Source organism: Streptomyces sp. NBC_00316, assembly GCF_036158715.1.
Classification (GTDB): Bacteria; Actinomycetota; Actinomycetes; order Streptomycetales; family Streptomycetaceae; genus Streptomyces.
On record NZ_CP108023.1, the window covers coordinates 4645329 to 4702483 of the forward strand.

General features: G+C 70.2%; 50 protein-coding genes, 4 tRNA genes, 1 other RNA gene and 1 pseudogene (2 of these 56 cut by a window edge). 22 read left to right on the forward strand and 34 right to left on the reverse strand.

Annotation, left to right across the window (positions count from 1 at the left end; translation table 11 throughout):
• The 3 genes from OG878_RS20665 to OG878_RS20675 all read left to right on the forward strand — a co-directional run.
• Positions 1-241, forward strand: partial view of a lipid-transfer protein gene (locus OG878_RS20665; RefSeq protein WP_328888161.1) — the 3' end only. It extends 926 nt beyond the left edge of the window; only the last 241 of its 1167 coding nucleotides appear in the window; its start codon lies beyond the left edge, outside the window; it ends in the stop codon at positions 239-241.
• A gap of 190 nt (positions 242-431) precedes the next feature.
• The gene (locus OG878_RS20670) at positions 432-1118 is read left to right on the forward strand and encodes a SigE family RNA polymerase sigma factor (protein ID WP_328888162.1); all 687 of its coding nucleotides are present in this window, start codon (positions 432-434) and stop codon (positions 1116-1118) included.
• A gap of 258 nt (positions 1119-1376) precedes the next feature.
• Complete coding sequence (locus OG878_RS20675) at positions 1377-3026, forward strand: long-chain fatty acid--CoA ligase (RefSeq protein ID WP_328888163.1); 1650 nt, start codon at positions 1377-1379, stop codon at positions 3024-3026.
• Between the two features lie 83 nt (positions 3027-3109).
• On the opposite strand, the gene OG878_RS20680 is transcribed toward OG878_RS20675, so the two are convergent.
• Entirely contained in the window at positions 3110-7135 is a 4026-nt protein-coding gene (locus OG878_RS20680) for a hybrid sensor histidine kinase/response regulator (protein ID WP_328888164.1), read from the reverse strand.
• A 260-nt stretch (positions 7136-7395) separates the two neighbouring features.
• Entirely contained in the window at positions 7396-7881 is a 486-nt protein-coding gene (locus tag OG878_RS20685) for an SSI family serine proteinase inhibitor (RefSeq protein ID WP_328888165.1), read from the reverse strand.
• A gap of 198 nt (positions 7882-8079) precedes the next feature.
• On the opposite strand from OG878_RS20685, the gene OG878_RS20690 reads away from it, so the two are divergent.
• From OG878_RS20690 to OG878_RS20725, 8 genes are all read left to right on the forward strand, one after another.
• Positions 8080-8170, forward strand: a tRNA-Ser gene (locus OG878_RS20690).
• Between the two features lie 216 nt (positions 8171-8386).
• Positions 8387-8462 (forward strand) — tRNA-Arg (locus tag OG878_RS20695).
• 132 nt (positions 8463-8594) lie between these two features.
• Positions 8595-9503 carry a DUF2797 domain-containing protein gene (locus OG878_RS20700; RefSeq protein ID WP_328888166.1) on the forward strand — a complete coding sequence of 303 codons (909 nt, stop codon included), beginning with the start codon at positions 8595-8597 and terminating at the stop codon, positions 9501-9503.
• A 50-nt stretch (positions 9504-9553) separates the two neighbouring features.
• Positions 9554-10432 (forward strand): amidohydrolase family protein, encoded by an 879-nt coding sequence (locus OG878_RS20705; RefSeq protein ID WP_328888167.1) that lies wholly within the window; start codon positions 9554-9556, stop codon positions 10430-10432.
• A 78-nt stretch (positions 10433-10510) separates the two neighbouring features.
• Entirely contained in the window at positions 10511-11248 is a 738-nt protein-coding gene (locus OG878_RS20710) for a response regulator transcription factor (protein WP_277327134.1), read from the forward strand.
• Positions 11249-11264: 16 nt separating this feature from the next.
• Positions 11265-12902 (forward strand): HAMP domain-containing sensor histidine kinase, encoded by a 1638-nt coding sequence (locus tag OG878_RS20715; RefSeq protein ID WP_328891314.1) that lies wholly within the window; start codon positions 11265-11267, stop codon positions 12900-12902.
• 26 nt (positions 12903-12928) lie between these two features.
• On the forward strand, positions 12929-14230 hold the full coding sequence (locus tag OG878_RS20720) for a bifunctional glycosyltransferase family 2/GtrA family protein (protein WP_328888168.1): 1302 nt from the start codon (positions 12929-12931) through the stop codon (positions 14228-14230).
• A complete protein-coding gene (locus tag OG878_RS20725; RefSeq protein WP_328888169.1) occupies positions 14227-16380 on the forward strand; it encodes an ArnT family glycosyltransferase in 2154 nt (717 codons plus the stop codon). The genes OG878_RS20720 and OG878_RS20725 overlap by 4 nt, the downstream gene beginning before the upstream one ends.
• A 13-nt stretch (positions 16381-16393) precedes the next feature.
• Here the strand turns inward: OG878_RS20725 and OG878_RS20730 are convergent, their stop codons facing one another.
• On the reverse strand, positions 16394-17233 hold the full coding sequence (locus tag OG878_RS20730) for an endonuclease/exonuclease/phosphatase family protein (RefSeq protein ID WP_328888170.1): 840 nt from the start codon (positions 17231-17233) through the stop codon (positions 16394-16396).
• A gap of 146 nt (positions 17234-17379) precedes the next feature.
• On the opposite strand from OG878_RS20730, the gene OG878_RS20735 reads away from it, so the two are divergent.
• A complete protein-coding gene (locus tag OG878_RS20735) occupies positions 17380-18903 on the forward strand; it encodes an MFS transporter (RefSeq protein ID WP_328888171.1) in 1524 nt (507 codons plus the stop codon).
• A 24-nt stretch (positions 18904-18927) separates the two neighbouring features.
• Positions 18928-19689, forward strand: a complete 762-nt coding sequence (locus OG878_RS20740; RefSeq protein ID WP_328888172.1) for a TetR/AcrR family transcriptional regulator — start codon at positions 18928-18930, stop codon at positions 19687-19689.
• 103 nt (positions 19690-19792) lie between these two features.
• Here OG878_RS20740 and OG878_RS20745 read toward each other — a convergent pair whose 3' ends face one another.
• The 5 genes from OG878_RS20745 to OG878_RS20765 all read right to left on the reverse strand — a co-directional run bounded on the left by OG878_RS20745 (position 19793) and on the right by OG878_RS20765 (position 25237).
• Complete coding sequence (locus OG878_RS20745) at positions 19793-20743, reverse strand: NAD(P)-dependent oxidoreductase (RefSeq protein ID WP_328888173.1); 951 nt, start codon at positions 20741-20743, stop codon at positions 19793-19795.
• 13 nt (positions 20744-20756) lie between these two features.
• Positions 20757-21227 carry a PPOX class F420-dependent oxidoreductase gene (locus OG878_RS20750; protein WP_328888174.1) on the reverse strand — a complete coding sequence of 157 codons (471 nt, stop codon included), beginning with the start codon at positions 21225-21227 and terminating at the stop codon, positions 20757-20759.
• Between the two features lie 9 nt (positions 21228-21236).
• Positions 21237-22052, reverse strand: a complete 816-nt coding sequence (locus OG878_RS20755; protein ID WP_328888175.1) for a YceI family protein — start codon at positions 22050-22052, stop codon at positions 21237-21239.
• Between the two features lie 156 nt (positions 22053-22208).
• Positions 22209-24692 carry an MFS transporter gene (locus OG878_RS20760; RefSeq protein ID WP_328888176.1) on the reverse strand — a complete coding sequence of 828 codons (2484 nt, stop codon included), beginning with the start codon at positions 24690-24692 and terminating at the stop codon, positions 22209-22211.
• Between the two features lie 23 nt (positions 24693-24715).
• On the reverse strand, positions 24716-25237 hold the full coding sequence (locus OG878_RS20765; RefSeq protein ID WP_328888177.1) for a MarR family winged helix-turn-helix transcriptional regulator: 522 nt from the start codon (positions 25235-25237) through the stop codon (positions 24716-24718).
• Positions 25238-25511: 274 nt separating this feature from the next.
• On the opposite strand from OG878_RS20765, the gene OG878_RS20770 reads away from it, so the two are divergent.
• Positions 25512-25718 (forward strand): hypothetical protein, encoded by a 207-nt coding sequence (locus OG878_RS20770; protein WP_328888178.1) that lies wholly within the window; start codon positions 25512-25514, stop codon positions 25716-25718.
• A gap of 23 nt (positions 25719-25741) precedes the next feature.
• Here OG878_RS20770 and OG878_RS20775 read toward each other — a convergent pair whose 3' ends face one another.
• From OG878_RS20775 to OG878_RS20815, 9 genes are all read right to left on the reverse strand, one after another.
• On the reverse strand, positions 25742-26602 hold the full coding sequence (locus tag OG878_RS20775) for a hypothetical protein (RefSeq protein ID WP_328888179.1): 861 nt from the start codon (positions 26600-26602) through the stop codon (positions 25742-25744).
• Positions 26603-26690: 88 nt separating this feature from the next.
• Positions 26691-27557: an RNA polymerase sigma factor SigF gene (locus OG878_RS20780; RefSeq protein WP_328888180.1), complete on the reverse strand. Its 867-nt coding sequence runs from the start codon at positions 27555-27557 to the stop codon at positions 26691-26693.
• A 235-nt stretch (positions 27558-27792) separates the two neighbouring features.
• Positions 27793-28692 carry an RNA polymerase sigma factor SigF gene (locus OG878_RS20785; protein ID WP_328888181.1) on the reverse strand — a complete coding sequence of 300 codons (900 nt, stop codon included), beginning with the start codon at positions 28690-28692 and terminating at the stop codon, positions 27793-27795.
• A gap of 207 nt (positions 28693-28899) precedes the next feature.
• On the reverse strand, positions 28900-29193 hold the full coding sequence (locus OG878_RS20790) for a Dabb family protein (RefSeq protein ID WP_328888182.1): 294 nt from the start codon (positions 29191-29193) through the stop codon (positions 28900-28902).
• 11 nt (positions 29194-29204) lie between these two features.
• Positions 29205-29369, reverse strand: a complete 165-nt coding sequence (locus OG878_RS20795) for a hypothetical protein (RefSeq protein ID WP_176902190.1) — start codon at positions 29367-29369, stop codon at positions 29205-29207.
• 638 nt (positions 29370-30007) lie between these two features.
• Positions 30008-30092 (reverse strand) — tRNA-Ser (locus OG878_RS20800).
• Between the two features lie 102 nt (positions 30093-30194).
• Positions 30195-30623, reverse strand: a complete 429-nt coding sequence (gene tadA, locus OG878_RS20805) for a tRNA adenosine(34) deaminase TadA (RefSeq protein WP_328888183.1) — start codon at positions 30621-30623, stop codon at positions 30195-30197.
• Between the two features lie 105 nt (positions 30624-30728).
• Positions 30729-31295: a tRNA adenosine deaminase-associated protein gene (locus tag OG878_RS20810; protein WP_328891315.1), complete on the reverse strand. Its 567-nt coding sequence runs from the start codon at positions 31293-31295 to the stop codon at positions 30729-30731.
• A 201-nt stretch (positions 31296-31496) separates the two neighbouring features.
• Complete coding sequence (locus OG878_RS20815) at positions 31497-31724, reverse strand: hypothetical protein (RefSeq protein WP_277327117.1); 228 nt, start codon at positions 31722-31724, stop codon at positions 31497-31499.
• A gap of 103 nt (positions 31725-31827) precedes the next feature.
• Between OG878_RS20815 and upp the strand changes: the two genes are divergently transcribed.
• The gene (gene upp / locus OG878_RS20820; protein WP_277327116.1) at positions 31828-32463 is read left to right on the forward strand and encodes a uracil phosphoribosyltransferase; all 636 of its coding nucleotides are present in this window, start codon (positions 31828-31830) and stop codon (positions 32461-32463) included.
• Positions 32464-32541: 78 nt separating this feature from the next.
• Here upp and OG878_RS20825 read toward each other — a convergent pair whose 3' ends face one another.
• Both OG878_RS20825 and OG878_RS20830 read right to left on the reverse strand, forming a co-directional pair.
• On the reverse strand, positions 32542-33138 hold the full coding sequence (locus OG878_RS20825) for a LytR C-terminal domain-containing protein (protein ID WP_328891316.1): 597 nt from the start codon (positions 33136-33138) through the stop codon (positions 32542-32544).
• Between the two features lie 140 nt (positions 33139-33278).
• Entirely contained in the window at positions 33279-33575 is a 297-nt protein-coding gene (locus OG878_RS20830; protein ID WP_003955420.1) for a type II toxin-antitoxin system VapB family antitoxin, read from the reverse strand.
• Positions 33576-33678: 103 nt separating this feature from the next.
• Here OG878_RS20830 and OG878_RS20835 point away from each other — a divergent pair, with 103 nt between their 5' ends.
• A complete protein-coding gene (locus OG878_RS20835) occupies positions 33679-35262 on the forward strand; it encodes a helicase HerA-like domain-containing protein (RefSeq protein ID WP_328888184.1) in 1584 nt (527 codons plus the stop codon).
• A 69-nt stretch (positions 35263-35331) separates the two neighbouring features.
• Here OG878_RS20835 and OG878_RS20840 read toward each other — a convergent pair whose 3' ends face one another.
• The 3 genes from OG878_RS20840 to OG878_RS20850 all read right to left on the reverse strand — a co-directional run bounded on the left by OG878_RS20840 (position 35332) and on the right by OG878_RS20850 (position 37430).
• Positions 35332-35946, reverse strand: a complete 615-nt coding sequence (locus OG878_RS20840; protein ID WP_328888185.1) for an HhH-GPD-type base excision DNA repair protein — start codon at positions 35944-35946, stop codon at positions 35332-35334.
• 101 nt (positions 35947-36047) lie between these two features.
• Positions 36048-36446, reverse strand: a complete 399-nt coding sequence (locus OG878_RS20845) for a YciI family protein (RefSeq protein ID WP_328891317.1) — start codon at positions 36444-36446, stop codon at positions 36048-36050.
• A 627-nt stretch (positions 36447-37073) separates the two neighbouring features.
• Positions 37074-37430 (reverse strand): SH3 domain-containing protein, encoded by a 357-nt coding sequence (locus OG878_RS20850; RefSeq protein WP_277327112.1) that lies wholly within the window; start codon positions 37428-37430, stop codon positions 37074-37076.
• Positions 37431-37905: 475 nt separating this feature from the next.
• On the opposite strand from OG878_RS20850, the gene OG878_RS20855 reads away from it, so the two are divergent.
• A complete protein-coding gene (locus OG878_RS20855) occupies positions 37906-38607 on the forward strand; it encodes a response regulator transcription factor (protein ID WP_328888186.1) in 702 nt (233 codons plus the stop codon).
• Entirely contained in the window at positions 38604-40232 is a 1629-nt protein-coding gene (locus OG878_RS20860) for a sensor histidine kinase (RefSeq protein ID WP_328888187.1), read from the forward strand. Before OG878_RS20855 ends, OG878_RS20860 begins: the two co-directional genes overlap by 4 nt.
• Before the next feature lie 30 nt (positions 40233-40262).
• On the opposite strand, the gene OG878_RS20865 is transcribed toward OG878_RS20860, so the two are convergent.
• From OG878_RS20865 to OG878_RS20900, 8 genes are all read right to left on the reverse strand, one after another.
• Positions 40263-41474, reverse strand: a complete 1212-nt coding sequence (locus OG878_RS20865) for an ABC transporter permease (RefSeq protein ID WP_328888188.1) — start codon at positions 41472-41474, stop codon at positions 40263-40265.
• Entirely contained in the window at positions 41471-42181 is a 711-nt protein-coding gene (locus OG878_RS20870) for an ABC transporter ATP-binding protein (protein ID WP_328888189.1), read from the reverse strand. The genes OG878_RS20865 and OG878_RS20870 overlap by 4 nt, the downstream gene beginning before the upstream one ends.
• A gap of 11 nt (positions 42182-42192) precedes the next feature.
• A complete protein-coding gene (locus OG878_RS20875) occupies positions 42193-43581 on the reverse strand; it encodes a peptidoglycan-binding protein (RefSeq protein WP_328888190.1) in 1389 nt (462 codons plus the stop codon).
• A gap of 23 nt (positions 43582-43604) precedes the next feature.
• A complete protein-coding gene (locus tag OG878_RS20880) occupies positions 43605-44186 on the reverse strand; it encodes a hypothetical protein (RefSeq protein ID WP_328888191.1) in 582 nt (193 codons plus the stop codon).
• A gap of 180 nt (positions 44187-44366) precedes the next feature.
• Positions 44367-45794: an ATP-binding protein gene (locus tag OG878_RS20885; RefSeq protein WP_328888192.1), complete on the reverse strand. Its 1428-nt coding sequence runs from the start codon at positions 45792-45794 to the stop codon at positions 44367-44369.
• A 385-nt stretch (positions 45795-46179) separates the two neighbouring features.
• Positions 46180-48942 carry a helix-turn-helix transcriptional regulator gene (locus tag OG878_RS20890; RefSeq protein ID WP_328888193.1) on the reverse strand — a complete coding sequence of 921 codons (2763 nt, stop codon included), beginning with the start codon at positions 48940-48942 and terminating at the stop codon, positions 46180-46182.
• 472 nt (positions 48943-49414) lie between these two features.
• On the reverse strand, positions 49415-49777 hold the full coding sequence (locus OG878_RS20895) for a hypothetical protein (RefSeq protein ID WP_328888194.1): 363 nt from the start codon (positions 49775-49777) through the stop codon (positions 49415-49417).
• 28 nt (positions 49778-49805) lie between these two features.
• Entirely contained in the window at positions 49806-50321 is a 516-nt protein-coding gene (locus OG878_RS20900) for a hypothetical protein (protein ID WP_328888195.1), read from the reverse strand.
• A gap of 589 nt (positions 50322-50910) precedes the next feature.
• Between OG878_RS20900 and OG878_RS20905 the strand changes: the two genes are divergently transcribed.
• Positions 50911-51081, forward strand: coding sequence for a hypothetical protein (locus OG878_RS20905; protein WP_266491527.1), 171 nt, complete (start codon positions 50911-50913; stop codon positions 51079-51081).
• Positions 51082-51336: 255 nt separating this feature from the next.
• On the opposite strand, the gene OG878_RS20910 is transcribed toward OG878_RS20905, so the two are convergent.
• From OG878_RS20910 to OG878_RS20920, 3 genes are all read right to left on the reverse strand, one after another.
• A complete protein-coding gene (locus OG878_RS20910) occupies positions 51337-52863 on the reverse strand; it encodes an FAD-binding oxidoreductase (RefSeq protein WP_328888196.1) in 1527 nt (508 codons plus the stop codon).
• Positions 52864-54418: 1555 nt separating this feature from the next.
• Positions 54419-54961 carry a GNAT family N-acetyltransferase gene (locus OG878_RS20915; protein WP_328888197.1) on the reverse strand — a complete coding sequence of 181 codons (543 nt, stop codon included), beginning with the start codon at positions 54959-54961 and terminating at the stop codon, positions 54419-54421.
• A gap of 39 nt (positions 54962-55000) precedes the next feature.
• Positions 55001-55414, reverse strand: a complete 414-nt coding sequence (locus tag OG878_RS20920) for a UTRA domain-containing protein (protein ID WP_328888198.1) — start codon at positions 55412-55414, stop codon at positions 55001-55003.
• Between the two features lie 60 nt (positions 55415-55474).
• On the opposite strand from OG878_RS20920, the pseudogene OG878_RS20925 reads away from it, so the two are divergent.
• Positions 55475-55894 (forward strand): annotated as a pseudogene (locus OG878_RS20925) (tyrosine-type recombinase/integrase); the annotation flags it as partial.
• A 64-nt stretch (positions 55895-55958) separates the two neighbouring features.
• Here OG878_RS20925 and OG878_RS20930 read toward each other — a convergent pair.
• Positions 55959-56046, reverse strand: a tRNA-Ser gene (locus OG878_RS20930).
• Between the two features lie 110 nt (positions 56047-56156).
• Here OG878_RS20930 and ffs point away from each other — a divergent pair.
• Positions 56157-56251, forward strand: an RNA gene (ffs, locus tag OG878_RS20935) — signal recognition particle sRNA small type.
• A gap of 113 nt (positions 56252-56364) precedes the next feature.
• A protein-coding gene (locus OG878_RS20940; RefSeq protein WP_328888199.1) for a DNA polymerase III subunit gamma and tau crosses the window boundary here: on the forward strand, positions 56365-57155 show its start. It continues 1399 nt past the right edge of the window; only the first 791 of its 2190 coding nucleotides appear in the window; the start codon lies at positions 56365-56367; its stop codon lies off the right edge, out of view.

Sequence of the window (57155 nt, forward strand, 5' to 3'; positions counted from 1 at the left end):
GGAGTTCGGCTTCTGCGGACCGGGCGAGGCCGCCGACTTCGTGGCGGACGGTGCACTTCCTCTGAACACCCATGGAGGCCAGCTGGGCGAGGCGTATCTGCACGGGATGAACGGCATCGCGGAGGCGGTCCGGCAGATCCGGGGCACGTCGGTGAACCAGATACCCGGGGCGGCCAGGACGCTGGTCACCGCCGGTACGGGGGTCCCGACCTCGGGACTGATACTGGGCACGGACGGCTGATCGGGGGACCGCAGGGCACCGGTCGGGCGCCGGGGCGGTGAGTCCGTCCCGGGGGTGACCCCGAGTCCCCATGACGGGGGCCCTACTCCTTCAGGAGGTGGGGCCGGCCCCACCCCTACAACCTGAGGCGGACGTGGCTTCGGGACCTGGGGCCGATCCCCCGCGTAGTGACCGCTCCTAGCGTGGACCCATGACCACGCCAGTCTGCACGGGCGCCTCCGGGGGAGCCGCTGCCGCCACCGGACACGCGCCACGCATCTTGCCGGCGTCACACACGCAGCACGTATCGGCCCTGTCGCAGGCACAGCATTCATCGGCAGCCCCGCACGCGTCGCACGCCGCGACCGCGCACACTCCGCACGGGGCGCGTGCACCGTACGTTCCGTACCCGTCGTTCTCGTCGTTCGTGCGGGCGCGGGGGCCCGTACTGCTGCGCACCGCACGCTCGCTCACCGCGAACCCGAGCGATGCCGAGGATCTGCTGCAGACCGCGCTCGCCAAGACGTATGTCGCGTGGGAGCGGATCGAGGACCACCGGGCGCTCGACGGTTACGTCCGCCGGGCCCTGCTGAACACCCGGACCTCGCAGTGGCGCAAGCGCAAGGTCGACGAGTTCACCTGCGACGAGCTGCCCGAGCAGGAGGCCGCTCCGGCGCCCGATCCCGCCGAGCAGCAGGTGTTGCGCGATGCGATGTGGCGGGCCGTGCTGAAACTCCCGGACCGGCAGCGGGCGATGGTCGTCCTGCGCTACTACGAAGATCTCAGCGAGGCGCAGACGGCCGAGGTGCTCGGGGTGTCCATCGGTACGGTCAAGAGCGCCGTGTCACGGGCGCTCGGCAAGCTCCGTGAGGATCCCGAGCTGATTCCGGTCCGCTGAGTCCGAACCGTGCGGGCGCGCGGCCAGGTTGTGCGCGGGTGCGCGGGTGCGGGATGACCCTGGGCGGGAACTCGTTGCACCGCAACGCTGCTCCTCACGCCGCGGACTCACCCGCATGTGACGGCATTTCGGCGGTGTTCCGTCCAGGAGAATCCGACGGAGACCGATTCGTACTCCCGGGAGTAGTGACATACCACTCGGTATGTGCGCAGAATCAGCGGAACCCTACTGCCGCGTAGCGCCCACCGGGAGGACGCCGTGCTGAGCACCATGCAGGACGTACCGCTGACTGTCACCCGCATCCTGACGCACGGGATGACGATCCACGGGAAGTCTCAGGTCACGACCTGGACCGGCGACCCCGAGCCGCAGCGGCGAAGCTTCGCCGAGGTGGGCCGTCGTGCCACGCAGCTCGCCCACGCCCTGCGTGACCAGCTCGGTGTCGTCGGCGACCAGAGGGTGGCCACCCTCATGTGGAACAACGCGGAGCACGTGGAGGCGTATCTCGCGATTCCCTCCATGGGGGCCGTGCTCCACACGCTCAACCTGCGGCTTCCCGCCGAGCAGTTGATCTGGGTCGTCAAGCACGCCGACGACAAGGTCGTCCTCGTCAACGGTTCGCTGCTGCCGCTCCTCGCGCCGCTCCTCCCCCACCTGACGTCGATCGAGCATGTGGTCGTCGTGGGCCCCGGCGACCGCTCCGTGCTCGACGGCGCCGTCCCGCAGGTGCACGACTACGAGGAGCTGATCGCAGGACGTCCGACCAGCTACGACTGGCCCGAGCTGGACGAACGCCAGGCAGCCGCCATGTGTTACACCTCCGGCACCACCGGCGACCCCAAGGGGGTCGTCTACTCCCACCGCTCCATCTACCTGCACTCCATGCAGGTCAACATGACCGAGTCGATGGGGCTGACGGACAAGGACACCACACTGGTGGTCGTGCCCCAGTTCCACGTCAACGCCTGGGGTCTGCCGCACGCGACGTTCATGTCCGGCGTCAACATGCTCATGCCGGACCGCTTCCTGCAGCCCGCTCCGCTCGCCGACATGATCGAACGCGAGAAGCCGAGCCACGCCGCCGCTGTCCCCACCATCTGGCAGGGACTGCTCGCCGAGGTCGTCGCCAACCCGCGCGATCTGACCTCGATGGCCCGCGTCACCATCGGCGGCTCCGCCTGCCCGCCCGCCCTCATGGAGGCGTACGACAAGCTCGGCGTCCGCCTCTGCCACGCCTGGGGCATGACGGAGACATCGCCGCTCGGCACCATGGCCAACCCGCCCGCGGGCCTGACCGAGGAGCAGGAGTGGCCGTACCGGATCACCCAGGGCCGCTTCCCGGCCGGCGTCGAGGCGCGGCTGGTCGGCCCCGGCGGCGGGCTTCTGCCCTGGGACGGCGCGTCGGCCGGTGAGCTGGAGGTCCGCGGTCCCTGGATCGCCGGTGCGTACTACGGCGGCGCGGACGGCGAGGCGCTGCGCCCCGAGGACAAGTTCAGTGAGGACGGCTGGCTGAAGACCGGTGACGTCGGCGTCATCAGCGAGGAAGGCTTCCTCACCCTCACCGACCGTGCCAAGGACGTCATCAAGTCCGGCGGGGAGTGGATTTCGAGCGTGGAGCTGGAGAACGCCCTGATGGCGCATCCGGATGTGGCCGAGGCCGCCGTCGTCGCCGTCCCGGACGACAAGTGGGGCGAGCGCCCGCTCGCGACCGTCGTCCTCAAGAGCGACGCCACCGCCGACTACGTGGCGCTGAGGGCGTTCCTCGCCGAGTCGGGCATCGCCAAGTGGCAGCTGCCGGAGCGTTGGACGGTCATTGCGGCGGTGCCGAAGACCAGCGTCGGCAAGTTCGACAAGAAGGTGATCCGCCGGCAGTACGCGCAGGGCGAGCTGGAGATCACCCACCTCTGATCATCCACCTCTGATCAGGCACGGACGACGAGGGCGGTACGGAACTTCCCGTACCGCCCTCGTCATGCGTCCTGGTGCCTTGTTCAGTTCGTGCCGATCTTCGCCAGCAGGTCGACGATGCGGGACTGCACCTCGTCGCTCGTCGAGCGTTCCGCCAGGAACAGCACGGTCTCGCCGGAGCTGAGCTTCGGCAGGTCCGCCCGGTTCATGTCGGCCGACGTGTAGACGACCAGCGGGGTTCGGTTGAGCTGCCCGTTCGCACGCAGCCAGTCGACGATCCCGGCCCGGCGGCGGCGTACCTGCATCAGGTCCATCACCACGAGGTTCGGCCGCATCCGGGTGGCCAGCGAGACCGCCTCGTCGTCGGTCGCGGCCTGCGCGACCTGCATGCCGCGGCGTTCCAGCGTCGCCGTCAGCGCCACCGCGATCTCCTCGTTCTCCTCGATCAGCAGCACCCGCGGCGGGTGCTGCTCGCTGTCACGGGGAGCGAGCGCCTTGAGCAGTACGGCGGGGTCGGCACCGTACGCCGCTTCCCGCGACGCCTGCCCCAGACCGGCCGTCACCAGCACCGGAACCTCTGCGGCCACCGCCGCCTGGCGCAGCGACTGCAGCGCCGTACGGGTGATGGGGCCGGTCAGAGGGTCCACGAAGAGCGCGGCGGGGAACGCCGCGATCTGGGCGTCCACCTCCTCGCGGGAGTACACGATCACAGGGCGGTAGCCGCGGTCGCTCAGCGCCTGCTGGGTGGAGGCGTCGGGCGCGGGCCAGACGAGCAGCCGGCGCGGGTTGTCCAGCGGCTCCGGGGGCAGCTCGTCGTCGGCCGGCTGCGGTGACGGCCGGTTGGCGACCTCGATCGCGCCGCCCGGACCGTCCAGCGGCTCCGGACCTTCGGCACCCTCGTCGGGTGCCCCGATGGCGTATGCGCGCCCCTCGGCCGCCGGTGCGGCGATCAGCTGTCCGGATGTGCTGGTGGTGGGCGCGGTGCCGGGCTGCCCGGTGGCAGCCGGGGCGGCGGGCTGTGCGGCGGCCGGCTGCGGCACGGTGGCCGGTGCGGTGCGCTCGGCCGCGGGCGGTGCGGCGAGCTTGCGGCGCCGGCCGGCACCGCCGAGCGTCTGGTTCTGCTGGTGCGCGAGGTGCTGGACGAACGGCACGCCCTGGCCGAGCGTCCGCACGCTGAACGCCCGCCCCTGCGTCGAGTCCGAGGACGCGGGCATGGGGGCCTCGGCGGGCAGCGGCTGTCGTCGTGCATCGGGCACGGCGGCGGCCGCCGGTGCAGGGACGGGTGCGGGAGCGGCGGCGGGCGCGTTCTCCCGCGGGCGGCTCTCCCCTGCGGCGGTGTCGGCGGTGCCGGTGGTGTGCGTGGTGTGACCCGCTCCGGTCCAGTCCGGATCGTCGTCAGGGGCGGTCAGGGCAGTCAGGGCGGCCAGGCCCTGCCCCGAAGTGCCGTTGTCCGTCCAGCCGCCGGGCTGCGCAGGCAGCCCGGACCGCTGCGGGGGTTCCGGCTGCTGAGCCTCCTGCGGTGCGCCGGCGGGGCGCGCCCGGCGGCGTCCGGTCGGTACGGGGTGTTCCTGCAGCGGCGTGTGGGCGTCGCCCTGCGGCACCTGTACGGCGTCATGGCGGCCCGGCAGCGAGGCGTCCGCCTCACCGGCCATGGGCGGGATCCGGTCGGCCTCGGCGGGCGGGAGTGCGAACGCGGTACGCGGCCCCGCCGGCTCGGGCCGGTCCTGCACGGTCGCGAGCGCCCGCCGGGCCCGCCGCCCGGTCTGCTGCGGCTGGGCCTGCGCGCCGCCCTCGCTCTGTCCCTGGCCGGTGGCAGGTGCGACCGCCGGGAGGGCCAGCTGGTTGTCGTTGCTCTGTCGCGCCGGCTGTCCGCCCGCGGGCACCGGCACCGCCATCTCGGCCGGCACACCCTGCGGCGGTACGGTCTGCCCGCGCTGCGGGCGGCCGCCACCGCCCTGCGCGCCCTCGGCAGCCGTCACCACGGAGCCCTCGGACGGCGCTGCGGCCGCGGACAGGGCCAACGCGGACCCAGGTCCCTGCGACGGCTGCGGTGCCTGGGCAGGCTGCGCGGACGGCTCGGCCGTCTCGGCGGGGCTGGGCCGCCCCCGCCTGCGCCCCGATCCCTCGCTCTGACGGTCCGGGACGAGCTCCTGCGGCGGCTGTGGGCCCTGCGGCACCGGCTGAGCCTGCTCGTCCTGTGCCACCGCTTCACGGCGCGCCCTGCGCCGCCCGGTCGGCTCCGCCGCCGCTGCGTCGCCGGACCCGGCCACGGCGTCGCCCCCGCCCACCGGACTCTCCAGGAACGCATCCGTCGACGCCCGGCGCGCCCTGCGCCGCCCGCCGCCCGATGCGCCCCGCTGCTCCTGAACGGCCACGACACCGGCACCGGCCGTCGTCTCCGTCATCGGTGCCTGCACGGCGGGCGCCTCCGGCGGCACCACGGTGCCCGAACCCGCGCCCAGCGGCACCTCGAGTACGTACGCGCTGCCGCTCATGCCCGGCATCTCGTGCGTCTGGAGCACGCCGCCGTGCGCCCGTACGATCCCGCGCACGATCGGTTCGTGGACCGGGTCTCCCCCGGCGAACGGTCCACGGACCTCGATCCGTACGACCTCGCCGCGCTGGGCCGCCGCCACGACCACCGTCGAGTCGACGTAGCCGCCGCCCGGCACCAGCCGTGCCCGGCCGGTCGAGTCGACGCCGGCGACATCCGCGACCAGATGCGCGAGCGCGGTCACCAGCCGGCCCGCGTCGACCTCGGCCTCGATCGGCGGCGCGTGCACCGCGAACTGGGCCCGGCCGGGGCCGATCAGCTCGACGGCGGCGTCGATGCCGGCCGTCACGACGCCGTCGAGCAGCACCTTCTCCTTGACCAGCTGCTCCGCACCGGCGTCCAGCCGCTGGAAGCTCAGTACGTTGTCGACGAGCGTCGCCATCCGGGCGTAGCCGGCCGCCAGGTGGTGCAGGATCTGGTTGGCCTCGGGCCACAGCTGGCCCGCCGGGTCGGCGGCGAGCGTGAAGAGCTCGCCGCGCAGCTCCTCCAGCGGACCGCGCAGCGACTCGCCGAGGACGGCCGTCAGCTGGGTGTGCCGGGCGGTCAGATCCGTGAGCTGCTCGGCCTGCTCCTCCAGCTCGGCCGCGTACCGCTCGCTGCGGTCGGCCAGCTCGGCGGCGTGCTGCTCGGTCAGCCCCGTGACCTCGGCGGTGTGCTGTTCGGTGAGCTCGGTGACCTCGGTGGTGTGGCTCTCGGTCAGCTCCGCCAGCTGCTCCTTGTGCTGCTTGGCGAGTTCCTCGTACGGCCTGCGGTCGGTGAACGTCATCACCGCACCGACCAGCTGGTCGCCGTCGCGCACGGGCGCGGTCGTCAGGTCGACCGGCACCTGCGCGCCGCTCTTGGACCACAGGACCTGCCCGCGCACCCGGTGCTTGCGGCCGGACTTGAGCGTGTCGGCGAGCGGCGACTCCTCGTACGGGAACGGCTCGCCCTCCGCACGCGAGTGCAGGATCAGCGGGTGCAGCTGCTGGCCGCCCAGGTCGCTGGCTCGGAAGCCGAGGATCTGCGCGGCGGCGGGGTTGACCAGAACGACCCGGCCGTCCGTGTCCGTGCCGACGACGCCCTCGGCCGCGGCCCGCAGGATCATCTCGGTCTGCCGCTGCGAACGGGCCAGCTCGGCCTCGGTGTCGACGGTGCCCGACAGATCCCGTACGACGAGCATCAGCAGCTCGTCACCCGTGTAGCTGCCGGTGTAGCCGGCCTGGACGTCGTTGTACGCGGCCTGCCCGTCCTCCAGGCTGGCGCTGGTGACCTCGACCGGGTACTCGGAGCCGTCGGTCCGCCGCGCGGTCATCCGTGTCGGCTTCGTACGGCCCCGCTCGTCCGCTGCCTCGGGCCTGCGCATCGACCCGGGAATCAGCTTGGAGTCGAACTCCGGCAGCAGATCGAGGAGTCCGCGACCGACGAGCGCGGTGCCCGGGGTCTCGAACATTTCGAGGGCGATCGTGTTGGCGTTGACGACCGTGCCGTTGCAATTGACGAGCAGCAGCCCGTCAGGAAGGGCATCGAGTATGGCTGCGAGGCGAGCAGTGCCTCGGGACGGCCTGCTGCTCACGACGACGCTTCCTCCCTGATTACCGCACCTTGCCGACAGCGGGCCCCATCTTGCCCGTCGGGCCGCGGGCTGTCACTGGAGGAGTCTAAAGGCAGGGGAGGGGCATCCGACGGCGGATGAGGGGGAGCTCTCACCAAGGTTCTGTACATACGGTGTACGACTCCGGCTCTGTGCGTGTCCTGTGAAGAGCCTGGCAGGTGTCCTGCGACGGGCCCGGGCACCCGTGACCGGCGGATGCCGGCGGGCCCTCCCGCCCGTGGTCAGCGGACGTTCGGGAGCACGGGACGCAGCGCGTTCCAGCGCGCGATCTCGCAGCCGTTGGTCCGAACGAAGGACGCGTCGACCGGCTGCCCCCGCCAGGTCCCGGTGACCCGGGCCGTGGCCGAACCGCCGAACTGCTGGGTGCACATGGCGTCCGTGGGCACCGGGCGGAAGGGATCCGTGCCGCCATCCGTGGGTACGGCCAGCTCCGCCAGCCGGTCGCAGGCCTGCTGCGCCGTCGGATGGGTGCCGCGGGCCGGGAGGCACTGCAGTTCGTACACGCCGTCGGCGGCCCGGTCGCCGGAGTCCGAGACCGTCACCTTCAGCTGGGTCGTGCCGGAGTCGCCGTTGTCCTGGGGCGCAGGCATCGGCATCGGCAACGGAAGGGGCAGCGGCAGGAGGCCGGTGGAGGCGGTGGCGGCCGGTGCGGCGGCGGACAGCACGGCGAGGGACGCAACGGCGGTGAGGGCGAGACGGCGCAGCATGCGGACTCCTGTGGACGCGGGAAGAACGGGGAGGCGAAGCCCCCTCTCCCACTAACGCTCCGCACGCCGCGGCGTTGCGCAACCGCAGGGGCTTTGCCCTGGCGGCCGACTGCCTAGTACCGTAGGCGGCGATTGGAGACACAGCCCTCGGCTGTGTCATCATCTGCACGCACCACTCGCGCCAGCGCGAGGTGTGCTGGAGGCGTCGCCTAGTCCGGTCTATGGCGCCGCACTGCTAATGCGGTTTGGGTCTTAAAGCCCATCGAGGGTTCAAATCCCTCCGCCTCCGCTTGATCGCTGAAGCCCCGTGCCACTGGCCGGGGCTTCAGTCGTATCCGGATGTGACAGCGGCGCCGCGGGACTCCGCCACAAGCCGGCCGAACGGCGGGCTGTGAGGCGTTTTCGCAGGTCAGAGGTGGTTTGGCTAATGGATTTCGCGTGACGGCGCAGGTCATGTAATGTTGTTCCCGCAACGCCGACCAGGCAGAAAAGCCCGGAACGCCAAGCACTCGTAGCTTAACGGATAGAGCATCTGACTACGGATCAGAAGGTTGCAGGTTCGAATCCTGCCGAGTGCACCAGCCGAAAGGCCCCCGGAGACCCGGGGGCCTTTCGCGTTTCCCGGGTCCGGTTGTGCCGAGTCCTCCGTGCGTTCTCCCCGGGACCGGAAAGATCCGTACGGCTGCGGCACGAGCCTCGTTACGATCACACGTATGGGCTGGCACTGCACCGGGCTGCGATGGCCCCAGGAGGGGCCGGTCCTGGGCTGGCGCAAGGATGCGCGGGCGGGCGGCGCGCAGGACGGGGCCGGTTCGGTGCGGACGAGCGTGCTCGCGTACGGGACGGAACTCGGGTTCCGCGCCGGGGGCGAACGGCACTGTGTGGGTGCGCGGGGGAACGTGTGTCCGCTGGGGGCCGTGGTGTCCGGGCGGAGTACCGGGGCGCGGTGCCAGGAGTGTGCGCGGCTGGACCGGGCGCACTCGGTGGCCGCCGACACGATCGCCGACGACCCGCGGACGTACCGCGTCTATCTCGCCTGGTTCGGGCCCGGGATGGTGAAGGTCGGGATCACCGCCGAGGAGCGGGGTGCGGCGCGGCTGCGGGAGCAGGGCGCCGTGGTCTTCAGCTGGCTGGGGCGCGGGCCGTTGATGGCGGCGCGGCGGACCGAGGAGCTGCTGCGTTCGGCGCTGGGGGTGCCGGACCGGATCCCGTACGCACGCAAGCGGGCGGTGCGGGCCGCGCTGCCCGGGGCCGCCGAGCGGGTCGCGGAGGTCGAGGGGCTGTACGGGCGGGCGGCGGCGCTGGAGGGCGAGGGCGGCGGGTGGCCGCGGTCGCTGGAGCGGCTGCCGTTCGAGCCCGTCGACCATACGGGGCTGTTCGGGCTCGACGGGCCGGTCGAGGTGGCGCGGGCGGTGACCGAGCTGGTGGCCGACGGGGTGGTCGCGGGGCGGCTGGTCGCGGCCGCCGGACCCGATCTGCATCTGGCGGGTGCGGACCGGGTGGTCGTGCTGGACACCCGGCTGATCACCGGCTGGGAGCTGGCCGGGGCCGATGCGCGGTCGGGGGTGACCGTGCCGATGGCCGACATCGGGGGCGGCGGCGTGCAGGACGGGCTGTTCTGAGATCGTCGGTGGTCGGCCCGGGTCGGCCCGGGTCGGACGAGGAGTGCGTGGTGGAGAACGACAGCGATGACGTGGCGCGGTTCTGGGAGCGGCTCGGGCTGCCGGGGCTGATCGACGTCCATACGCACTTCATGCCGGAGCAGGTGCTCCGCAAGGTGTGGGCGTACTTCGACTCGGCCGGCCCGCTGACCGGCATGGAGTGGCCGATCGCCTACCGGCACGACGAGGACGAACGGCTGGCGCTGCTCCGGTCCTTCGGCGTGCGGCGGTTCACCTCGATGCTCTACCCGCACAAGGCGGGCATGGCGGCCTGGCTCAACGGCTGGGCGGCCGACTTCGCGCAGCGGGTGCCCGACTGTCTGCACACCGCGACGCTCTTCCCCGAGGAGGGCGTGGAGCGTTACGTCCGCGAGGCGGTCGAGGCGGGCGCGCGGGTCTTCAAGTCGCACCTCCAGGTCGGGGCCTACGACGCGAACGATCCGCTGCTCGAACCGGTCTGGGGGCTATTGGCGGAGGCTGCGGTGCCGGTCGTGATGCACTGCGGTTCGGGTCCCGCACCCGGCAAGTACACCGGGCCCGAGCCGATCGGCCGGCTGCTCGCCCGCCATCCGCGGCTGCGGCTGGTGGTGGCTCACATGGGGATGCCCGAGTACGCGGACTTCCTGGCGCTGGCGCAGCAGTACCCCGAGGTGCGGCTCGACACGACGATGGCGTTCACGGACTTCTCGGAGGACCTCTCGCCGTTCCCGGCGGCGGAGCGGGGGCGGCTCGCCGATCTCGGGGACCGGATCCTGCTGGGGACGGACTTCCCGAACATCCCGTATCCGTATGCGCATCAGCTGCACGCACTGGAGCGGCTGGAGTTGGGGGACGCGTGGTTGCGGGCGGTCTGCCACGGGAACGCGCACGCGCTGTTCGACGGGCCCTGAGCCGGCGTCTCCCGGTTTCTCAGGGAATTCACAGAATCGGGAAAGGGGCCTCTCAGAGGCGTCCCACAGGGTTGAGGCATGACGACGACCACGCCCCAGGGGCGTACCGAACTGCTGAGGCCGGACCGCAATCCCGTCCGCGTGCTGGTCGTGGACGACGAGGCACCGCTCGCCGAGCTGCTCTCCATGGCCCTGCGCTACGAGGGCTGGGAGGTGCGCAGTGCCGGGGACGGGGCGGGCGCCGTCCGGATGGCGCGCGAATTCCGGCCCGACGCGGTGATCCTCGACGTGATGCTGCCGGACACCGACGGGCTCTCGGTGCTCGGCAAGCTGCGCCGGGAACTCTCCGAGGTTCCGGTGCTGTTCCTGACCGCGCGCGACTCGGTGGAGGACCGGATCGCCGGGCTCACGGCGGGCGGCGACGACTATGTGACCAAGCCGTTCAGCCTGGAAGAGGTCGTGGCGCGGCTGCGCGGGCTGATCCGGCGCTCGGGGACGGCGGCGGTACGGAGCGAGTCGACGCTCGTCGTCGGTGACCTGGTGCTCGACGAGGACAGCCATGAGGTGAGCCGGGGGACGACCTCCATCCACCTCACCGCGACCGAGTTCGAGCTGCTGCGTTTCCTGATGCGCAATCCGCGCCGGGTGCTGAGCAAGGCGCAGATCCTGGACCGCGTGTGGAACTACGACTTCGGCGGACAGGCGAACGTCGTCGAGCTGTACATCTCGTATCTGCGCAAGAAGATCGACGCCGGACGGACGCCGATGATCCACACCCGGCGCGGGGCCGGATATCTCATCAAGCCCGGTGAATAGCGCGGTGAACAGCCCGGTGAGCCGTGGGGCGCGGCGGCGCGGAGCGCGGTGGGGACGAGGGCCGTGGACGCTGCGGACCCGGCTGGTGGTGTCCGCGGTGACGCTCATCGCCGTGGTGGCCTCGGTGATCGGTTCGGTGACCACCATCGCCTTCCACAGCTATATGTACGGCAAGCTCGACGACCAGCTGGGTTCCATCGCCATGCGCGCCTCGAAGCCGCCGGGCGGCGGTGGCGGTGCGGGCGCAGGCGCGCGGGAGCTGCCGATGCCCGGTGGCGGTCCGGACGGCGACCCGCTGGCCTTCATCGACGCCCGCGGACAGCCCTTCGGCACGCTCGGCGCGGTGTCCGTGGACGGTTCGATCACCGTGTCGAGCGTGGTCCAGGACAATTCCGCCGCCCTCGAACAGACCGCCGCGGCCGGTGAGAGGCCGCTGAAGGGTGCGGAGGAGAAGGCCCTGGAGGCGGCGCACGTCGAGGTCGGGGACGGGGTGCGGAGCGTCGATCTGCCCGGACTCGGCTCGTACCGCGTGAAGGCCGTCGAGGGGGCGGACGGGACGACCGTCCTCGTGGGCATTCCCGCCGCCGAGGTGCGCCGTGCCCTCACCACGCTGATCCTCGTCGAGGTCTGCGTCACCGGGGCCGGGCTGATCGCCGCCGGAATCGCCGGGGCGGCCATGGTCGGGGTCGCGCTGCGGCCGCTGCGCCGGGTCGCCGCGACCGCCACCCGGGTCTCCGAGCTCCGGCTGCACAGCGGTGAGGTGGCGCCCCTGGAACGGGTCCCGGACGCCGAGGCGGATCCGCGGACCGAGGTGGGACAGGTGGGCGCCGCGCTCAACCGGATGCTGGGCCATGTCGGTTCGGCGCTGGCGGTGCGCCAGGAGAGCGAGATACGGGTGCGGCAGTTCGTCGCGGACGCCAGCCACGAGCTGCGGACGCCGCTGGCCTCGATCCGCGGTTACGCCGAACTGACCCGGCGCGGACGCGAGGAGACCGGTCCCGACACCCGGCACGCGCTGGGACGGATCGAGTCCGAGGCGGAGCGGATGACGGGCATGGTGGAGGACCTGCTGCTCCTCGCCCGCCTCGATGCCGGGCGCCCGCTCTCGTACGAGAGCACTGATCTGTCGCCGATCGTCGTCGATGCGGTGAGCGATGCCCGGGCAGCCGGGCAACGGGGTCACCACTGGCGGCTGGAGCTGCCCGACGAGCCCGCGACCGTGCACGCCGATCCGACCAGGCTCCACCAGGTGCTGGTCAATCTGCTGGCCAATGCGCGTACGCACACCCCGCCCGGCACCACCGTCACCGCACGCGTGCGGACCGGGGCCGCGCATCCGTGGGTGACGCTGGAGGTGCAGGACGACGGGCCGGGAATCCCGGCGCAGCTGCTGCCGCACGTCTTCGAACGGTTCGCGCGCGGCGACGCGTCGCGCTCGCGCAGCGCCGGTTCCACCGGGCTCGGTCTCGCCATCGTGCAGGCCGTCGTCACCGCGCACGGCGGCCGGGTGGAGGTGCGGTCGGTGCCGGGGTGCACGGTCTTCGCCGTCCATCTGCCGGCGGTGCCGGTGGCGGTCGTGCCTGCGGCGCGGACTGCGGTTCTGCCGGTCCGTACCGACTCACAGCCCTCCCACAGGCCCATCACACCGGTGTGACAGCGGGGTTGGCGACTGTCGACCCCATGCGAACCGACTCTTCTTGGAGCACCTTGCCGGCCCGGGAGCATCTCCTGGCCGGAGCGGTCGACGCGGCAGGTGCCCCCGTCCTCGATGTGGTGGTACCCGTCTACAACGAGGAGAAGGACCTCGAAACCTGTGTGCTGCGCCTGCACGACCATCTGGTGCGCACCTTTCCGTACGCCTTCCGGATCACCGTCGCCGACAACGCGAGCACCGACCGCACGCCCGAGGTGGCGGCCCGGCTGGCGGCGATCCTCCCGCGATGCCGTTCGTACCGGCTGGAGGAGAAGGGGCGCGGGCGGGCGCTGCGTACCGTCTGGTCGGAGTCGGACGCCCCGGTCCTCGCCTATATGGACGTCGATCTCTCCACCGACCTCAACGCTCTGCTCCCGCTCGTCGCCCCGCTGATCTCCGGGCATTCGGACCTGGCCATCGGATCGCGGCTGGCCCGCAGTTCGCGGGTGGTGCGGGGGTCGAAGCGGGAGTTCATCTCGCGGGCCTACAACCTCATCCTCCGTTCGTCGCTGGCCGCGCGGTTCAGCGACGCGCAGTGCGGGTTCAAGGCCATTCGGCGGGACGTCGCACAGCGGCTGCTGCCGATGGTCGAGGACACCGGATGGTTCTTCGACACCGAGATGCTGGTCCTCGCCGAGCGGGCCGGGCTGCGCATCCACGAGGTGCCGGTCGACTGGGTCGACGACCCCGACTCCACGGTCCACATCGTGCGGACGGCCACCGAGGACCTGAAAGGCGTGTGGCGGGTGGGGCGGGCGCTGGCCGTCGGCGCGCTGCCGCTGGACCGTCTCGCCCGGCCCTTCGGGGACGATCCGCGCGACCGCGGGCTGAGCGGTGTGCCGGGCGGCCTGGCCCGGCAGCTGGTCGGGTTCTGTGTCGTGGGCGCGCTCTCCACGCTCTTCTATCTCGCCCTGTACTCGCTCTTCCGGCTGGGAGCCGGCCCGCAGATCGCCAACGGCGGTGCGCTGCTGGTCTCGGCCGTCGCCAATACGGCAGCCAACCGGAGGCTCACCTTCGGCGTACGCGGCCGGAACGGCGCGGTACGCCATCAGGCGCAGGGCCTCGTCGTCTTCGCCGTCGGCCTCGCGCTGACCAGCGGCTCGCTCGCGGCGCTGGGCGCGGCGTCCGGGTCTCCCTCGCACGGGACGGAACTCGCCGTGCTGATCGCGGCCAACCTCGCGGCGACGGTGCTGCGCTTCCTGCTCTTCCGCGCCTGGGTCTTCCCGGACCGGGCCCCCGCGGCCGGCCGCGCCGACGACACTCACCACGAACTGGGGAACGTCCGATGACCACCCTGCATCACACCGACCGATTTCCGGCACCGCCGGCCACGGCCGTACCGGCAGCGGACGAGCCGTTCCTGCGGCGCGTACGGCGCGGCAGGCCCGAGGACCCGCGCTGGGCAAGGCCCGCGTTCCTCGCCCTGCTGCTGGCCATTGCGCTGGCGTATCTGTGGAATCTCAGCGCCTCCGGTTACGCCAACTCCTTCTACTCCGCGGCCGTGCAGGCAGGCAGCCAGAGCTGGAAGGCGTTCTTCTTCGGTTCGCTGGACGCGGCCAACGCCATCACCGTCGACAAGCCCCCGGCCACCCTCTGGCCGATGGCCCTGTCGGTGCGGATCTTCGGCCTCGGCTCGTGGGCGATCCTTGCCCCGCAGGTGCTGATGGGGGTGGCGACGGCCGGGGTCCTGTACGCAGCGGTGCGCCGCCGGTTCAGCGCTGCCGCCGGACTGATCGCGATGACGGTGTTCGCACTCACGCCCGTCGCCGCGCTGATGTTCCGCTTCAACAACCCGGACGCGCTGCTCGCGCTGCTGATGACTGTGACCGTCCACTGCGTGCTGCGCGCGCTGGAGAACGGCCGGACCAAGTGGCTGGTGTGGGCCGGGGTCGCGGTCGGGCTCGCGTTCCTGTCGAAGACCCTGCAGGCGTTCCTGATCCTGCCGCCGCTGGCCGTGCTGTACGCGGTGTGCGCGCCGACGACGGTACGGAAGCGGTTCGGTCAACTCGGGCTGGCGGCGCTCGCGATGGTCGTCGCGGGCGGCTGGTGGGTGGCGATCGTCGAACTCTGGCCCGCCTCCTCCCGTCCGTACACCGGCGGTTCGCAGAACAACTCCTTCCTGGAGCTGACCTTCGGCTACAACGGGCTCGGCCGGATCAACGGCGACGAGACCGGCAGCGTGGGAGGGGGAGGCGGCGGCCAGGCCGGCGGGCAGTGGGGCGAGACCGGCATCGGCCGGATGTTCAACTCGGAGATCGGCAGCCAGATCTCCTGGCTGCTGCCCGCCGCGCTGATCCTGCTGGCCGCGGGCCTCTGGCTCACCTGGAAGGCGAAGCGGACGGACACCGCCCGGGCGGCCTTCCTCGCCTGGGGTGGCTCGCTGCTGATGACCGCGGTCGTCTTCAGCTTCATGGCCGGCATCTTCCACCAGTACTACACGGTCGCCCTGGCCCCCTACATCGCGGCGCTCGTCGGCATGGGCGTCACGATCCTGTGGGAGGAGCGGGCCACGTGGGCGGCGAGCGGACTGCTCGGCGCGACGGTCGCCGTGACGGCGGGCTGGTCGTACGTCCTGCTGGGGCGGACCCCAGACTACCTGCCGTGGCTGCGCCAGGCCGTCCTGATCGGCGGTCTCGTGGCCGCGGTGGGCCTGCTGCTCGCGGGCCGGGCCGGACGCCGACTGGCGCTGGCGGCGGCGGGCATCGGGTTCGTCGCGTCACTGGCCGGGCCGACGGCGTACACCGTCAGCACGCTGGACACCGGGCACCAGGGCTCGATCGTCACGGCCGGCCCGGCGGGCGCCTCCATGATGGGCGGTGGCGGCCGGGGCGGTCCCGGTGGCGGGGGAATGCAGCCTCCGGGCCGGAACAGCCGGAACGGCCAGGCCACTCAGCAGGGCGGCGGCATGGGCCGGCCGCCGGCCGGCGGCCAGGGCGGCTTCCCGGGCGGCGGCCTCCAGGGCCAGGGCCAGGGCAATCAGCAGAACGGCCGGCAGCAGAACGGCATGCCGGGCGGCGGCCCCGGTGGCATGGCCGAAGGCGGCACGGGCGGAGGCGGCGGGATGGGCGGCCTGCTCAACGGCTCCTCCGTCAGCTCCCGGGCCAGGAAACTCCTGGAGCAGGACGCCGGCGCCTACACCTGGGCAGCCGCGGCCATCGGCTCGCAGAACGCCGCCAGTTACCAGCTCGCCACCGGCGACCCGGTGATGGCCATCGGCGGTTTCAACGGCAGTGACCCGTCCCCGACGCTCGCCCGGTTCAAGGAGTACGTCGAGGACGGGGAGATCCACTACTTCATTTCGAGCGGCACGGGCGGGATGGGCGGCGGTGGCGGAAACAGCGGCACCTCGTCCGAGATCAGCGCGTGGGTCGAGGACACCTTCGAGAAGGTCACCGTGGGAACTGCGACCTTCTACGACCTGACCCGACCCACGGGCTGATCCGAACCGGCCGTCAGCGCCGGAGCAGCAGATCGGCGACAACCGGGCGGTGGTCCGAGGCGAGCGTCTCGGCCACCGCCGCGTCGCGCACCCGCACGCCGTCCTTGGACACCGCCACGAAGTCGATCCGTTTCACCGGGTCCAGCGCGGGGAAGGTCGGCGCGCCCGGGTCGGCATCGGCCAGCTCGTCCCACAGCGGGGCCAGTTCCGGGGCGCCCGGTTCCGCATTGAAGTCGCCGAGCAGCACCTTCCGCCCCCGGTCCTCCGCCATGATCCGCCGGGTGTCCGCGACCTGCGCCATCCGTACGGACGGGTCGGAGCGGTAGTCGAGGTGCGTCACATACACATGCACGGGCACCCCCTTCACCCGTACGACCACCTCACCGAAGCCGGGCGCGGGCGCCGGCACGGGATCGGGGACCTGGGTGGAGAGCCGGGTGATCTCGTGGTTCTCGGCGCTCACGATCCGGTACCTGGACAGCACCGCGACGCCGTACTCGCGTCGCGGCGCCCCCGGTGTCGTGGGATCGAGGCTGTATATCGGGGCGAACGACACCTGCATGTCCAGCCGTTCGGCCAGCTCGGCCGCGACATCACGCCACTGACTGCGGGTGTCCCAGTGGACGTCGACCTCCTGAAGCCCGATCACATCGGCGTCCAGCGCACGGAGCTGGGCTGCCTGCCGGTCCAGATCGAAGACGTTGTCCATGCCGGCGCCCGCATGGATGTTGTACGTGGCGACGCGCAGCGGCACCGGACGGCCCTGCCCGGCAGCTCCGGCGGGCGGGACGGCGGCGACCCCCAACAGGCCCGCGGCGATCAGGACTTCCACCGTACGACGACGCAGTGACATATCACTCCCCGGTCCCAAGGCCTTTGGATCAGCGCCGAGCACCGTACCGCGGGAAAGTCGCTTGTACACCGTAAGAGAGATATTTTACGGTGTACAACGCATGGCTCGTACACCGTAGAAGACCTCCATAGGCCCAAGGAGCCCGCATGACGGCGACCACAGCCGCCGGGAACCGGCTCGCGCCCCCCGCCCACCCGCAACGCTGGCTGATCCTCGGCGTCATCTGCCTCGCCCAGCTCACCGTGCTGCTCGACAACACGGTCCTCAACGTCGCGATCCCTTCCCTCACCCGGGAACTCGACGCGTCCACCGCCGATGTGCAGTGGATGATCAACGCGTACTCGCTCGTCCAGTCGGGTCTGCTGCTCACCGCGGGCAGCTCCGCCGACCGGTACGGCCGCAAGAAGATGCTGCTCGCGGGGCTCGCGCTGTTCGGCGCCGGTTCGCTGGTGGCGGGGCTCGCCCAGTCGTCCGGGCAGCTGATCGCCGCCCGGGCCGGCATGGGTGTCGGCGGCGCGCTGCTGATCACCACGACCCTGGCCGTCGTCGTCCAGACCTTCGGCGACACCGAGCGCGTGAAGGCGATCGGCATCTGGTCCACCGTCAACTCGCTCGGGTTCGCCGTCGGGCCGCTGATCGGCGGGGTCATGCTCGCCCACTTCTGGTGGGGCGCAATCTTCCTGGTCAACATGCCGGTCGCGGTCGTCGGCCTGATCGCCGTGGTCCGGCTCGTACCGGAGTCCAAGAACCCGCGTGGTGACCGCCCCGATCTGCTCGGCGCGCTGCTCTCCACCGTCGGCATGGCCGCCGTCGTCTACGCGATCATCTCCGGACCGGGGTACGGCTGGACCTCGGGCCGGGTCCTGCTCACCGCTTTCACCGGCGTCGCCGTGCTGACCGGATTCGCGCTCTGGGAGCTGCACATCCCGTACCCGATGCTGGACATGCACTTCTTCCGGAACCAGAAGTTCATCGGGGCGGTCGCGGGCGCGATCCTGGTGGCTTTCGGGATGGGCGGCTCGCTCTTCCTGCTCACCCAGCAGCTCCAGTTCGTCCTCGGCTACGGGCCGCTGGAGGCGGGCCTGCGTACGGCTCCGCTGGCGCTGAGCGTCGTCGCGCTCAACCTCACGGGAGTGGGCGCCAGGCTGGTACCCAAGCTGGGCGCGCCCGTCACGATCGCCTCCGGGATGGGCCTGCTGGCCGCCGGGCTGGCCGCGATCGCGCTGTTCGGCGGGGGCGGGTACGGCGGAATGCTGGTGGGTCTGGTCGTGATGGGTGCGGGCATCGCCCTCGCCATGCCCGCCATGGCCAACGCCATCATGAGCGCCATCCCGCCGGAGAAGGCGGGTGTGGGCGCCGGGGTCAACGGCACGCTCGCCGAATGCGGCAACGGGCTCGGGGTCGCGGTGCTCGGTGCGGTCCTCAACTCGCGGTTCGCCGCGCTCGTACCGGCAGCGGTCGGGGCCGCCTCGCTGCCCGCCGCACTCGCTGCGGCCGGCGGGGACGCGGAGCGGCAGCGCATCACGGACGCGTTCTCGGCCGGTCTGCAGGCCAGCCAGCTGGTCGGAGCCGTGGCGGTGCTGGCCGGCGGCCTGCTCGCCGCCGTGCTCCTGCGGCGTGCGGAGCGGGCAGAATCGGCACAGGAAGAACCGGCTGCGAAAGCGGCATAGTCCGGAAGACGAGGAGAGCGCGTCATGGCGTCCGCGGCCGACCGTGTGAAGAGCCCCGCCCGGACCAGCGTCTGGCTCGACCAGCGGGCACCCTCGCGCACGCGCAGGGCCGACCAGCCGGCCGGCCTCGACCGCGAGAAGATCACCGCGGCAACGGTACGGCTGCTGGACGCCGAGGGCCTCGCCAAGTTCTCCATGCGCAGGCTCGCCGCCGAGCTGGACGTCACCGCGATGTCCCTCTACTGGTACGTCGACACCAAGGACGACCTGCTGGAGCTGGCCCTCGACTCGGTCTACCGCGAGATCACGCCTCCCCGGGAGGAGGGCGCGCACTGGCACGACCGGCTGCGTGAACTGGCCACCACCTATCGGGAACTGCTGGTCCGGCACGTCTGGGTGTCGCCGCTCGCGGGTCACTTCCTCAATATCGGCCCGCACTCGATGCTGTTCTCGTACGCCGTCCAGGACGTGATCCGGGCGACGGGGCTGCCGTTGCACCGGCAGACGGGAGCGCTCTCCGCGGTCTTCCAGTTCGTGTACGGATTCGGCACCATCGAGGGCCATTTCGTACAGCGTTCCGCGGCGGCGGGACTCAGCCAGGACGAGTTCTTCCAGCAGGCCATGGGTACGATCCGGGCCCAGCCGCAGTTCAGCCGGATGGTCGAGTCGTCGCAGGACCTGATGGACGCCCGTGGCGGCGACACGGTCGAGGAGATGCGCGAGCGGGACTTCGACTTCGCCCTGGACCTGCTGATCGCGGGCATCGAGGCGATGCGGGACCGCTGAGGTCCTTCGTCGGGATCAGGCCGGTACAGGGGGCGGGGACGCCGCCGGCCCGGCACGATCCCGGCGGGAGCCCCCGGACCCTGTCGAGCGGGTCCCGCACCCGTCAGTACCCGCGCCCCACGTCCACGGCCGTCCCCGGCACCCGCCCCGCCGCCAACGCCTCCCAGCACGCGGCGAAGTCCGTGAGGATGTCTGCGTCCGCCGTGATGCCCGCTGAGTGCGAGGTGATCACCGTGCGAGGCAGCCGCCAGCCGCGGTCGCCGGGGGCGGCGGGTTCCTCGGGCAGCACGTCGAGCACAGCCCCGCCCACCGCACCGGAGTGCAGCCCGGCCTCCAGCGCCCGCATGTCCACCGTCGCGCCCCTGCCGACATTGATGAACGTGGCACCACCCATGCCCGCGAACCGGTCCGCTCCGAAGAACCCGGCCGTGGCGGGGGTCAGCGGCAGCGTGGAGACCACCCAGCGCGCGGACGCGAGCGGCCCGGCGTCGTCACCGGCCCCGACGACCCGGTCGAAGCCCGCAGGCGCCGCACGTGACCCGCGCCCCACCCCCACGGTCCGGATGCCGCACGCCCGCAGCAGGCAGGCGACGGCCGAGCCGATGCGACCCGTCCCGTAGATCACGGCCGTCTGCCCGGAGACGAGTTCGGAGGGGAGGCGGCGCCATTCAGCCCGTGCGTGCTGGGCGGCGAACTCGGGGACGGACTGGCAGTCGGCGAGCACCCAGGCCAGCACGTACTGGGCGATCCGCTCACCCATGCGGCCGACCGTCCGGGTGAGCAGCACCCCGGGCGGCCACGGCCCGGCGCTCAGCAGGGCGTCCGTACCGGCGTTCACGCTGTGGAACCAGACCAGCGGCCCGTCCCGCAGCGTTTGCGGCAGGGTGGCCCCGACACAGATGAAGGGCTCCTCCGGCGGTGTGCCGGGGAAACCCTGTTCGACCGGGTGGCCGGTGATCTCCTCCAGACCGCGGACGACGGAGGCCCCGACGGCCGGTGCGGCCAGCAGCCGGGCCTGCGCTAGCAGACCCGGCGGCGGAATGTTCTCCCGCATCCTGGAACAGCCGTCAGCTGCCGGGTGCCAGGTGGGCGGGGAATCCGCCCGTGGCGATCGGCCCCCACCGCTCCGGAGTGATCCGGATGATCGACTTGCCCTGCTTCACCATCGCCGCCCGGTACTCGTCCCAGTCCGGGTGCTCCCCCGAGATGTTCCGGAAGTACTCGACGAGCGGCTCCACGGACTCGGGCGCGTCGATCACCTCGGCCGAGCCGTCGATCTGCACCCACGCCCCGTTCCAGTCGTCCGACAGGACGAGCACGCTCACGCGCGCGTCCCGCTTCGCGTTACGGGTCTTGGCCCGTTCGGGGTACGTCGAGACGACGATCCGGCCCGAGTCGTCGACGCCGCAGGTGAGCGGGGAGCCCTGGGGGCGGCCGTCGGACCGGGTCGTCAGCAGGATCGCCCGGTGCCGGGGCCGTACGAATGCCAGCAACTCATCGAGGTCCACGGCGGTGTTGGTCGCGATGTTGGGTGCCATGTCCGCAGACTACGACGGCAGTGACTCACCCTGCACGGCCTGGATGTCCAGTTCGACCCGGAGCGTCGTACCGATCGCCGAGATGCCGGCCTGGACCACCTGGTTGTAGTTCATGGCGAAGTCGTCACGGCGCAGTTCGGCCGTGGCGCTGAACGCCGCGCGCATCCCGCCCCACGGGTCGGGACCGGTGCCGAGATAGCTCAGGTTCAGGTCGACCCTGCGCGCGACACCGCGCATGGTCAGCTCGCCGTGCACGGTCCAGCGGTCGGGACCGGCAGGGTCCAGCCCGTCGGAGCGGTACGCGATCTCCGGGAACCGGTCCGCGTCGAGGAAGTCCGGCGACCGCAGGTGCTTGTCCCGCATGCCGTTGCCGGTGTCGATGCTGGCCGCGCTGATGACGGCGTCGACCCGGGACCGGTGGAGCTCCTCGGCGATCTCGATCCGGCCGCTGAACTCGGTGAACCGGCCGTGCACGCTGGAGATCCCCAGGTGCTGCGCGACCGCGCCCACCGTGCAGTGCGCCGGGTCCAGCGACCAGGCCCCCGGCGGCGGCAGCTCCACGCCGCCCTGGCGGGACAGCACCACCGTGCCCGCCTCGACCCGGCCGCTCGCCGTGACGAGGGCGGTCGAGGCGGCGGGGGCGTACCCGACGGCCGTCACGATCACCGTGTACGCGCCGGCGGGCAGCTGAGTGTCGCTCCGGACCGCCCCGTCCTCGTCGGCGGCGGCTCGCAGCACCTGGTTGCCGGTCATGTCGGTCAGCGTCACGACCGCGTGCTGGACGGCCCAGCCGTCCCGCGTCCGTACCTGTGCGCGAAGTCCCATCCCGTTTCTCTCCTTGCTCCATGACTCAATGAGTCGGGCCCCGGGGCGGGGACGGCAGGCCGTCCCCTGCCTGCCGTCCCCACCACCGGGGCCCATTTCCACCGGGGGCAGCCTCTCCGCTCGAGGCGCTGCCCGCCAGGGGTCCTTGTTACTCGGTCACTCGCCGGGGTGGGCGAGCTCGATGTCGTGGCCGTCGACCCCGCGACCGGCCACGGTCAGCGCGCCGGCCACCGGCGGGTAGCCGGTCGCGATGACCGAGTACTCGCCCGCATCCAGGTCGGCGAAGGCGTACGCCCCGTCCTCCCCGGTCGTCGAGGAGGCGACCACATTGCCCGCAGCGTCGATCAGCGTGACGCGGGCGTCGGGCAGCGGCCGCCGGGCGGCACCGGCCCGCACGACACCCTGGACGAGCGCACCCGCCTGCAGGGCGACGTCGACCCGGGTGACGCCCTGGCCGCCGATCTCCACCGGCAGCGCCAGCGGACGGAACCCGGTGGCGTTCACCGCGACGGTCACCGCACCGGGCACCAGCTCGGCGAAGGCGAACTCGCCGCTCTCGGCGGACTTGCCGGTGGCCAGCACATCGCCGCGGACATCGGTCACGATGACCATGGCGCCGTCGACCGGAGCACCGCTCTCGGCGGCCCGCACGGTCCCGGTCAGGCCGCTCGTACCGACGAGCAGGATGTCGTACGACAGCTGCTCGTCACCGACGACCACGGTGGACGCCTGCGGCTGGAAACCGTCGGCGGATGCGATCAGGACGTAGCTGCCGGAGCCCGGCGCCTCCAGACCGTAGCTGCCGTCGGCCTGGGCGACGGAGCGCCCGAGCTGCCGGCCGCCCAGCGAGATGAGCGTGACGGCGGCACCGGCCACGGGTACGCCCTCGGCGCCCCGCACCACACCGCGCACCGCCGTGCCCGGCGCGGTTGCGGCCGTGGCTTCGAGCGTGTCGACCGAGGTGACCCCGGCCGCGCCCTCGGAGACCAGCGCGGCGGCACCGGACGGGACCTCCGCGAGCACCGCGGCGGGAACCTCGGCCTCCGCCGGGGCGTCGTTCGCGGCGTTCGTCTTCAGCGCGACCTCCTTGATGAAGATCGTGATCAGGAAGGCGACCAGCGCGGCCGGAGCGGCGTACAGGAAGACATCGCCGACACCGTGGCCGTAGGCGCTCTCCACGATCGTACGGAAGGGTGCGGGCAGCTTGTCCAGGTCGGGGATGCCCCCGCCGCCGGTACCGCCGTGGCCCAGGGCAGCGCCCTTCGGACCGAGGTCCGTGAGGCCGTCCTTGACGTATTGGGTGACGCGGTTCGCCAGGACGGCGCCCAGCGCCGAGACGCCGATCGCACCACCGAGCGAACGGAAGAAGGTGACGACGGAGCTGGCCGAGCCGAGGTCGGACGGGGCGACCTGGTTCTGTGTGGCGAGCACCAGGTTCTGCATCATCATGCCGATGCCGAGACCCATCACGAACATGAAGATCGCGATGTGCCAGTACTCCGTGTCGTACCTGATGGTGCCGAGCATCCCGAGCCCGGCGGTGACCAGGAAGCCACCGCTGACCAGCCAGGCCTTCCAGCGGCCGGTCTTGGTGATGATCTGACCGGAGATGGTCGACGAGAGGAACAGACCGGCGATCATCGGGATCGTCATGACGCCGGACATCGTCGGCGACTTGCCGCGCGCCAGCTGGAAGTACTGGCTGAAGAAGACGGTGCCCGCGAACATCGCGATACCGACGAACAGCGAGGCGACCGAGGCCAGCGTGATGGTGCGGTTACGGAAGAGGCGCAGCGGGATGATCGGCTCGCTGGCTCGCGTCTCCGTGAAGACGAAGAGGATGGCGAGCACCACGGAGCCGGCCAGCATCGCGGCGGTCTGCCAGGACATCCAGTCGTACTTGTTGCCCGCGAAGGTCACCCAGAGCAGCAGCAGCGAGACGGCCGCGCTGATGAAGAATGCGCCCGTCCAGTCGACCTTGACCTCGCGCTTGACGACCGGGAGCTTCAGGGTCTTCTGGAGCACGATCAGTGCGATGACCGCGAACGGCACACCGACGTAGAAGCACCAGCGCCAGCCCATCCAGCTGGTGTCGGTGATGACACCGCCGAGGAGCGGGCCACCGACGGTGGCGACGGCGAAGACCGCGCCGAGGTAGCCGCTGTAGCGACCGCGCTCACGCGGGGCGATCATCGCGGCCATCACGATCTGGGCGAGGGCGGAGAGACCGCCGACGCCTATGCCCTGCACGACACGGCAGGCGATGAGCATGCCGCTGCTGGTCGACAGACCGGCGACGACCGAGCCCGCGACATAGATGATCAGAGCTATCTGGACCAGCAGCTTCTTGCTGAACAGGTCGGAGAGCTTGCCCCACAGAGGCGTGGTGGCCGTCATCGCGAGCAACGAGGCCGTGACGACCCAGGTGTACGCGGACTGGCCGCCGCCGAGGTCCGAGATGATCTCGGGAAGAGCGTTGGAGACGACGGTCGACGACAGGATCGCGACGAACATGCCGAGCAGCAGCCCGGTCAGTGCTTCCATGATCTGCCGGTGTGTCATCGGCGTGCCGTCGGAGGAAGGACTTCCTCCGTGCTTGGCGTGGCCGCCCCGCACACCGGTCGGTGTGGTCGTAGCCATTGAGATCCTTTGCTTTGCTTCTGTTACACGGGTGTACGGGTGTGCGCGTCGTCGTCGCTGTCGGCGGGCCGTGAACGGCATTCATGGCTGTGCTTTCCGGGGGCGCACCCACCGGAGCCGCGGCTGGCGAAACTGTCACGCAGCCGGGCCAACAGCGTGTTGAGCTGTCCGACCTCGTCGTCGGACCATTCCTGAAGGTGCTGGGCGAACATGTCGGTGATCCGCAGGTTCAGGTCGACGAGTGCGTCGACTCCCGCGGGGGTCAGCCGCAGAATGCGGGACCGCTTGTCCGCTGGGTCGGGAGACCGTTCTATCCAGCCACGTTCGGCGACATGGGCTACATGACGGCTGGTCACCGACATGTCGACGGCCAGCAACTCCGCGAGTCTGCTGATCCGCATTTCGCCGTGCTGACTGAGGAGGGCCAGTACGGCGGCGGATCCGCCAGGACATTCAGCAGGCAGGATGCGGGCGATTCCTCGCTTGACGGCCCCGACGGCGCTGAGCTGCCGGGCCAGTTCTTCGTACTGACTCCGTGCGGCCACGGGACCCCCAGACTGATCTTGTGCATCTTGTTGCTTAGGGCAACCATAGAACTGTTGGTTGCTGCAGGCAAACGAAATGAGGCTTGCATAAGTAAAGGAACGCAAAAGTGTGTGCAGCGTTCGGGTCAAACGCCCAGCGTGTGGCCGGTGGACTTTGCGCGGATGTGTCCTGCGCCACGGGCCGGAGCGGTTCACCGGTTCTCCGCCTCCACCCCCGGCCCTTCACCGACCCGGGGGTTGGGGCGTACCCCCGAGTTCGCTAGGGTCCTGGCCCATGGCACACAACCCCCATGCGCCCCAGGGTCCCGAGGGTCACGACCCGGCGGGCAGCACGCAGATGTTCCGCGCCTTCGTCGACGAGGGCGAGCCGCAGCGCCGGCAGCAGCCGGCCGCGTCGTCCGGACCGAAGACCGGAGTGATCCTCGCTGTCGTCGCGGTGGTCGTCGTCCTCGGCGCGGTCGCCTGGCTCGCGCTCGGCTGACCGGCTCCGTCTCCCTCCACCCGTCACTTCCAGACGGCGGTGACGTCCCGGGTCTCGACATGCATACCCAGGGGCACCCGCCAGGCGTCCACACAGACGGTGTACGTCTTCTTCCGCGCCGCTCCCGCGTCGATCGGCGCGGGCAGCGGCGCGGTCGTTTCCACGGTCGCCCAGTCGATCCCGAGCGCGCCGATGATGTGTGTGGCGAACGTGACCGTTCCCGAACGGATCCGTGAGCCGCCGGTGTTGCGGAACTCGACGGTCACCTTCTCGCACCAGCGGTCATCGGCCGCCGCCCGCTCGGGTGCGCCCAGCGTCAGTGCGGCGGGCCCTGCGGGTGCCGTGGTGCCCGGAGCGGACGGGGTGGAGGAGCCGGGCGAGCCGCTTCCCGCGCCGCCCGGGCCCGTACCGCTCGCACCTCCGGTACCGCTCGTACCACCTGCGCCGCCGGCCCCGCCTCCGCCCGAGCCGCTCGCGGAGCCCGTGGTGCCCGTGGTGCCGCCCGAGGTGCCCCCGGATGGTGCGGCGCCGGACGGGCCGGGTATTTGCGCACGGACGTCCGTACCGTCGCCGGTGTCCCCGGGGCTTCCCGCATTCCCCGCGCCGCCGCTCTTCGCGGAGGAGCGCGGCTTCGGCCGTGCACCCCCGCCGCCGTCGCTCCCGGAACCGTCCAGCGGGATCAGCGTCACCTTCCCCGAGGGCGCCACCGGCCCGGTGGGCGCCTTCTCCCGCCCCGTACCTGCCGCTCCGACCGCCACGTAGCCGTCACCGTCGCCCGTCCCTGTGCCGCAGGCGGCGAGCGCGCCGCCCAGGCACAGCACGGCCGCCGAGGCGGCGATCACGGTGCCCCGGCGGCCGGTCGAGCCGAATGTCTGACGTCGCATCGCGTCAGTGTGTCTGACGGTCCGTCAATTCGGAACCCCTGTGCTACCGGCTCCGTGGTCGGCGGTGAGCCCCTCGTGCTGCCGGCGCCTAGTCAGCGATGAGTCCTTCCCGGAGCTGGGCCAGGGTCCGGGTCAGTAGCCGCGAGACGTGCATCTGCGAGATGCCGACCTCCTCGCCGATCTGCGACTGGGTCATGTTGGCGAAGAACCGCAGCATGATGATCTGCCGCTCGCGGGGTGGGAGTTTGGCCAGCAGCGGCTTCAGCGATTCGCGGTACTCGACCCCTTCCAGCGCCGAGTCCTCGTAACCGAGCCGGTCCGCGAGGGAGCCCTCGCCGCCGTCGTCCTCGGGAGAGGGCGAGTCCAGCGAGGACGCGGTGTACGCGTTGCCGACGGCCAGGCCGTCGACCACGTCCTCCTCGGAGACCCCGAGCGCCGCCGCGAGCTCCGGCACGGTCGGCGAGCGGTCGAGCTTCTGGGCCAGCTCGTCGCTGGTCTTGGTCAGCGCGAGCCGCAGCTCCTGGAGCCGGCGCGGCACCCGCACCGACCAGGACGTGTCGCGGAAGAAGCGCTTGATCTCGCCGACGACCGTGGGCATCGCGAACGTCGGGAACTCCACACCCCGTTCGCAGTCGAACCGGTCGATCGCCTTGATCAGGCCGATCGTGCCGACCTGGACGATGTCCTCCATCGGTTCGTTACGGCTCCGGAACCGCGCCGCCGCGTACCGCACGAGCGGGAGGTTGAGCTCGATGAGTGTGTCCCGCACATAGGCACGCTCCGGGCTGTCCGGTCCGTTGTGGTCCGGTGCCGGACCCAGGGCGGCGAGCCGCAGGAACAGGGAGCGGGACAGAGTGCGGGTGTCGATGGCTTCCGGCGAGCTGGTGAGCACAACGGGTGCGGGTGCGCTCTTGATGAGCGTGAGCACCTTCGAGCTGCCCTGTTCTACGGACATGCCACCCCCTTGAGGTCGCGGACGGTCGCGGTGAGCCGCGACCATCGGAGGAACGCAGCCTCCACCTGAATACCGGAGGCGGGGCTGCGGCAAACGCGGTTCACGCAGAATGTCACATGTCGGCAACACGCTGTAGTGACATGTCGACAAGTCAAGGTGGAATACGTGCAGTTAACAAGGGGTGTGCGGCATTCCGTCCACCGGGAGGGGGCCTTGAACGGTCTACCCGTTCCGGTTACGCCTCGATCCTGTTTGCGGATCGAAGTCGGGCGAAACTTCGGGCCAGGAGCCTTGACACGTGCATCTGGGAGACGCCCAACTCGGCGCTGATCTGGGACTGCGTCAGATTGCTGTAGTAGCGCAGCAGCAGGATCCGCTGTTCGCGTTCGGGCAGCTGGACGAGCAGATGCCGGACCAGGTCGCGGTGTTCGACCCCGGCGAGCGCGGGGTCCTCGTAGCCGAGGCGGTCGAGCAGTCCGGGCAGTCCGTCGCCCTCCTGGGCCGCCTCCAGCGAGGTCGCGTGGTAGGAGCGGCCCGCCTCGATGCAGGCGAGGACCTCGTCCTCGGAGATCTTCAGTCGTGCGGCGATCTCGGCGGTGGTGGGTGAGCGGCCGTGCGCGGTCGTCAGGTCCTCCGTGGCGCCGGTGACCTGCACCCAGAGCTCGTGAAGCCGTCGCGGTACGTGGACGGTCCGCACGTTGTCCCGGAAGTACCGCTTGATCTCGCCGACGACGGTCGGCATCGCGAAGGTCGGGAACTGGACGCCCCGCTCGGGGTCGAACCGGTCGATGGCGTTGATCAGGCCGATCGTGCCCACCTGGACGACGTCCTCCATCGGCTCGTTGCGGCTCCGGAAGCGTGCCGCGGCGTACCGCACGAGGGGGAGGTTCGCCTCGATCAGCGCCGCCCGCACCCTGCCGTGCTCCGGCGACCCCGGTTCCAGCACCTTGAGCTGCCCGAAGAGGACCTGGGTGAGCGCCCTGGTGTCCGCGCCACGGGTCCGGGCGGGCGGCATCGAACTGTCCGGTGTCTCCGTCTGTACCGCTTGCGCGTTCTGGACAGCCTGCATGTTCGCGGCTGGCTGGAGGGTCTGGGCGGTCTGGGGAGGCACTTGAGGCGCTGTACTGGCCGGCACGATGACGCCACCCCTTCGCGGTCAACTTCGGTCAACTCATCCGTCAAAAGCGGTCATAGCATCACAAGACAGGTCCACTGTGTGCAAGCACCGCGCATCCCCGTGTTGGGGTCAAGTTGGTTTAAACACATGGAAAAGCCCCTCACCGGATCGGTGAAGGGCTTGGGGTTCCCGGACCGTGGGGGTCCGGGCGTCACGACCGAGGGGTCAGAACGGATAGTCGGCGATCACCCAGGTGGCGAAGGACCGCCACTGTCCGGCGGCGGCCTGATGGGCCGGGTGCTCGACGTAGCGCTTCAGCGCGTCCTCGTCGGCGACCGCGGAGTTGATGGCGAAGTCGTACGCGATCGGCCGGTCGGTGATGTTCCAGGCGCACTCCCAGAACTTCACCTCGGGGATCTTCCCCGCCAGCTCCTGGAACGCCTTCGCCCCGGCGACGACCTGCGGATCATCGCGCTGTACGCCGTCGTTCAGCTTGAACAGGACCAGATGGCGGATCATGGGGGGTTCTCCTACTTCACGAGCTCGGACATGAAATCGCCGACGCCCTGTGCGGCACTCGAAACGCCTTCGAACCCTACCTGGACGAGATCTGCGGCCCGGGCCGGGGACGTGATGATCGTGTACAGCACGAAGACCACAACCATGTAGAGCGCGATCTTCTTCGCTTGCACCACAGCCCCCGCCTCCCCATCGATCCCCTGTGCAGTCGGGCGATTCTATCCGCACGGATGGCCGTATCCGATGGGGGTTTCGGTGGGGGTTTCCGATGGATTTTCGATCGCACCTCCGATTCGATGCTCGTAGGCAGGCGGCTGCCTCGCCGTCCTTGCACCACCGCCGACCGACGCAGCCCCCGCCGCCGGCATCACCACGCACGCCCGGTCCTCGTCCCGCAGCGCGCTCTCGATGCACCACTTCTGTCAGGGGGCACACCGTCTCGGCCTGTCCCCGTGCACGCCTGCGGTGTGGACCCCCGGGGCCGGCCGTCCTCAGTGCGCTTGCCGGTCCGCCTTGTTCATCCATGTGCCGTAGGCCGCCCCGGGCGCCGATTTCGCGATGGGCCTGCTCGACCCTGATCGGCCGCTGGCCGAGCGGCCTCCTGAAGTCCTCGTACCGATGGGCGTCGTCGAAGCCGATCCGGCGGGTGTCGTCCAGGCCGCGGCCGAAGTGCACCGCGTCGATCCGCGACCAGTGGATGACGCTCATGCACCTCGGACAGGGAGCGCATCGGCGAAACAGGAGCGGACCTGGCGTGGGGAACAAAAGACCGCCCCCGACCTGCTTTCGCAGGATCAGAGGCGGTCTTCCGAAGCGGTAGCGGAGGGATTTGAACCCTCGGTGAGTTTCCCCACACTCGCTTTCGAGGCGAGCTCCTTCGGCCGCTCGGACACGCTACCGAGAGAGAGCTTAGACCATCGGGGCCGTGGGTCGAAATCCGATTCCCCGTGACGCACCGAGCCGGCCCCCGGACCGTGCAGCGGCGGCGCCCCCGGGCCGGGTCAGCGGTCGCGGAAGAAGGCCGTCAGCTGGGCGGAGCAGTCCTCCTCCAGGACTCCGTGGATGACTTCGGGGCGGTGGTTGAGCCGCCGGTCCCGTACGACGTCCCAGAGCGAGCCGGCCGCGCCCGCCTTCTCGTCCCGTGCCCCGTAGACCACACGGGCCACCCGGGACTGCACGAGCGCACCCGCGCACATCGTGCACGGCTCCAGGGTGACCACCAGCGTGCACCCGGAAAGCCGCCATGCGCCGAGGGCCGCGGAGGCCCGGCGCAGGGCGACGATCTCGGCGTGCGCGGTCGGGTCGCCGGTCGCCTCGCGTTCGTTGTGCCCTGTGGCGAGCAGGTCGCCGCCCGGACCGAGAACGACGGCGCCGACCGGCACGTCGCCGGCCCGCGCCGCGTGCGCTGCCTCGTCCAGGGCGTGGCGCATGGGCGCCCGCCACGGGTCCCGCACAGGGTCGTGCGGTGGTTCACCCGTCGGATCGTGCGGTTCTGGCGGTCGGTGCGGGCCCGGTCGTTCGGTCACCCGCGGACCCTAACGGACGGTTTCCAGGACCTCGGCCGCTCCCAGCGCGTCCGCGATCTCCGCCAGTGCGTCCGTCCGCAGGAGCAGCAGCTCCTTCTCGGGGAGCCCGAGGTCGGACAGGATCCCGGTGTCGCCGACGGGACCTGCCGGTACGGCGTCGGCGTCGAGCCCGTCGTCGTCGTTGTCATCGAGGTCGGTGTCGTTGTTGTCGGTGGTCTGGTCCGGCTCGTCGTCCTCCGTACCGTCGAGGCCGACGAGCTCTTCGAGGGCGGCAATCGAGTCCTCGGCCCCGGGTTCGCGGCCGAGCAGTTCATCGGTGAGCAGGATCTCCCCGTACGAGGAGCGGGCGGCGGCGGACGCGTCCGAGACGTAGATACGGGGGTCCTCCTCACCGTCCACCCGGATGACGCCGAACCAGGCGTCCTCCTGTTCGATGAAGACGAGCACCGTGTCCTCGTCCACCGAGGCCTCACGGGCCAGATCCGTCAGATCGGACAGGGTCTCCACATCGTCGAGCTCCGTGTCGCTCGCTTCCCACCCGTCTTCGGTGCGCGCGAGCAGTGCGGCGAAGTACACCGTGACTCTCCCACTGGTCATAGGGGTGTCGGTCCGGCGGGAGGCCAGTCGGTGATCCGGCTGCCCTGTGTCCCGCCCATCGGAATCGTGGCAGAAAGGAAGCGTTCGCGAGAGTAGTTCGACCGTTGCGTCGGCCATCAGTTGTCGAGGACACCGCTTCGGCGGGGCCGTCCGGCGGGGCTGTCCGGCGGGTTTGGGCGGCTACCAGCGGAAGGTCCGCATCCGCATGGCTTGGCGCATTCGGGCGGCCCGGGCCCGGCGTGGCTGCACCCGGTCGCGCAGTGCCTTCGCCTCATGGAGCTCGCGCAGAAACTGGGCGCGGCGCCTGCGTCGCTCCGTGTCCGTCTCGGGCGCGTCCAGCGTGTCCCGTGGGCCCTGCGTGGCCTGCGGAACCGACTGGTCCCGATTCTGCTGCTCCCCGTGCGGCATCGGCACATCACCCCCAGGCTGGGTCCGTATGCCCCCACCTTCCCTCCGAACGGGCGGTTGATGCCAGCGCACAGGTGCGGAGACCCCCGCTACTGTTGAGCCCATGCGGATCCACGTCGTCGACCACCCGCTGGTCGCGCACAAGCTCACCACCCTGCGCGACAAGCGCACCGACTCCCCGACCTTCCGGCGGCTCGCCGACGAGCTGGTCACCCTGCTCGCGTACGAGGCCACCCGGGACGTGCGCACCGAGCAGGTCGACATCGAGACCCCGGTGACGCCGACCACCGGCGTGAAGCTGTCGTACCCGCGACCGCTGGTCGTGCCGATCCTGCGGGCCGGTCTCGGCATGCTCGACGGCATGGTGCGGCTGCTGCCGACCGCCGAGGTCGGCTTCCTGGGCATGATCCGCAACGAGGAGACGCTCAAGGCGGAGACCTACGCCACGCGGATGCCTGACGACCTCTCGGGCCGCCAGGTGTACGTCCTGGACCCGATGCTCGCCACCGGTGGCACGCTGGTCGCGGCCATCCGGGAGCTGATCAAGCGCGGTGCGGACGATGTCACCGCCGTCGTGCTGCTCGCGGCGCCCGAGGGCGTCGAGGTGATGGAGCGCGAGCTGGCCGGTGCACCGGTCACCGTGGTCACCGCCTCGGTCGACGAGCGGCTCAACGAGAACGGCTACATCGTGCCGGGCCTCGGCGACGCGGGCGACCGCATGTACGGCACCGTCGACTAGTGCTGTCACAGCACTAGGACCCGTCAGGGCCCGTCAGGCGTCACGGTCCGGCGCGGCCCTCGTGCCCTTCCTGCGGTGTCACCCGCAGGAAGGCGCGGGGGCCGGCTTGTTCAGTACGGCCAGGGCCGCCGCGGCGGCCTTCGGTGTGTTGAACTTCTTGAACGCCGTACCGATGATCAGATCGACGTCCGCCGTCTTGCGCGCGTCGGTCTTCGGCGTGGCGCCCGCCAACTGCGTACCCAGGACCGGGAACGAGCCGTTCATGGCCATCGGCGCGCCCACCAGTACCGCGGGCCCGGGAACCTTCTTGTCGTACGCGGCCGTGGCGTTGCCCACCTTGCCGATACGGAAGCCGCGCTTCTTCAGCTCGTCGGCCGCGGCCTTCGCGAGCCCGCCGCGCGGTGTCGCGTTGTAGACGTTGACCGTGATCCCGCCCGGCTTCGGCAGCGCCTTCGCGGGCGCGGACGGCTTGGCGGAGGAGCACGAGGCCCCGCGGCCGGCGGCGCCGGCGTTTCCGTCACCGCCCGTGAACACGTCGATGAGCTGCAGCGTCCCCCATCCGGCCAGCCCGAGGGCCACCACGGAGGCAAGGGAAGCCAGGACCAGTTGCCGGCGGCGCCGAGGGCGGCGCATGCGGGGGTACTTGTCGCCCGTGATGCGGTACTTTCCACCCATGCCGGGGGGAGTCAGCATGCTCATGGGCGCAGCGTAATGCGACCTGGTGAAGATGCGTACTAAATGATCAATGGATGGCGCCCGTCCGAGTGTGAAAGCACTCGAAAGCACCCGAAAAACCGTCCGGCGCGCGCCGGACGTCAGCCGAGTTCGAGCACGCGGGCGTGCAGAACCTGACGCTGCTGGAGCGCCGCACGGACCGCGCGGTGCAGCCCGTCCTCCAGGTAGAGGTCGCCCTGCCACTTCACGACGTGGGCGAACAGGTCCCCGTAGAACGTCGAGTCCTCGGCCAGGAGCGTTTCGAGATCCAGCTGCCCCTTGGTCGTCACCAGCTGGTCGAGGCGGACCGGGCGCGGCGCGACATCCGCCCACTGCCGGGTGCTTTCCCGGCCGTGGTCGGGATAAGGCCGCCCATTTCCGATGCGCTTGAAGATCACACGGAAAGCCTACCGGCCAAGGGCCTCCGGGCGCAGCCATGGAGCGGTACTGCGATGCTTGTCGGAGCGCCATAAAAGCAGGCATTCCGGAACAGGGGCCGTGATGAGTGACGTCGGAGAAGCCGCCGGGGCGCTGCCGCAGCCCGCCCAGGAGATCGCCGACGGGTATGCCGTCGACGGCGCCGCCCTCGGTCTGGGTGCGCTGCTCTGGGACGGCGCATGTCTGCCGGGTGCGCAGATCCGGGTCCCGCTGGGGATGCTCAACCGGCACGGGCTCGTCGCGGGCGCCACCGGCACCGGCAAGACGAAGACCCTCCAGCTGATCGCCGAACAGCTGTCGGCGAACGGTGTGCCGGTCTTCCTCGCCGACATCAAGGGAGATGTGTCCGGCATCGCCGCTCCCGGCGAGCCGGGCGGCAAGGTCACCGAGCGGGCCGGGCAGGTCGGGCAGAGCTGGGAGGCCAAGGGCTTCCCGTGCGAGTTCTATGCGCTCGGCGGCATCGGCCCCGGCATTCCGCTGCGGGCGACCGTCACCAGCTTCGGGCCCGTCCTGCTCTCCAAGGTGCTCCAGCTGAACCGGACGCAGGAGCAGTCGCTCGGCCTGATCTTCCACTACGCCGACGCCAAGGGTCTGGAGTTGGTGGATCTGAAGGATCTGCGGGCCGTCGTCGCGTTTCTCGTCTCGGACACGGGCAAGCCCGAGCTGAAGGGGATCGGTGGGCTCTCCACGGCCACGGCCGGGGTGATCCTGCGATCGCTCACCGTCTTCGAGCAGCAAGGGGCGGGCAACTTCTTCGGCGAGCCGGAGTTCGACACGGCGGAGCTGCTGCGGCAGGCACCGGACGGGCGGGGGCTGGTCGCCGTGCTGGAACTGGCGGCCGTGCAGGACAAGCCGCAGCTCTTCTCTACGTTCCTGATGTGGCTGCTCGCGGATCTCTTCCACGATCTGCCGGAGGTCGGCGACCTGGACCGGCCGAAGCTGGTGTTCTTCTTCGACGAGGCGCATCTGCTCTTCGACGGGGCGTCGAAGGCGTTCCTGGACGCGATCACCCAGACCGTGCGGCTGATCCGTTCCAAGGGCGTGGGCATCTTCTTCGTCACGCAGACGCCGCGCGACGTACCCGGGGACGTGCTGGCGCAGCTCGGCAACCGGGTGCAGCACGCGCTGCGGGCGTTCACCCCGGACGACGCGAAGGCGTTGCGGGCGACGGTGAAGACGTTCCCGAACTCGCCGTACGACCTGGACGAGCTGCTGACCGGGCTGGGTATCGGCGAGGCGGTGATCACCGTACTGAGCGAGAACGGCGCGCCCACACCGGTCGCCGCGACCCGACTGCGGTCGCCGCAGTCACTGATGGGTCCGCTCGCCGCGACGGAACTGGCCTCGGCGGTGAAGGGCTCGCCACTGTACGGACGTTACGCCGAGGCGGTGGACCGGGAGTCGGCGTACGAGAAGCTCACCGCCGAGCACGAGGCCGGGCAGCGGGCCGCGGCGGAGGCGGCGGGCAAGGCGGACGCGGCGGGCAGGGCGGCGAAGAAGACGCCCAGGCAGCCCGAGGACGATGCCTCGCTGGTGGAACAGGTGGTGGGGAGCGGGATGTTCCGGTCGCTGGCGCGGTCGGTCGGGACGCAGCTGGGGCGGGAGATCTCGCGATCGCTCTTCGGCACGGCACGCCGCCGGCGGTAGGGGTGGGGCCGCTGCCCGGCCCCACCCCTACCGATCCGCACGCGGCGACGGCGGTGGGCCGTCCGGGGCTCAGCTCTTCTTTGCGGCCGCCGCCTTCGCCGCGGCCTTCGCCTCCTGCTTGTATGCGCGGACCCTGGCGAGTGAGTCGGGGCCGGTGATGTCGGCGACCGACCGGTGCGACCCCGCCTCCCCGTACGGGCCTGCCGCCGCCCGCCAGCCGGTCGGCCGGACGCCCAACTGCTTGCCAAGCAGCGCCAGGAAGATCTGTGCCTTCTGGGTGCCGAACCCCGGCAGCGCCTTCAGCCGCTTCAGCAGCTCGGCGCCGGTCCCGGCATCGCTCCACACCGCGTCGGCGTCTCCGTCGTACTCCGCGACCAGGAACTGGCAGAGCTGCTGCACCCGTTTGGCCATGGAGCCCGGATAGCGGTGCAGAGCGGGTTTGGCGGTGAAGAGCTGGGTGAACGCCTCGGGGTCGTAGGCGGCGATCTCGTGGGCGTCCAGGTCGTCGGAACCCATCCGCTGTGCCAGGGTGAACGGGCCGGAGAAGGCCCACTCCATCGGAACCTGCTGGTCCAGCAGCATGCCGATCATGGCCGCCAGCGGGCTGCGGCCGAGGAGCTCGTCCGCTTCCGGCTGCTGGGCGATCTGCAAGGTGTGGGCCGTGCTCCCGTTGCTCTGTGTCATGTCTTCGATCATCGCGACATGGGCGGGCGACGGCGAGTAAGGACGCAGCCGACGCGCGCATCCTGTGACTGAAGCGGTACCCGAAGGCGGCCCGCCGGGGCTCACACATCGCCTCCGCCGTCGAGGACCGGCCGGATGACGACGGGGTGGACGGGGGCGCCGTCGGGCGCCGGGCACCGCATGCGCGCCGCGATCTCCGTGACCCGCTCCAGGTTGTCGCAGCCGAGCACCCGGAACCCGGCGAGCAGTTCCTGGGTCTCCCCGTACGGGCCGTCGGCGATCACCGGGCGGTCGTCGTCGCCCACATGCACGAAGCGGGTGCGCGCGGGCTCGGCCAGGCCGTGTCCGTCGACGAACTCACCGGTCTCGGCGAGGTCGTCGACCGCTCCCATGAAGGCGAACATCGCCTGAAGGTCTTTCTCGCTCCAGGCCGGACCGTGCGCGGACGCAGTGCGCCGTGGCCGTCGACGAAAGCGGCCCTGGAGCCGTCGGGGGACCAGGCGAGATCCCGTACCGCGGTACCGAAGTCGACGGAAGTGCTGTTCATCAGGACGGTGTTCGAACCGTTGCTGATGGTCAGCCGGTTCGCCTCCGACGTGCCGTTCATCCCGTTGCCGGCCGGTGTGCCACCACCCGTCCCGGCCGGAGCGGATGTGCCCGGGGACGACGTGTTCGGAGCGGTGCTCGACGCGGCGTCCGCGGAACTCGACGGATCGCAGGCGGTGAGGAGCAGCGCGCTGTTGGTGGTGATCAGGGTTGTCGCGGCAATGGCGGCGAGACGGCTGCGTGCAGGCACGACTCTGTACCCCCCTGGACTGCGCTGTGTGAGGGGAGAAGAGTGCCAGTCGTCTGCTGCGGAATCGATGCGGAAACTGTCACAGCGGTGCGACGGCGCCAATCCCCGATGCTCCCTTTTCCAAAAGGAATTGATGAAACATCAGGAGGGTGGGTTCTGTGGGGACGGTGCACCCGGCAGCCCGGCTCCCCGCCCTCCCGTGCAAGGGGAATGCAAGGAGCCGGGGGTGCGGAGGGGCGGCCTCGGCGAGACCGCCCCCGACGTGTCACCGGCTCGGCCGGCCTGCCCGGAGCCCGTTCCCCGCAGTGAGGACCCGGACTCTGCGGGAGGGTCAGAAGCCGCAGTACACCAGGCTCCCGTAGTCGCTCAGGAGGTCGTCGCGGACCCACCCGTAGGTACCCGTGCTGTCGTTCCTGAGGTACGTCCAGGTGTAGTCGCCGGCCACCGTGTAGCAGTGGTAGTCCAGCTTGTGCCCGGAGTACGCGATTCCGTTGATCGCACAGCCGGTGCTGGAACCGCTGCGCTCGTTGGCCCCGCCCGCCGTGGCGTTCCAGGCGCTGCTGTCCTTGTCGGCGACGGTCTTGCCGCAGGCGGCGGACGCCACTGCCGGGGTGGTGGAGAGCGCGATCGGAATACTCGCGGCCACCGCCACGAGTGCGGGCAGGACGACTGCGATTCGACGCTTCATTGGATCCCCCATCGTTGACTTCTGTTTTCGCTGCTCCCGTGTGACAGGTGCTCCTGGAAAGGAGGCAGCGACCGCTGCATCACCGGGGATGCGAGTGGCGCTTGTACGATTTCGAACCGGGAATTCTGAAGAAAGGATTCCGCCCGCAGATGGCCATTTTTGATTCCAGCGAGGCCGAAAGATCGCAGGGCGAAAACAGGACAGGGGAGAGGGGCGCGGGCCCCCTTCGAATGGTCCGAAAGGTATGTGTGCGGCAGCCCTCGGTTTCCGCTTCCGGCGGCGACGGCTCCCTGGCCGAATTCGGCCTGTGAGGGAGTGGCTCGAGGGTCGGCTTCGGCCATTTTTTATGCGGAATCGGCCACATCATTTCCGGTTCATCCGTGGAAGATTTAATTCCGAATTGGGGTTTGAGCATTGCTCATTCGTTCCGACCATTGACCAGGTACTCTGTGAAATTCCAGCCGGAGGAGTCCCGTTGAGTGCTCGCATACTGGTCGCCGAAGATGACGTGAAACAGGCGCGACTGATCAGGATCTATCTGGAGCGGGAGGGGAACGAGGTCCAGGTCGTCGCCGACGGCCGTTCGGCGGTCGACCGGGCCAGATCCACCCGGCCCGATCTCATCGTGCTCGACGTGATGATGCCGAACGTCGACGGTCTCGACGTGTGCCGCATCCTGCGCGCCGAATCCCAGGTGCCCATCCTGCTGCTCACCGCGCGGACCACGGAGGAGGACATGCTCCTCGGGCTCGACCTCGGGGCCGACGACTACATGACCAAGCCGTACAGCCCGAGGGAGCTGACGGCTCGGGTCAGGGCGCTGCTGCGGAGGGCGAAGTCGGCCGGGGGTGACGAGTCCGCTGTGCTCGCGGTCGGGGATCTGGAGGTGGACACCGCCCGCTTCGAAGTGCGAGTGGCAGGGGCGCCGGTGGTGCTGACCGGCAAGGAGTTCGCGATCCTGACCGTGCTTGCGGGGGAGCCGGGGCGGGTGTTCACCAGGGCGCAGATCATCGACCGGGTCTTCGGGTTCGACCAGAACGTCCTGGAGCGCACGGTCGATGCCCATGTGATGAATCTGCGGCGGAAGCTGGAGAAGGGCTGTGAAGGCGCCCGGTACGTGGAGACCGTCTACGGGCGGGGCTACCGGCTGGCGGGCGGCTCCGGGGAGACGCGGTGAGCCTGCGGTTTCGGGTCATCGGCCTGCTGATGCTGGTCGCGATGGCCGCCACGGCGGCAACGGCCTGGCTGACTCTGCGCCAGGTGACCAGCCAAGTACGCGAGTCCGACCGCGCGGGGCGGCAGGAGGTGTCCCGGATCACCGGCGAGCTCCATGCGTACGGGTTCGCGCACGGCACCTGGGAAGGCGTCTCGCCGACAGTCGCGGAGCTGGAGAGGGACACCGGACAACGCATCCGGGTCACCACGGAGTCCGACGTACTGCTGGCCGATTCCGACGCCCTCGCGGGCCGCGAGCCCCGCGCGGTGAGCAGCCGGCCCCCGGTCCCCGTCGACCCGCGTCCCGAACTGCGGTTCCCCCAGGGGAAGGTGCCGCTGGCCTCGGTCAAACTCACCGTGACCGCGATCGGTGAGTACCGTGCCGTGGCGGCGTACCAGACCTGCCTGACCCGGGCGGGCGTCAGGATGACGGCCCGGCCGAACAGCTTCGGAATCCCCCGGATCAGTACGGACCGCCGTCCACCGCAGTGCAAGGAGCCGGCCGGCGATGCGGATCCGGGCGCCGCCCAGGATCACGACGCCGCCTCGAAGTGCGTGTCCGACCCGCGTCTCGCCGCATGTCTGCAGCGTGTTTTCGACGAGCGGACGGCGTCCGTCGCACCGCCGCGCCTCCAGGTGCGCCTCGGCGTACGGGACGAATCGCCGGCCACGTTGGCTGCCGCGCCCACGGTGGCTGTCGCGGTGGGGGTCGGCCTTGCCGTCATCCTCGGCGGGCTGCTCCTGAGCAGGGCCGTGCTGCGCCCGGTGCGAGCCCTGACCCTGGCCGCCCGGGGGCTGGGGGAAGGGGACCTGGAGCGGCGGGTCCCCGCCTCGGGTCGCGACGAGATCGCCGAACTCGGGCGTGCCTTCAACAGGATGGCCGACTCCGTCCGGACCGGCGAGGAGCGTCAGCGCCGTCTCATCGGCGACATCGCACATGAGCTCCGTACCCCGCTGGCCAATCTGCGCGGGTATCTGGAGGCGCTGCAGGACGGGTTCGTCGAGCCGACCCCCGAACTGCTCGACTCCCTCCACGAGGAGGCGATGCTGCAGCAGCGGATCGTGGACGATCTGCAGGATCTGGCGCTGGCCGAGGCCGGTGCGCTCACCTACCACCACGCGGTCGTCGATCTGCTCGACGTCCTCGACACGTGTCGCACCGCCCACCGGGCCCAGGCCGAAGCAGCCGGTGTGTGCCTGGAGCTGGAGGGGCCGCGGCGGGTGTACGTGGACGCCGATACGGACCGGCTGCGTCAGGTCGTCGGCAATCTCATCGGCAACGCGCTGCGGGCCACCCCGCCGGGTGGCACCGTGACGCTGGCTCTGGTCCGGCGCGGCGAGTCGGCGATCCTTCAGGTGCGGGACACCGGGAAGGGGATACCGGCCGAGCATCTGCCGCACCTCTTCGACCGCTTCTGGCGGGCGGATGCGGCCCGGGGCCGCGCCACCGGCGGCAGTGGCCTGGGGCTTTCCATCGCCCGGCAGATCGTGACCGATCACCGGGGGACGATCGACGTGGAGAGCACGGTGGGTGTCGGGACGACCTTCACCGTCGTGCTCTCCACGGTTCCGGCGGCCGGCCACTGACCCGGTCCGGCCGGCGGGACCGCGCTCGGGTCAGGAACCCGCGAGGGCCTGTGTGGGCGCCAGGCGCCCGGCCCGTACCGCCGGGTAGAGCCCGGCGACCGCCCCGATCAGGAGCGTGACGGCGATCCCGGCAGCAGCCGCCCACGCCGGTACCTCCGTCGGCCATCCCCGTACGTATGCGTACCCGGCGGTGATGGCCGTGCCGAGGACCGTGCCGCCGAGCCCGCCCAGCGCGGACAACAGCAGTGACTCCGAGACGAACTGGCCCCGGATCTGGCCGCTGGTGGCGCCGAGGGCCCTGCGCAGGCCGATCTCGGGGCGGCGTTCGAGCACCGAGATGACCATGGTGTTGCCCACGCCGACCCCGCCCACCAGGAGCGCGACCCCGCCGAGGCCGAGCAGCAGCCCGGTCAGCGCCGACTCCGTGGCCTCCCGCGCGGCCAGGGCGTCGGACGGCCGGGAGACCAGCACGCCGCTCGGCTTCTCGGGGTTCGCCGTCGCCGCGAGCACGTCCCGCACCGCCGCCACCTGGTCGTCCCTGGCACGCACGTAGACGGTGGACGGGTGGCCGTCGAAGCCCAGATACGTCTCGGCGGCCTGCCAGCCGACCAGTGCCGAACTGTCCACCTCCGGGGCCAGCGGCATCGGTTCGAGCACCCCGACCAGGGAGAACCACTTCCCGCCCAGCCACAGCCGCGTCCCCGGGGTGTAGACGTCGAGTCGCCGGGCCGCCTGGGCGCCCAGCACCACGGCCGGGTACTCCTCGGTGGCCGACTCGAGCCACCGGCCGGTGCGCACCTTTCCGCCGATCGTCGGCAGCAGGTGCGAGCCGGCTGCGGCGACCTCGACGCTGCTGGTCCGCCCGACAGGCAGATGCTCGTTGCGGTAGACCGCGGCGCCCTTGACCGTGCCGGTCGCTGCCACCTGCTGCACCGGACCGATACGCCCGATCATGGGCACCGCCTCCTCGGGGAGGCGGGTCGTCCCGCCGTCGGGGGTCTGGCCCGGGGCGACGCGCAGCATGTTGGTGCCCAGCCGGTCGAGCCGGCGGTCGACCTCGGCCCGGCTGGAGCTGGAGATGCCGACGACGGCGACCATCGCGGCCACACCGATCGCGATGCCCAGCGCGGACAGGAACACACGCAGCGGCCTGGTCCGCAGCCCGGTGCCGCCGAGGCGGATGATGTCGGCGGGGCTCAGCCGGGCAGGACGCAGTGCGGCTGCCCGGCGCCTGCGCCTCATCTCCGGACTCCGCTGCAGGGCGCCGCGGGGAGGCCGCTGTCGGCCACGATCCGGCCGTCGCGCATCTCCACCTTCCGGTCGAACACCTCGGCCATCTCCCGGTCGTGCGTGATGACCACCACCGTGGTGCCGGCCGCATGCAACTCCCGCAGCAGCTCCAGAACCGCCGCGCCGGAGGCTGAGTCGAGGTTGCCGGTGGGTTCGTCCGCGAGCAGCAGCGCCGGTTCGCCGATGACTGCGCGGGCGACCGCGGCCCGTTGCCGTTCGCCCCCGGAGAGCTGATGGGGGAGGTGGCCGAGCCGGTGATCGAGTCCCACTCGGGTCAGTGCCTGTGCGGCTCTGCGCCGGCGTTCCCGCAGGGGCACACCCGCGTACAGCAGGCCGTCGGCGACCGTGTCCAGCACGGGTACTCCCACGGCCAGGTGGAACTGCTGGAAGACAAAGCCGATCCGCTGTGCCCGCAGCGCGGAGACCTCGCGGTCGGACAGCTCGGCGATCTCGTGACCGTCGATGGCGATCCGGCCGCCGGACGGCCTGTCCAGGGTTCCCATCAGATGCAGCATCGTCGACTTGCCCGAGCCGGAAGGGCCGACGACACAGGCAAGTTCTCCGTACCGGATGGCCAGGTCGACCCCGCTGACGGCGGTGACGCGTCCGGGGTAGGTCTTCGACACCGCGGAGAACGCGACGACGGGGGTATCGGGCATGCCGGGCGAGATCACTCGGGGATCCTCACCTTCATGCCTTCGTGGACCCGAGGGCCGCTCACCTCGACCTTGCCTCCCGCGTACAGACCGGTCCTCGCGGGCACGAAGCGGCCGGCCCCGCTGTCCGCGCCGCCACCGCCCCCGTCCTGCGCGGCGAGTTCCAGGCCGTAACCGCCCTCGGCCAGAGCCACCAGGGCGGCGACCGGAACGGTCAGCACCCCCTTGCGCTGCTTGACCACATGGCGGACCGTGACCGGGCCGCTCTCCAGCCTGCCCAGCGAGTCCTGGTCGGCGAAGGTGATCACCACGGACACGGTGGCCGCGGTGCCGTCCGCGCTGTCACCACCGTCCTCGCCGCTCTTGCCCGCGGTGTCCCCGCCGCCAGAGGCGCCGGACGAGGACGCGTCCTTGCCCACGCGCGCGATCTCGCCCTTGACCGAACGCCCGTCCGGAAGGTCCACCGCGACCTCGCTGCCCCGCTGGGCCCAGTTCGTGTCCGTGGCAGGGACGTTCACGGTGACCATGCGCGATGTGCTGGTGTACGTGAGCGGGTTGCCGGAGGCGTCGGCTCCGACCAGCGCGTCGGTGCCCGCGATCCGGACGGGGCCGGGCGCGTAGACGATGTCGCCGGCATCGACCTCGCCCGTCTGCGGCAGGTCGAGGTCCTTCTGCCAGCGCTTGACCGCATCGGCCGTCAGCACGGTGTACGACTCGTCCACGGTGAAGCCCGAGTAGCCGAGGGCGCTGAGGTTGCTCTCGAACTGTTTGACGTCCATGCCGTGCAGCGGTGCCGGCTGCCGCGGCGCTCCGGCAGCTCGAACCGCCCCGGCGCCGTCGGCGTTCGCAGAGCCGCCGCCCGCAGAGCTGCCGCTCGCGGAACCGCCGTCTGCGTCACCGCGCTTGGCGGTTCCGGTGCCGCCGTCCGGCCCGTCGCCGCCGCTGCCCGTGGCCGCGTCCTGAGGCTCCGCCTCTGTCACGCCCAGGTCGCGATACATGGGCAGACTTCCGTAGAGGAGGATCACCGGGCGGTCGTCGACCCGCAGCACCTTCCCTCCACGCCGTACCGTGCTGCCTGTCGTCGGCAGCCAGGTCAGTGTTCCCTCTGCCTTGATCTGGAACGGGACTTCCGGACCATGCCCCAGCCGTCCGTCGACCTCGGTCTGCTCGGTCAGCGTCTCCCGGGTCACGGGGACCACATGGCTGCTTCTGCCCGGCGCCGCACCGTCGTCGGTGCCGCCTCCACCGAGCCCCAGGGCTCCGACCGTGCTGACCACGGCGACCAGAAGAAAGCCGGCCGCTATGAGGAGGGGCCCCCGTCCGCGCCTTCCGGTTCTCCTGCCACCGGCACGGTCGTCCGCCCCGTCGTCGCCCGCTGCGCGCTCCCGGCCCGCATCCTTCATGACGTCCACGGTTTCTCGCCCCGTCAGCCCTTGGGCGTGGGCGCGTCGTCCGGGATGCCGATGATCGACGCGCAGGAGCGCGTGGCCCGCTTGGCACCCGCCGATGTCGAATCCCATGTGACGTCCCGGAAGTGGCCGTCCGCCCCGGCGTCGGGGAAGTCGGGCGCCCCGTGTTCCTGCATGCACTGCGCGTACTGCTGGTTCTTCCGGATCTCACCCGCGGTGAGTTCCGGCTGCTGTGCCTTCTCGACGCTCTCCGGTACCGGCACGCTGAGATCCGAGCACTTCTCCTGCGCCCTGAGGGCCTTCGGGTCGCGCTTCCACTTGGACCGGTCGCCGAGGTCGACCTTGCCCTTGGAATCCGGATCAGGGGCGTCGAGCCCCTCGTCACGCAGACACGTGACCCACTTGCGCTGTGCCTCGACATACTCGGCCAGCTCGCTCGAACTGCTCCTGGAAGCCTGGGCGCCGGTCTTGTCGCCCCCCGCGGACGCGACTCCGTCGCCCCCGTCATCGCCTCCTCCGCAGCCGGTGACGGCCAACGCCATCACCGACGCCGTCGCAGCCAGCACCATCCGGCCCCCGAACCGCCGACGCGAACTCATCCTCATGGGCTCCTCACACCTGTGCCGCCGGCCGGCCCCGTGGTGGGCGGCCGGTGCCGAATGTAGGACCGCCCCTATGAAGGACCTATGAAGAAGCCATCAAGAACCGTCATGCACGATGCGTGCCGCTCCCGACGGAGGGGAACGCAACCGGAACAGCAACCACCGGAACCCAGGGGGTCACGCCGAGGCGCTGCGCCACGCCCCGAGCAGTTCCTCCGGCCCGTACGACGCGTGGAGCCCGGAACAGCTGACCCCGTTGCGGGAGACCGCCACGAGCGGCACGGGGCCGTCCGTGATCGCTGCCCGGTGCTTCTGCAGCGCCGCCAGGTCGTGGCCGTCGAACGTGGAATTCTCCAGCCACTTGACCGAGCCGAGAAAGAGCAACCGCTTGGCCACCGGCTGCCGGTCGGCGCCCACCAGGTCGATCTCGACGTCGTTGCTGCGGGTCCAGTAGCCACCGATCGCCGGGGCGGCAGGCAGGGCGTCGTCCGGCAGCAGACGGGCGAGGGAATCACGGATGAGCGGCTCGACGGCGCGGCCCCGCCAGCTCGTCCACCGCTCCTTGATCCGGCTCAGCGTGAGGTCGCCGCGCATCCGTTCGATCTCCGCCATGTGCGGATCCAGAAAGGCCAGCCAGAACCGCAGGTACGGGTCCGCCACCCGGTAGCGGCGCTCCTTGGACGGCCGCAGCGAGAGCGGGAGTTCGGCCGCCACCACTCGCTTCTCGATCAGGACGTCCGTCGCTCTGGTGAGGGTGGTGTGGGCGATGCCTCCGGCGGCGCGCGCGATGTTGGTGAAGGTGCGCTCTCCCGTTCCGATGGCCCGCAGTACTTCGCGGCTCATCGCCTGGGGCGGAAACTCTGCGGCCAGTGAGCGTTCGGCGGAGACCAGCAGCGCCGAGAGCGGGTTGTCCAGCGATGCGCGGAGAAACTCCCAGACGGTCGCCCCGGCCCGCCACTCCGCGCAGATCAGCGGCAGTCCGCCGGTGACCAGAGCGGCGTCGAGGGCGGCCGCCGGCGGCAGACCGAGCATCTCGCCGATGTCCGCCGGGTTCAGCGGCCCTACGACCATCTCGCGCCCCCGCTGGTGGAACGGGCGGTCGTAGCTGTCCAGCGCCTCCATCATCGAGAGGTCGGAACCGACCAGGAGGAGAAGCACGGGCTTGCGGCTGAGCAACCGGTCCCATGCCCGCTGCAGCATGCCCTCGAAGGCGTCGATGCGGTTCATGAGATACGGGACCTCATCGATGACGACCACGCTCGGGCGGTCATCGGGCAGGACCTCGGCGAGCAGCCTGAACGCCGCGTTCCACTGCCCCGGGGCCTCCTCGGCGAACAGTCCTCGATCGGGAAGTGTGGAGGTGGCGACGGCGTCGAGCAGCTCGGTCAGTTCGTCCTCCGCCGAGCCGCCGGCCGCGGTGAAGAAGAGATACGGCGCCTCGGTGCGCCGGAGGAACTCCTCGACGAGGCTGGACTTGCCGACCCGCCGCCTTCCCCGCATGAGGATGCACTGACCGGGGTTCGCGGAACCGGCGGCCTCGCCGACTTCCCGGAAGGCGTTGCGGAGCACGTTCAGCTCCCGGTCCCGTCCGATGAAACGGCGCATGGCAGACCTTCCGGGAGTCAATAGTCTCAATGGAGATACTATCTCTCCCGATACTATCCTCGGGTGCGGTATCTGTGCCCCGGCCCGGCGAGCCGCAGGGCCGGTCTCCAGGCGCCGGGGCCCGACGGCCGGCCAGTGGCCGTGCGGACCTGTTCCGACGATCGCCGGCACCTGGTCGGCGGGTGCCGCGTCGATGCCCGGGACGGTGGGACGGGCTCCGGCCAAGTGATCACGACGGGTCCACTGGTCGGCCTGAGGTCGGTGGGGTACTGCCCGGGCCCGGGCCGATCGGGCGCGAGGGGCTGCCCCCGATCCCGGATGAGACCGGCTCTCTCACGCGCGAGGTGTCCACCGCGGGCGAGCTCGTCGAGGGGATTCTCGACGATCAGGTGCGGCCCAGCGCTCCGCGCAGCTTGTTCCGCGAGTTGACGTCGAGCTTGGTGAACACCTTGTGCAGGTGCCATTCGACGGTGCGAGGGCTGATGAACAACTCGGCGCCGATTTCGGGGTTCGTCTTTCCGTCGGCGGCCAGTCGGGCGATCTGGGCTTCCTGCGCGGTGAGGGCCTCGTGTTCTTCGACCGCGCGTTGCCGTACCGACTCGCCGGTGGCCAGGAGTTCGCGACGGGCACGTTCGGCGAAGGCGCTTGCTCCGAAACCCTGCAGCATCTCGTAGGCGGTGCGCAGGTGCTCGCGCGCGTCGAGGCGCCGGTTCTCGCGGCGGAGCCACTCGCCGTACACCAGGTGGGTGCGGGCGAGGTGGACGGCGATCCGGCTGCGCTCGAGGTGCTCGATGGCCTCGCGGTACAGCAGGTCGGCGGCCTGACCGTCGCAGAGCAGCGCTCTCGACCGGGCCAGAACGCCGAGGGCCCAGTCCGTGCCGCCGGCGCCGGCTCGTTCCTCGAGCCGGCGCAGGGCCTCAGCGGCCACTTCGGGGGCATCACTGCGAGCGCTCGCCTCGATGAGTTCGACGAGGGAGAACCCGACGACCGCCAGATCCTCGTGCTCCCCCGCCTGCTGGGCGCTGGCCACGGCTTCCTGGTACCGGCCGAGGCCGTTGTACAGCACCGCGAGCAGGTAACTGGCCAGACCGATCGCCCGCCCCTCGCCCCAAGAGGTCGCGTCCTGGACGGCGGACTGGATCACCTCCGGCGCCCTGGTGTCCTCGCCACGCCAGGCCAGGAGCAGAAGCGAGGGGTACGCGAGGGGCGAGTTGCCGGTCACCTCCGTGATGGTGTCGGACTCGTCGACCAACGCCGAGGCAAGGTCGAACTCGCCGGCGTGCACGTGCACGCCGGCGCGGTAGGTGAGAGCCAGGGGAAGAAAATTGAGTGCGCCGGTCTCGCGAGCCGCCCGGACCGCGTGGGTGGTCAGCACATGCCACGTCTCGTCGTCCCACATGTCGCCGGCGATCAGCCAGGTGAGCCAGAGCCAGCGCACGACGTCGTCCTCGTTGCGTCCGGCGGCTCGCTGGAACTCCAGCAGCGCGGGTTTGAGCAGCGCCGCACCCTCGACGCAGCCCTCGGCGAACCACGTCGCCAGGCCATCGAGGAGTACGTCCGCCGGTCGCGGAGGCTGTGGTCCGCGCGGTGCGGCGAGGGCGGCCTCGGCAACCTCCCGCACTCCGATAGGTCCGCTGAGGCGACCGGCGAAGACCGCTGCTCCGATTGCATCGAGGTACGCCTCACGCGCCTGTCCCTCGTCGGCCCGTTCCAGCCGGCCGGCCGCGTCGAGCAGCAACGGCAGAGCCTCACCGCCGCGCCTGCGCGCGAAGACGATCTGGGCACGGAGCCGGGTCAGCCGCGCGTGCTGGACCTCATCCAACGGGCCCATCTCCGCGGCGGCGAGGAGTTCGAGCGCCGCATCGGGGGTCCCGGCCTCGAAGGTGACCTGCGCCGCGGCCACGGCCCTCTTCCCACGTCTGGCCGGATCGGGCGTCAGCTCGGTCGCACGTCTCAGGAACGCGGCCGCCGCCGCGATACCGCCGCGGGCCTGGGCCCGGCCGGCCGATCGCTCCAGCTCGCCCGCCAGGGCCTCGTCGGGTTCGACCGCCGCGTGGGCGCGATGCCAGGCTTGGCGATCCGAGTCGAAATCGGGATCGGTCGCTTCGGCCAGCGCGCGATGCACGTCCCGGCGCACTCCGGGGTCGGCCGCGCGATAGGCCGCCGAGCGCACCAGCGGATGATGGAACCGCACGCGTGCACCGAACTCGATCAGCCCCGCCGCCTCGGCCAGTCCCGCGGCGTCCGCCCCGATGTCAAGCCGCTCGGCCACCCGCCTCAGCAACGGCAGGTCCCCCACCGGCTCGGCGGCCGCCGCCAGCAGCAGTCGTTGCGCGGCATCCGGAAGCGACCCTATGCGCCGCAGGAAACTCTGCTCGATCTGACTCGCCAGCGGGCGCGCGTCCGGACGCCCGAACCCGCCGGCCAGCTCTGCCGCAGTCAACCCTCGTGTCAATTCCAGCAGAGCCAGCGGGTTGCCGCGGGTCTCGGCGACGACCCGGTCCCGGACACGCTCGTCCAGCCGTCCGGGGACCACCGAGTCCAGAAGCGCGCGCGCATCGTCGTCGCGCAGACCCCGGACCACGAGCTCCGGCAGCCCCGCCAGCGCTGCATCACCCGGAGCAAGTGCCGCCGTGCGCACCGCGAACACCAGCGCCACCCGCTCCGCGAACAGTCGGCGCGCGACGAAGGCCAGCGTTTGCGCGGAGACCCGATCGAGCCACTGGGCATCGTCCACGACGCAGACGAGCGGCTGCTCCTCCGCCGCCTCGGCCAGCAGGCTGAGCACCGCCAGCCCGACCATGAAACGGTCCGGCGCGCTCCCCGCACTCAGGCCGAACGCGACTGCCAAGGCGTCGCGTTGTGGTTCGGGAAGGCGGTCGAGGTGCCCCATCATCGGTATGCAGAGCTGGTGCAGACCGGCGAACGCCAGCTCCATCTCGGACTCGACGCCGACAGCCCGCAGGATCTGGCATCCCGCCGCGTTCCCCGCGAGGTACTCCACCAACGCGGACTTGCCGATCCCGGCTTCGCCACGCAGCACCAGTACCTGGCTCCGACCCGCCCTTGCGTCGGCGACCACCTGATCCAGCGTCCCGCACTCGCCGCGCCGGCCACGCAGCACGCGCTGAGGAGCGCTGTTCGACATCCACCACTTCCGCAGGTCAATGGGGTCAGACCCTGATCAACTCGAATCGGCCCCATCATGCACCAGTGGCGCGGTCCGGACAATCAGCCGGAAAGTCACCGCCGGAGCCCGGCAGAGGCCATGCCAACTGCTGGTAGCGGCATGGTCACCAAGGGGGATCGTCGGTGTGTGACGGGGGGCGAAGACTGTCGGCCGTGGCTGACCGTCGGCCGAACTCGCGCAGTGTCCTTGACGTTCGCCGGCGACGGCCGCGCCGGCGGCTCCGCAGCGTCACCCACCACGTATGCGCCGGCGAGGACGCACCGTCGCGCAGCATCCGGAGCTGATGCTCGAAGAGCACTTCGGCCTGCCCCGCCCGACGTGGCTCTCACCGAACGTCTACCTCGGCCAGTAGGCAGGCAGCCGCCGCGCCCGGTCGCCGGGGGCGGTCAGGGGTCTTTCCGTCCGGTAGAGCGTCTGCGCGTCCTGAGTCTCAACCGGTGGTCAGGGACCGCCACTTGTCCGCATGCACCAAAGGTGTCACCACGATGGCTCGGAAACGTCCTGGCGTGCGGAAGGTGATCACCAACTCACCCGGTTCGTCACCGCCTGTCACGCCGGCGATCTCGGATCGAGAGATGCGCCAGCCACTGGCCCCGGCCTTGAGGTCCGAGTTCGACTTGAAATGGACGTGGTCGTCGCAGACCTCCGCGACACCGGCAATCCCCTGGCGGGCCCCGGATGTCTCAAGCGCGGTCGCGTCGGCCATCAGAGCCCGCCCGGAGTTCACCGCATCGGCGATCCAATCAATCTGAGCGTTCGCCTTGCGACTGCGCCACCAACTGCGAATTCCCACCCGGTTCCCCATCCTCAAGGCTGTCCCGTCATCCCTGGCGGGCGCACGACGACAGCCGTGGCACCTCGCTGCGTTGCCGGAACGCCCGAATGCGCCCCGTATCGCGCGCTGATCCACCAGGTTCCTGTGTCCAGCCGGGGTAGCCGCTCAGCTTGATCCCGGGCGCCTCAGCCAAGTGATACGAGTAGTACAGGCCGGTCGTTGCCTTCAGCTCCTCGAAACGGGCCTGCAACGCGTCATGCGTGTCCCGGGAAAGGTCCCAGCTGGGGTACTCGGTCACCTGCTCCGGGTGGACCACACACGGGTCCGGATACCAGTCCTTCGGGAGGGCTTCCACCGGCTCCGGAGTCGGCAGTATGTCTTTGATGGCACCAGAGTCCCTCCAGTGCACCTGCGGGAGGGGGTAGCAGTACTCGCCGTGCGCATAAGGGCACCACAGCACCTGCAGCAGGTCGGTTCCCTCTGGGAAGGGGACTCCGGGTGCGTCGGCCTGGCGGACCTGGACGATGGGAACCATGGGCACGGCAGCCTGGAGCTCGCTCACGGTGTCGGGGTCGAAGTGCTCCTCTATGCAGACCGGCCATGGCTCTGCCACAGGCCACAGCAGTGGCCCTCCAACGGAACTGTCGTAGCAGGAAGGAGAGCCGGCGCGCGGGTGAAGGCGGACGGACTCACGGCGGAAGGGCACCAGCTCAGGGAAGAGCTTTTCCACGTCCACGGGGCGGGCAGGGGTGCGACGGATCATGCATCGGACTCTAGGGTCGGGGACTGACAGCCAACCCACCCGGCCCCGCGATCCCCCATTTCGGGCTTCCCCCGTCGCCGCGAGCAGGTGTTCAGGGCGACACGACGCACGGGCGCTCTCAAAACTCGGCAACATTTTGGCGCCTCGGGCTCAGCAGCCGCTCTCCACATCTGTCGACAAATGCTCTCCGTTGTCACCTACGTAGCCAAGGAGGCCTTGTCCTGTGGGTGCTGGCCCAAGTTCGCTGTCATTGTGGTGCTCTACGGCCTTCTGATCCGTAGGCGCGTGCAGGTCGCAGTCGATCAAGTCGCAGAAGCCATCCAATGCGCCAACGTCGCACCTTGCTTCAGGTAACCGTCCGTGACTATGCACCTGTCCGTGCTTGTTGATGTCAGCTGCTGATGTCAGCACCGCGCGTCCGCGCCGAGGACCGCATCCGCGCCGCCCGTTCCACCGGCCTGCGCAACCTGCCCTGCACGACACGCCGCAGAGCCAGATCTGGCTGGAGATCATCCAGATCGCCCTCGACCGGCTCGAAGCTCTGCCCAACCCTGGCTGACCAGCAGCATCCCATCCCTGCTACCAGCACCATCACAACCGGAGCCGTGGAACCCGGCGCCCAGCCGGCACGACAGCAGGATCATCAGCCCTGCCCGCAAGCAGAAATCTTCACTCCGAACGAGCAAAGGGATCGTCAGCAAGCTGACGATCCCTCATGCAAGATCGAGGCTAACGACACCCCTTCGACTGCGTCGGTCCCTCCTGCGTGAAAGGCCGAGCTGACCGGGGCGGGGCCCCGACGGCGAACTGTCGATCAGCGTGACGCGGGCGGGATGCTCTGCTCGTACTGGAAGACGTTGTAGGGGTCGTACTTCGCCTTGATCTCGCGCAGCCGCTCGAAGTGGCGTCTCCCCCAGTAGGCGGTCTCCCACTCCTGCATGCCGACGTTCGGCACGTTGACGTAGGCGCCGTCCACGAAGCCGCGCATCGCCTGGCTGAATTCGGCGGTCCAGGCCTGGCACGTCGAGGTGAGCGGGTCGCAGACGCCTGGTGTCGTCGAAGGAGTCCCCCAGGCTGCGCCGATCTCGCCGTAGAAGATCGCGTCGCGGTGCACGAACGCGGTGCCGCCGCGGGGCTCCTTCTTGATGGCCCCGCCGAAGGCATCGACGAAGTAGTTGCTGTCCTTCGTGGGGGCGTGTCGCATGTAGTAGCCGATGACGTCGATCGCCTTCTTCGAAAACAGCTTCTTGGCGAACTGTGAGAAGAACTTCGCGTTGGCGGGCTCCTGCGAGCGCGGGACCTGGGCTCCGGCAAAGATGGGGCCCCAGTTACCGACCTGCACCGTCACATCGGGCGTGCCGATCGACAGGATCGGGGCCAGCAACTTTTTGGCCTCTGCCGCCGTGCCCTCCGCGAGCCACGCGAACAGCAGGATCTGGGACTTGTGGATCTCGACTTCGGATCCGAGGCGGTTGTCGGCGAACGGTACCGTGCGCTGCCATGCATCGAAGATGCCGTGCAGGTCCGTTAGGCCGTCCCAGGTCGCCTGCACATAGGCGATGCGCTTGAGCGGGTGCACCTTGTAGGTGAGTTGCGTGACGATTCCGAAGTTGCCGTTTCCCGCCCCACGGAGCGCCCAGAGCAGGTCCGAGTGGTCGTTCAGGTCGGCATGGATCACCTTGGCGCAGTCGCGACCCGACGGGACGACGACCTCGGTCCCGATCAGGCTGTCGCAGGCCATGCCGAGCCAGCGGTTGAGGGGGCCGAGTCCGCCGCCGACCGTCGCACCGACCAAGCCGACGCTGCCCTCGCTTCCGGTCGTGACCGCGAGATTGCGCTTGGCGAGCGCCGTCACCCCTTCCAACTGGGTCAGGCCGGCGCCGACCGTCGCGATACGAGCGTCGGTGTCGATGTGGACCGACTTGAGCTCGCTGACGTCGATCACGATGCCGTTGTCGATGTTCGACCAGCCCTCCAGGGCGTGGCGGCCGCTGCGTACCCGCACTGCGACGTTGTGCTGCCGCGCCCAGGTGAGGGCGTTCACCACGTCCTGGGTCTTCTGGGCGAAGACGATGACCAGCGGGTAGTGAGAGAACAGCTGGTCGTAGTCGATGCGATCATCCGTGTACGAGGCGTCACCGGGGCGGACGACGCGACCGGTCAGCTTCGCCGGCGGACATCCCGACGACCCTTTAGTCGGGTCGCTCGCGGCCAGAAGGCCCGAGGTGCTCGCGGCCGCAATGTCCGGCGCGCCTGCGGCCGTAAGGCCCGGGATGACGACCGCCCCGGCGCCGGCGGCCGCTGACGCCCTGAGTAGGTAGCGGCGGGAAAAATCGCTCAAGGTTCAGATCCTCTCGATCGGACTACGCCGCTACGCGGCTGAGGGAGCCCTTACCCGCCAGCCGTCGGGCAGTCCTTTGTGGTCGACCCCCGCACGGTAACGGGGCGACCATGCGGTGTTTCCCGACACGCCAATTGAGGACGATGACGACAGCCTGAAGGAGTAACTCAGCGGGATCCCGTCATAACCGGTTTGGGATGCACCGCGTCATGCTCGAAGCTATCCCTTGGTGCGAGCGGTCAGAATACGCGGGTGCTCTCAAAGATGATGGACTCGCCGAGCTTGCTAGTCAGGTCAGCATCTGGCAATGGCCCGACGAACCGCCTTTCTGATAAGAATTTGTGGGCGTGCCCCCGTAATCACGACTCTCCGCCTGGAGAACCCAGCTGGTCACTCGCGGGACTCATCGTGCGAACGGTGTGCCGCTGTGCGCACGTGTACGCGGGTTGGTGTCGGCCGCTGATGTCAGGCCGCCCGCCTGTTTTTCCTGGCCACCACGCCAGCAAGGCCAAGTGGCTGCTGATCAACAAAGGCACGGGGACGGCGGAAAATGTGCGCCTATCAAATGACGTCCCAGCCCTCATTGGGGATTGGCCCGACGCTCTGGAGCTTCCTCCCGGCGAGGCTCACGACTTTAGGATGGCTGGCGCGATGGGTGCACCCATCCCTTCGATCATCAGAGTTATGTGGGAGGGACAAGCCGACCCGGTGCCGCTGCTTGTGCCGCCCCGGGTCGGGTAGAGCGGCTACGGCTCGCGTGTCGACCCGCCACCGGATGCACCGCCGCGCCCCATCCTCTGCATCAGCGGAACGACAGCGGCGACGACGCCGCAGCCGTTCCTATAGGTGCCGCAAGGCCGGGAAACGCCAGCACCAAGGCCACTACGACAAGTCCGATTACAGAGACGCCAGCCACGACGAGCCCCCGCCGACGAATCAGTCTGGTGCGCGAAGGGGTCCCCGCTTCGTCGGTGAGAACGACGGGAGGGCGCAGCCTTTCGGCGTTCGTGGGTACCGTCATAGGAGGACCTTTCTCAAGCTAGGGACAAGGTCGGGGCGGCTCCCGTGCCAGCGGGGGCCGCCTTTTTGCGGTCACGCCATCCCTCAGCGGCAATAGTGACAGTGAGTCAGCCAGTCGCCAATCTGGTTATCCACAGGCCTTGTGGATAACTATCCCATTACTGTGTGTAAGTCTGGATTGCCTGTGTACCACCCAGTGGACAGCGCGGTGGACAAAGCGCAGGAACATTCCACAACATGCCGCCTGAGCTGGGCCTTTAGTTGGCCCACGCTGTGGATCGGGGAAAGTTTTCCGATGCCGCACAAGATCATGGCAATAAAATCGGAGGATTTGATTCCGGCTCTTCTCTATCCGCGTAGACCCCATTCAAAAAAGGGGCGAATTCTAGTGGCCACCTCTGACACTCTCGGTTGGAGAGACTCGACCCGATAGAGACGTTGACGCCGGAAGCCCCCAGGGTGACCCTGGGGGCTTGTGAGCCGTGTGCACTCGGCAGGATTCGAAAGTCAGGGATTGGCCTCAGGGGTGGACTCCTCAGTGAGACGGCTGAGGCGGGATCGACACTGACCTCTCTTTGGGGGTGCGCCCCACGGCAAGTGGGAAGTCAGGCAGGCTCAGCGTGGTAGTCGGCCGTTGAGCGAGCCACCCTGAGAGCCGATGTGACGGGCTCTCAGTCCTCGCGTGCCTGAACCCCAGCCGCTCGTAGTAGGAGTGAAGGCCCTCGTTGGTCCGCCAGGTGTCTATGCGTACCCAATCGCGACCTTCCATGGCGGCCAGTCTTGATGCCCAGTCCACGAGGCGCGCCCCTAGGTGCCGCCCGGCGGCTTGGCGGGCGACGATGAGCTTGTAGAGGTGGAAGGCAGTTTCGGGACGGTCCTCATCTGTCCAGAAGTCCCGATCCACGGGGCCTCTACTCACGGTGCCCAGGACCTTGCCCGAGTCGACGACGACCCAGGCACGCCCCTCATCGATCGACGCTCGCCACTTGGCGATTGCTTTGGCCCCGGTCCCGGGATCGCTCCATTGGTCGGTGCCCTTTGAGCTGAGCCATTCCTCGACTTCCGTCCGGAGAGCCATGAGGCAGGCACGTCCTCCGCCCGTGCCGGGCGGAGGTACTCAGTCTGTGTCGACTTCATAGAGGATCTTGTGCCTGTCTCCGGGGAGGATGGTGACCATGCAGCGCAGAGGATTTCCGTCTGCGTCGTAGCCCGTTCGCGTGTGCTCCGCTACCGGAGTCGCCGCAGGTAGCGCCAGTAGTTCGGCCTCGTGCCGTGTCGGCATGCGCACCGCGATCTCATCCCGGTACTTGGTCTGGATGAGCCCAACGGATGCGAGCACGCCACCCGGTGCTGCCACATCGCGCGGCTCCATGAGGAGCGTCCCGGCGACGAGTTGCTGGGGGAAGCAGGAGTCGGCGAGCGCGTAGGGGCGGTTGTCTATGTACCGAATGCGCTTCCGTGCCACGGCGAGACCGTCGTCGGGCAGCGCAAGTGCGTCACGCACGTGCGCGGGCGGCTCGACGATGGACACGGTGATCTCCTGTCGAGGGGATTGCCCATCTTCCGTGATGGCGCTCGACCACTGGTCACCGGCGGCCCGCTGGTCCTGATGCTGCGCTCACACGAAGAGGCTCAGGCCCGGGAGCGCCAGTCCGCCGGGAATCTGTGGACCCAATCGGACTACGTCTTCACCAAGCTCACAGGTGGGCCGTTGAGCCCGAACACGGACTACCACGACTGGAAACGACTCCTGGAAGATGCGGCGGTCCGGGACGGCAGACTGCATGACGCTCGTCACACAGCCGGAACGGTCCTCATGCTGCTGGGCATACCGGACCGGGTCATCGACCAGATCATGGGATGGGAACCGGGCGGGGCCGCCCGCATGCGGGCGCGGTACCTCCACGTCCCCGACCACCTGCTGAAGGAAGTGGCCCGAAAGATCGGCGCCGCGATCTGGGGAACCCCGGAAGCAGCACTTGTGGACAAAGAGCAGGACAACGAGGGCTGAGACAACGTCGAAGGGCCCCACCGCAAGCGGTGGGGCCCTTCGACGTATTGCCCGGTGAGAGCAATGGCGGAGGATACGAGATTCGAACTCGTGAGGGGTTGCCCCCAACACGCTTTCCAAGCGTGCGCCCTAGGCCACTAGGCGAATCCTCCGCGGCAAACAATACAAGACGTTGAAGGGTGCTCGCGAACACGTTCCCCGGCGAGGGGTCCGGAGGGGGAACGGGTGGACGTGATCCGGTAGGGATCGGCTAAGGTGGGGACCAGCCCCTCACGTGGCGCTATCTGACTGAACTCCCCCAGGGCCGGAAGGCAGCAAGGGTAGGTCGGCTCTGGCGGGTGCGTGGGGGGCCCTTGCGTTTCCGGGGGCCCTGCGGCTTTCCGGTGTGTTCCGTGACGCGGGGCGGTCGGCCCCCGGTGGTGTGCCCGGGCCGGGCCCGGTTGTCGGTCCGCCCCGATAACCTCGTATGTGTGTCGTCCCTTGCGCTGTACCGCCGCTACCGCCCCGAGTCGTTCGCCGAGGTCATCGGGCAGGAGCATGTCACTGACCCGCTGCAGCAGGCCCTGCGGAACAACCGGGTCAATCACGCGTACCTGTTCAGTGGTCCGCGCGGCTGCGGGAAGACGACCAGTGCGCGCATCCTCGCCCGCTGCCTGAACTGCGAGCAGGGGCCCACACCGACTCCTTGCGGGGAGTGCCAGTCCTGCCGGGACCTCGCGCGCAACGGGCCGGGATCGATCGATGTCATCGAGATCGACGCCGCATCGCACGGTGGCGTGGACGACGCCCGTGATCTGCGGGAGAAGGCGTTCTTCGGACCCGCGTCGAGTCGTTACAAGATCTACATCATCGACGAGGCGCACATGGTCACGTCGGCGGGGTTCAACGCCCTGCTGAAGGTGGTCGAGGAGCCGCCGGAGCACCTCAAGTTCATCTTTGCGACCACCGAGCCCGAGAAGGTCATCGGCACGATCCGGTCGCGTACGCACCACTACCCGTTCCGCCTCGTGCCGCCGGGGACGCTGCGCGAATATCTCGCCGAGGTCTGCGGCAAGGAGAACAGCTACGTCGAGGACGGCGTGCTGCCGCTGGTCGTGCGGGCCGGTGCCGGATCCGTGCGTGACTCGATGTCCGTGATGGACCAGCTGCTGGCGGGAGCGGGCGACGACGGTGTGACATACGCCATGGCGACCTCGCTCCTCGGCTACACGGACGGGTCGCTGCTCGACTCCGTCGTGGACGCGTTCGCGGCGGGCGACGG

What these genes read in the sequence shown, in the direction of transcription:
- OG878_RS20670 (WP_328888162.1), top strand. Translation starts at nt 432, where the DNA reads ATGACCACGCCAGTCTGCACGGGCGCCTCCGGGGGAGCCGCTGCCGCC.
- OG878_RS20685 (WP_328888165.1), bottom strand. Translation starts at nt 7,881, where the DNA reads ATGCTGCGCCGTCTCGCCCTCACCGCCGTTGCGTCCCTCGCCGTGCTG.
- OG878_RS20700 (WP_328888166.1), top strand. Translation starts at nt 8,595, where the DNA reads ATGGGCTGGCACTGCACCGGGCTGCGATGGCCCCAGGAGGGGCCGGTC.
- OG878_RS20710 (WP_277327134.1), top strand. Translation starts at nt 10,511, where the DNA reads ATGACGACGACCACGCCCCAGGGGCGTACCGAACTGCTGAGGCCGGAC.
- OG878_RS20720 (WP_328888168.1), top strand. Translation starts at nt 12,929, where the DNA reads ATGCGAACCGACTCTTCTTGGAGCACCTTGCCGGCCCGGGAGCATCTC.
- OG878_RS20725 (WP_328888169.1), top strand. Translation starts at nt 14,227, where the DNA reads ATGACCACCCTGCATCACACCGACCGATTTCCGGCACCGCCGGCCACG.
- OG878_RS20730 (WP_328888170.1), bottom strand. Translation starts at nt 17,233, where the DNA reads ATGTCACTGCGTCGTCGTACGGTGGAAGTCCTGATCGCCGCGGGCCTG.
- OG878_RS20735 (WP_328888171.1), top strand. Translation starts at nt 17,380, where the DNA reads ATGACGGCGACCACAGCCGCCGGGAACCGGCTCGCGCCCCCCGCCCAC.
- OG878_RS20740 (WP_328888172.1), top strand. Translation starts at nt 18,928, where the DNA reads ATGGCGTCCGCGGCCGACCGTGTGAAGAGCCCCGCCCGGACCAGCGTC.
- OG878_RS20745 (WP_328888173.1), bottom strand. Translation starts at nt 20,743, where the DNA reads ATGCGGGAGAACATTCCGCCGCCGGGTCTGCTAGCGCAGGCCCGGCTG.
- OG878_RS20750 (WP_328888174.1), bottom strand. Translation starts at nt 21,227, where the DNA reads ATGGCACCCAACATCGCGACCAACACCGCCGTGGACCTCGATGAGTTG.
- OG878_RS20755 (WP_328888175.1), bottom strand. Translation starts at nt 22,052, where the DNA reads ATGGGACTTCGCGCACAGGTACGGACGCGGGACGGCTGGGCCGTCCAG.
- OG878_RS20760 (WP_328888176.1), bottom strand. Translation starts at nt 24,692, where the DNA reads ATGGCTACGACCACACCGACCGGTGTGCGGGGCGGCCACGCCAAGCAC.
- OG878_RS20770 (WP_328888178.1), top strand. Translation starts at nt 25,512, where the DNA reads ATGGCACACAACCCCCATGCGCCCCAGGGTCCCGAGGGTCACGACCCG.
- OG878_RS20775 (WP_328888179.1), bottom strand. Translation starts at nt 26,602, where the DNA reads ATGCGACGTCAGACATTCGGCTCGACCGGCCGCCGGGGCACCGTGATC.
- OG878_RS20780 (WP_328888180.1), bottom strand. Translation starts at nt 27,557, where the DNA reads ATGTCCGTAGAACAGGGCAGCTCGAAGGTGCTCACGCTCATCAAGAGC.
- OG878_RS20790 (WP_328888182.1), bottom strand. Translation starts at nt 29,193, where the DNA reads ATGATCCGCCATCTGGTCCTGTTCAAGCTGAACGACGGCGTACAGCGC.
- tadA (WP_328888183.1), bottom strand. Translation starts at nt 30,623, where the DNA reads ATGCGCCACGCCCTGGACGAGGCAGCGCACGCGGCGCGGGCCGGCGAC.
- OG878_RS20815 (WP_277327117.1), bottom strand. Translation starts at nt 31,724, where the DNA reads ATGCCGCACGGGGAGCAGCAGAATCGGGACCAGTCGGTTCCGCAGGCC.
- upp (WP_277327116.1), top strand. Translation starts at nt 31,828, where the DNA reads ATGCGGATCCACGTCGTCGACCACCCGCTGGTCGCGCACAAGCTCACC.
- OG878_RS20825 (WP_328891316.1), bottom strand. Translation starts at nt 33,138, where the DNA reads ATGGGTGGAAAGTACCGCATCACGGGCGACAAGTACCCCCGCATGCGC.
- OG878_RS20835 (WP_328888184.1), top strand. Translation starts at nt 33,679, where the DNA reads ATGAGTGACGTCGGAGAAGCCGCCGGGGCGCTGCCGCAGCCCGCCCAG.
- OG878_RS20840 (WP_328888185.1), bottom strand. Translation starts at nt 35,946, where the DNA reads ATGACACAGAGCAACGGGAGCACGGCCCACACCTTGCAGATCGCCCAG.
- OG878_RS20850 (WP_277327112.1), bottom strand. Translation starts at nt 37,430, where the DNA reads ATGAAGCGTCGAATCGCAGTCGTCCTGCCCGCACTCGTGGCGGTGGCC.
- OG878_RS20865 (WP_328888188.1), bottom strand. Translation starts at nt 41,474, where the DNA reads ATGAGGCGCAGGCGCCGGGCAGCCGCACTGCGTCCTGCCCGGCTGAGC.
- OG878_RS20870 (WP_328888189.1), bottom strand. Translation starts at nt 42,181, where the DNA reads ATGCCCGATACCCCCGTCGTCGCGTTCTCCGCGGTGTCGAAGACCTAC.
- OG878_RS20875 (WP_328888190.1), bottom strand. Translation starts at nt 43,581, where the DNA reads ATGAAGGATGCGGGCCGGGAGCGCGCAGCGGGCGACGACGGGGCGGAC.
- OG878_RS20880 (WP_328888191.1), bottom strand. Translation starts at nt 44,186, where the DNA reads ATGAGTTCGCGTCGGCGGTTCGGGGGCCGGATGGTGCTGGCTGCGACG.
- OG878_RS20885 (WP_328888192.1), bottom strand. Translation starts at nt 45,794, where the DNA reads ATGCGCCGTTTCATCGGACGGGACCGGGAGCTGAACGTGCTCCGCAAC.
- OG878_RS20890 (WP_328888193.1), bottom strand. Translation starts at nt 48,942, where the DNA reads ATGTCGAACAGCGCTCCTCAGCGCGTGCTGCGTGGCCGGCGCGGCGAG.
- OG878_RS20905 (WP_266491527.1), top strand. Translation starts at nt 50,911, where the DNA reads ATGTCAGCTGCTGATGTCAGCACCGCGCGTCCGCGCCGAGGACCGCAT.
- OG878_RS20915 (WP_328888197.1), bottom strand. Translation starts at nt 54,961, where the DNA reads ATGGCTCTCCGGACGGAAGTCGAGGAATGGCTCAGCTCAAAGGGCACC.